Source organism: Heliomarina baculiformis (assembly GCF_019966545.1).
GTDB classification, from domain to species: domain Bacteria; phylum Pseudomonadota; class Alphaproteobacteria; order Rhodobacterales; family Rhodobacteraceae; genus Heliomarina; species Heliomarina baculiformis.
The window spans coordinates 1-57,671 of record NZ_JAIMIC010000016.1; the positions used below are offsets into that span (position 1 = coordinate 1).

Sequence of the window (57,671 nt, forward strand, 5' to 3'; positions counted from 1 at the left end):
GCTTTGCCATGTTCGTATCCCTTCAAAGGTTCGGGAAACACCTTAGCTGACTGTCCGGTTTCCTGGGACCACTTCAGACCTCATCCGCTGACCTTCGTCTCTGGCCGCGGCTTTTCAAAATGCCATTCTTGAAGGCCAGATAGAAATTTGCACTCGGTCACACGCAAACGGGGCGAAAAACCTCTTTGATTACAGGCGGCAACCTCAAAGGTTGCTAGCTCACTGTTTGATTTTCCGAACCCACTTCCGCGAGCAAAATCTGCCGAATTGAGCTTTCAATTTTGACTTTTCCAAATGTTGAAGCATCTCGGAAAACTGACTTCGTTTCGCATTCGAAGCAAATCAAGTCATGCTGACGGCCGACAACTTTTAGACCAACTGAACTTTCCCCGACATGGACCACATAGACCTCGCATGCTAGGTTCGCGCCTGCTTTCACCGGCGCATGGAATTGTAGGTCCATAGAGACAAAAGGCATGGCCGTGTTTCTTTCCGTGAGTAGAAAAAGCCAGCCCCGGCCTGAAAGCAAATCGTCCCAGAAAGTCTCGATCGCTTCCAGCGCGAAATTCGTGATCCGGCCAGTAAAGGCGATTCCCAGCTGGTCACAGTCGCCAAAGAAAATCCTGCGTTCGAAGGCAAATCGTGGTTTAAATTCTGTTTCTGGTACATTCATTGCAGCGTTACGGGCTCAACATTTCTTTGTCTCTGGTGCGTGACAGCGATAGGAAGGAATAGTTTTCCGGTAATTATGCCATGCGCCGGAATTCGGCGGGGGTCGCGCCTGTCATTTTTCGAAAAGTTCGACTAAAATGACTCTGATCTGCAAAACCGCAGTCAAGCGCGACCACTTTCAGGGGGGCATTACCCTTTCTCAGCATCTCCTGGGCCTTCGATATTCGCTTGCGCAAAACATATGCATACGGTGCCAACCCAAACTCCGCCTTGAACTGACGCGAAAAGTGAAACTGGCTGAAACCGATAGATGCGGCCATGTCTTCCAGACTGAGGTTTTCACCTAAGCAGCTTTCAACGAGATCGATGATTCTCTGCCTTTGAGCAGGGCTGAAGTTCGAGTTTGCGTCGCTGGTCAAAGAGACCTTGGCGTACTGACGCAGAAGGTGAACGGCGATCTGGATGCGCAGGGCGTCGATGATCAATCTCTGGCCGATTCCACCGTTCTTTAGCTCATTCTCTAGCAATTGGATGCAGTTCAGGATACAGGGGTCCTTCGCAGACAGACAATCATTGATCTCAATGGACTTCGGGTCACGATCAAAGACCGAAAGGGCCGTGTTTTCGAGTTCACTGTGACTGAGATAGACGTGTCTAACCGTGATAGGCTCGGACCAACTCCAAGTGGATTCCTCTGCACGCGTGAGCAAGGAAATCCTACCTTTCTCTACGCGCGCGCTTTGCCATGGGCCGCCACTCGTGCGGCGCATAGTGGTTGGCGCGCCATCATATGCAACAATCATATAGTCGCGCATGGGGGGAATTGCCGCGTCTTGTCGCTCATAACGATAGCCCTTCAGGGTAATGCCGTTCCAGTTGCACCCGGAACTGTCCAACGTAGTCGTGCCGGGAATCCATTCGGGTATCCGGTCCGGTGATATGAGCAGTCTTTCCATCTTGGCCTCCCTGAACTTTTTCACGATCGTCCGCTTGAGCTGAAATTTCGGCTTAGGTCGTCTCGCGCATCCGCGGTTCTTCTCGAACGATATTCGCTTGAGTCAATCTATCGATTTCAGCTTCTGTCAGTCCAGCCTCGCTAAGCAACTCCCTACTATGCTGCCCGAAGCGAGGCGGTGCCGCGCGAACCGCTCCGGGGGTACGCGACAAGCGTGCTGGCACGCCGGTGCCGCGGTAGGTGCCAACTGATACCACCATGCCGCGATGTCGGGTGTGTGGATGCTCCAACGCTTCATTCACATTCCGAACGACTCCGGCGGGAATCCCAGCTTTCAAAAGCACCGGCTCAAGTTTGAAGGCGTCATGTTGCACCAGGCACTCTGACAAGACCTCTGTCATCTCTGACCGATGCGCAAGACGCGCGGCATTGTCGGCAAATCGTGGATCGCAGGGCACCTCAGGTAGGCCAAGCACGTCACAGAGTTTTGCGAACTGACCATTGTTACCGATAGCCAGATAGAGTTTGCCATTACTTGTTTCGAACATGTCGTATGGTACGATATTTGGATGCCCATTGCCGGTCGCCATTGGTATCTGTCCGGACATGAGGGAATTAGCCGCTTGGGGATGCATCATGCTGATCGCGCAATCATATAGCGGCACTTCGATGGCTTGGCCCAATCCGGACCGGCCCCGTTCCAAAAGTGCGGCGAGAATAGCGTTACAGGCGATCAGACCGGTGCCGATGTCCACGATGGGCGTACCCATGCGTGTCGGGCCTTCGGAGGGATTGCCGTTGATGCTCATGAGGCCCGTCATAGCTTGTACCACGGCGTCATAGCCGGGAAAACCGCCAAGTGGGCCATCGGAACCAAATCCAGTCACATGGCAGAGTACCAGTCTAGGAAAACGTGCCCTGAGAACATCAGCATAACCAAGCCCCCATTTTTCAAGAGTACCAGACTTAAAATTGTGAACTAAAACATCCGCATCCTGAAGAAACCGCAAAATCAGGTCGCGCCCTTCCGGTTGCTGCAGATCGATAGCGATGGACCGCTTGTTGCGGTTGGCGCCAGAGAAATAAGCGCTGAGTTCATCATTGAAAGGCGGGCCCCAACTGCGGGTCTCGTCGCCCAGAGGCGGCTCCACCTTGATGACCTCAGCGCCATGATCCGCAAGCATTTGGGTGCAGTAAGGCCCGCCCAGCACGCGGCTGAGGTCGACCACCTTGATCCCGTCCAATGAGCCAGCCATCAAAGCGCCTCCTGATAGAGGCGCGACACATCTTCGGCTGTCATGTCGCGCGGGTTGGTCTCCAGCAATCGCGTGATACCGGTCACGACCTCATTAGCCATTCCGGGAATGGCTGCCTCGGTCACTCCGACACCAGAAAGTCGAGACTCAAGTCCGCTTTCGACTAGCATCCGTTCCATCTCGTCGATCAGGCCATGGGCCGCAGCCGCATCAGAGTTGAAAGGCCGCGAGGGCAGTAGTAACCGCGATAGACGAGCATATTCAGCTTCTGCAACGGGCATGTTGAACCTCATCACTGGTCCTGCGACCAGAGCGTTTGCGTGCCCGTGAGGAACCTTGAAACCTGTTCCAAGTGGGTATGACAAGGCATGAATCGCCCCCACGCTGGCATTAATGAAGGCCATCCCAGCCAGTGTCGCCCCCAACAGCATGGCCTCTCGCGCTGACAGGTCCGAAGGCGTTTCCATGACGATTGGTAAGTTCTGACCGAGAAGCACCAGCGCTTTGTCCGCCATTCCATCGGAAATGGGATTCTTTCTGGTGCGACTGGTTACTGCCTCAATGGCGTGAACCATTGCGTCTAACGCCGTGGCCGCTGTGATGTGACGAGGCATTCCCAATGTTAGCTTTGCATCTAGCAAGGCAACGTCAGGCAGAAGCTGCGGTGCATATACCGCTTTTTTTTCGTGGCTTTCCGAAGTCAGCACGGACACCCATGTTACCTCTGATCCGGTCCCTGCCGTGGTTGGCACCTGGATCAGTGGCAAGCGTTTATCGGTGACCTGATTAATCCCGATCATGTCCGTAATCGGTTGATCGTTGGCTACCGCCGCTGCGATGACCTTGGCAGTGTCCAGTGAACTGCCGCCGCCAAGTCCGATGATTCCGTCAGCACCAAAGGCCCGCGCGACCTCTACCGCGGCCTCGACGACAGCGATCGGGGGGTCCGCTTCGACTTTATGAAAAATCTCAACCTCGATGCCAGCAGCCCTAAGTGAGGCGGCTGCCTCGTCCGCAAAACCACAGGCCAATATGCCCGGGTCCGTCACGACCAGCGCACGGGTGCAAGACAAATCTTGCATCAGGCTGCCGATCCGGCCAAGCCCACCGCTCTCGCAGACGATCCTCGGGGTGGAAAGGAAATTGAAGTCCATAGTTTGTCTTCGCTCCTGTTAAGCTGCTGCAGTGCGGATCATATTCCGCGCGATCAGTATTTGCTGAATCTGGGTTGTCCCCTCGTAGATGCGGAAGAGACGCACATCGCGATAGAAGCGCTCGACCGCATATTCGGCCATGTATCCTGCACCGCCGTGGATTTGCACTGCGCGATCGGCCACTCGACCTACCATCTCACTGGCAAACATCTTGCAGCAGGCAGCATCAGTCGACACGTTCTGACCAGCGTCCTTGCGGCGTGCTGTTTCTTCGATCATGCAACGCGCTGCGAAGGCCTCGGCGCGACTGTCAGCCAGCATGGCTTGGATCAGTTGCTTTTCAGCGATGGGTTCACCGAATTGTTTGCGTTCCATCGCATAGGATAGGCTGTCACGGATCAGCCGTTCGGCGGCGCCCACACAGACGGCAGAAATATGCAGTCGGCCCCGGTCAAGGACTTTCATTGCTGTCTTAAAGCCCTTGTTCAGACGGTCCGGCCCGCCGATAATGTTCGCGGCAGGCACGCGGACATTGTCAAGGATGACGTCGCATGTGTGCGAGCCCTTCTGCCCCATCTTCCTGTCAGGCTGGCCAAGCGTTATGCCTGGCGTCCCTGCCTCGACGAGAAAGGCGCTTACGCCGGCAGAACCTTCCGCCTCTGGATTGGTCCGGGCAAAAACCGTGAATAGATCGGCACGCGGTGCATTGGTAATGTAGCGTTTCGTGCCGTTCAGAAGGAAATCGTTACCGTCACGCCGCGCCGTAGTGCGCAGACTGCCAGCATCCGACCCAGCATCTGGCTCGGTTAGGGCGAAGGATGCGATCATATCTCCGGACGCGAGAGCTGGTAGATACTGCGCCTTCTGCTCGTCGGTTCCATCGATGATGATTCCCTGAGAGCCGATCCCGTTGTTGGTGCCAACTAGCGACCGGAACGCAGGCGAAGCCTGGCCAAGAACGAAAGCGGCTTGCACTTCCTCTATCATCGACAAGCCGAGCCCGCCGAAATCTTCCGGGATCGACATGCCGAAAAGGCCCATCATGCGGATTTCATCGACCAGCATCGGCGGAATCACATCCTCGTCGGCGACGCGATCCTCGTAAGGGATTAGTCGCTCTTTCACGAAGCGGTCGAGCGCGTCGAGAAACTGGGAAAGGGTATCTTTATCAAGGGCCATGATGCTCTCTATTGTTCAGGGTGCGACCGCCGCAACGCGGCGGACAAGATCGACAAGGCGGTGCGCGACGTCGCTTTCGATCCAGTCGCGCGTAAGGGTTTGCGAAGGGCCACCGCAGTTGAAGGCAATAATGGGTGAGCCGTCCTTCGGCACGAAGGGCACCGCTACAGCGTTCACATCACGTTTCCACTCCGTGAAGGACGTGCAGTAACCGTGCTGTTGGTAGTCTGCGATAGCTGCTTCGATTCCGGGCTGCACATTCGGCCAGTTGTCGCCTTCATGTTCCTCCACAAGGGCCAGAATTCTGGCCCGCTCATCCGGGTCGTGCGCCGCTATGCAGGCGCGACCAACCGCGGTCGTGGCCAGTTTAATATGGGCACCAACCTCGATCGCCAGCGTGACGGCATTAGTGCCCTTGCACCGCTCCAGATAGACCATCGATAGCCGGTCACGACTGGCCATGGCCACCGGCATGCCTGTGTAATCAGCCAGCTCCTGCATAAAGGGCTTCGCCAGTTGCCGCAGCGGAATCCCTGCAAGGCAGGAGAAACCCAACGAAAGCACTGGAGGGGCCAGTCGATAACGTGCTGTATCCGGGTCGTAGCTGAGGTATTCCAGCTTGTTCAGTGTATAGGCCAGCCGGGAGACCGTCGATCTGCTCAGGCCAGTGCGCTCGGCCAACTCACCGTTCCCCAGAGCCTCCCCTTCCCGCCGAAAGGCCCGCAACAGCTCCAAGCCGCGCGCCAACGCCGTGACAAAATCGCGATCCTGTTTCTCGGCATCCTTGGTGCGGTCTTTCCTTGGTCTCACGATATCCCTCCTCGGAAAGAATTATGCGTCTTGAAACACACCTAAACGATCGATAACGTCCGAGTCAATACTGCGGTAAACTTTCCCGCTATGCGGAAAATTAAGGTCGTCCACCTAGTCCCATTCGTGCCGGATCCTGCGGATGACACAACTAAGCGAGGGCATAATGCCATGAAAGAAATGAATTATCCGACCATCCAGCACCTCATCGGACGAGACTGGATCGCTTCTCCCACGCCAGAGGATCGTGCAGTCATAAACCCTGCAAACGGGCAAACTATCGGACAGATTCCGCAGGCTAGCGCCGCAGATCTAGACCATGCGGTTCACTCGGCCGAATCAGCTTTTCGCCGATGGAAAAACAGCTCTCCCATGGAACGAAGTGCGATTTTGCGGCGGTTTGCCGACCTGCTGCGCCAAAATGACAGACTGATCGCTGGCTGGATCACTCTCGATGAAGGCAAGCCGCTGGCTGAGGCTTTGGCTGAGGTCCGCGCCTCGGCTGACCACGTTGACTGGCACGCCGAGGAATGTCGGCGCATTTATGGGCGCATCATTCCATCACGCAGCCCGCGGGTACAGCAGCTTGTCGTGCGCGAACCGATAGGCGTCTGCCTTGCCATCACGCCTTGGAATTTTCCGCTGAGCCAAGCGGTACGCAAGGTCGCGGCGGCGCTTGCGTCAGGTTGCACGATGATCTTAAAAGCCCCGGCAGAGGCTCCGGCGGGTTGCATGGCAATTGCTCGCTATCTGCTGGATGCAGGATTGCCCGAAGGCTGTCTGAACCTTGTCTGGGGTAATGCGGCCTTCATTTCGGAAACTCTAATTGCGCGCCCCGAGGTGCGCAAAATCACCTTCACCGGTTCGGTCGAGGTGGGCAAGCATCTGGCAGAATTGGCTGGCCGCCATATGAAGCGGGCGACGATGGAGCTCGGCGGTCACGCGCCCGTATTGGTGTTCGACGACACCGATGCCACGGCCGCGGCGCGCGCCTTGGCGGTCAACAAGCTGCGCAATGCAGGCCAGGTGTGCATCGCCCCAACCCGGTTTTACGTACAACAAGGCATCTACGATCGATTTCTGTCCGAACTAGTTTCAGCATTTGAGAGCGTAAAGGTGGGCGCTGGTTTAGCCGAAGGCACGCAGATGGGACCATTGTGTCATCGCGGACGCGTGAATGCGATGGAAAAGCTCGTCGAGGATGCCCGCGAAAACGGCGCACGGGTGTTGACGGGAGGCAAAAGGCTTGGAAATCATGGTAACTTCTATGCCCCGACAATCGTCGATACGCCCAACGACGACATTGACTTGATGCGCGAAGAACCCTTCGGCCCGATTGCTGTCGTCTCGTCTTTTCGTGACATAGAGGACGGACTGTCGCGGGCCAACGGGCTACCCTTCGGGCTGGCGTCCTATGTCTTTACCAATTCGTTAGAGCGTGCAGATAAAGCAGCTGCGGGTTTGCAGGCAGGTATGGTAAGCATCAACCAGTTCGGCCTCGCTCTGCCCGAGACTCCGTTTGGAGGCGTGAGAGACAGCGGCTATGGGACTGAAGGCGGGACGGAAACCTTCGAAGGCTATCTCATTACCAAATTTATCTCGCGCAATCGCGCGCCAGTGCTGTGAGGATGCCCATGCCTGTTGAATTAAGCTTCTCAAATGACGCAGCAATTCTGACCATAGACAATTCGCCGCTTAACCTAATCAACGCGGAGGTTCGGGCTGGAATACAACACTGTATCTTCAAAGTCCTCGAAACTGGGGCTACCAGGCTGATTATCACCGGCACAGGAACGACCTTCGTCGCGGGCGCGGATGCGAAGGAATTCGGTAAGTTGCCTGTTGATCCACAACTAAATGATGTGCTGATGCAACTTGCACACCTCCCGATTCCTACTATCGCAGCAATCAACGGGGCTGCGCTTGGTGGGGGACTAGAGATTGCTCTGGCTTGCTGCTATCGCATCGCCTCAACTTCTGCCAAACTGGGCTTGCCAGAGGTAAACTTGGGGATCGTGCCTGGCGCAGGGGGAACCCAAAGACTGCCGCGACTTATCGGTATTGAAGCTGCGCTTGACATGATTGTCACCGGGAAGGCTGTTTCCGCCGAGCAGGCACTGAAAATGGGACTGATCCAGCTGCTAGCCGATGACCCGCTTGGCGCGGCCATAGCTCTCGATGACGATGTACTTGAGGCGGCACAGGCACCCGACAATCTTCCTTCACCAAAGCCAAACCACGTCGCAGCGGAAGTCGCCCGAGCGCATGTAGCGCGGCGTATGCCTGGCCAGAATGCCCCGCAGGTTGCGGTGAACCTAGTCGCGACCAGTGCGACGACGCCGCTGCACGACGCACTAGCCAGCGAGCGCTCTGCGTTTTTGGACCTTCGTACCTCGGATCAGGCGCGGGCCCTTAGGCACGTTTTCTTCACCGAGCGTACCGCAACCAACAAGGGGCGCGCCTACCCCCGACCTTCCCGAGATGCTGAAACCGCCATCGTGGTCGGTGGTGGCAATATGGGCGCAGCTATTGCGTACACGCTGGCGACCGCAGGGATCTCGGTGACTGTCGTCGAACGTAGTGCCTCGTCCGCCGAGTGGGCCAGTAAAAACCTGCAAAAGCTGATTGATCAGGGTATCAGTCGCGGTATTCTGTCCGTCGATGCGGCAAAGACGGTTGAAGACCGGCTGGTTACGGTCTCAGGCTATGACGCTCTGCCACCAACCGATCTAGCAATCGAGGCGGCCTTCGAGGATTTTGCGGTTAAGACCGCGATCCTGACCGAACTCGAAGGCGCACTGCCACCCGAGACCATCATTGCCACAAACACATCCTATCTCGATGTAAATCGGCTCTCTGATGGGTTGAAACACCCGGCACGCTTTGTAGGGATGCATTTCTTCAGTCCTGCGCATATTATGAAACTTCTGGAAGTCGTCAGGAGCGACCGAACGTCAGACGGAACATTAGGTGCAGCACTTGTGCTGGCGCACAGGCTTGGTAAAATCCCGGTACTGTCTGGTGTTTGCGATGGCTTCATCGGAAACCGAATTTTGTCGAGCTACCGTCGCGCCGCTAATCGCCTTCTGGTGGAGGGGGCTAATGTCGACGAGATCGACGCGGCTATGCGCGGATTCGGTATGGCGATGGGTCCATATGCTGCACAGGACATGTCGGGGCTGGACATCGCCTACGCGAATATCCGTCGCAAGGCAGTTGCCGAAGGGAACTGCTGTGGTCACGTGCCCTTGGTCGAGCGGCTGGTCGAAAAGCACAAACGCCTAGGACGCAAATCGGGCGCCGGATGGTACGACTATGGGCCAGACGGCAAACCCTCACATTCGGAGCTGGTCGCTAGCGAAATACTCCGTGTCTCAGAAGAAATGAACTTCACTCGCCGCGAGTTCTCAGCTGACGAAATCGTAGAAAGGCTCTTGCTCACAATGGTGGCGGAAGCCTGCGATATCCTTGACGAAGGCGTAGCAGAAAAACCGCAAGACATCGACCTAGTAATGATTCACGGCTACGGATTTCCCCGCTGGCGGGGAGGCCTGATGCACCACGCCAAAAATATCGGCAAGGATCGGTTGACCGCGCTCTTCAGCGCGCATGTCAAAGAGGATCCTTGCGGCTGGAGGGTGCCTCGTTATTTAGAAAGAGTTTTCGCGACCGGGGAGGAACATGTCAGCATGTTTCCCACGATCACCGGCAGATAAGTTGTCTTTCTGTGGTAGAGGGAGTCTGTTTTGCAAATGGGGTGATGGCCGTGGTTGCCCTTTCCCCGGATAAACTTATCCCACAGCTTCCGTAACGGGTATGCCGAGTGCAGTGTATCCGTTCAGGACGGCGATGCGGACTGGGAGTGCCGCGACCTGACGGTCAAAGTCCCGCGCTATAAGGCGATGCCCCAGCGACATGACACAGTTCATTTTCGTCTCGACACTGCTTCGGCGGTGGTATCCGCTCCATCGTCGCCAGAGCGCGCGAGCCAGGCACTTCGCCGCGCGCAGGGCCTCGTTTCGCGCCACGGCTCCGGCGGTGATGGTCTTCCATGGCTTTGCGTTCTTGCGTGGCGGGATAACGGCGTGGGCACCACGGTCAGCAATTGCGTCGTGGCATTTCCGTGTGTCGTAGGCACCGTCAGCCATGACACTGCCGATCTACTGGTCCGCCGGGATCTGGTTGAGGAGGTCGGGTAAAACCCATGCATCGCCGATGTGGCTCCCTGTGACCTCGTCACTGCGCGAACCTCCAGTGTTTCCTCGTCAACCCCGAGATGGATCTCGGTCCAGACGCGCCGTTTGGGTCCACCATGCTTGCGGGCGTGCCACTCGCCTTCGCCCGCGACTTTGATACGCGTGCTGACAGCAGGTGCAGCGGCCCCTTGGAGCCGCGATTCGAGATGTTCACGGCCAGGGTCTTCTGACGCCGGGACAGGGTGCTGAAGTCGGGCACAGTCCGGACGAGACCAACCAGCTGCAGCAGGCTCTAGACGAACCCAGTCGTCTACCGGAGCGCCATGCCGAATAACACCTTCATGGAAAGGCAGGTCTGGCTGGAGGCATCGCTGTAGGTCTGCTGCCGGCCACGACTGCCTATCGGCGCGGCCTCCCAGCTCATTTCGGGGTCGAACCAGATTGCCAGAGCGCCCCGGCGCTTGAGCGCTTCATTGTAGGCTCGCAAGTTCCTGGTGTTGTAGGTCGGGGGTGCAGTCTGCTCATGCACCCCGGCTACCAAGCCGGGTTCATAAGATGGATCCCGCACGGAATTTGTTCAACAGAGCCTAGTAGCAGGCATATCTGCCTCACGACAGGCTGAGCAAGATCATACAATTTCCAAAGCAGGTATGTTCAATACACGGTGCATTCTTCGCCCTTACTCTGAGATCATTGGCGTACGCCTCAGACCGTTTGACGCCTCCGAGATTGGCGACGTCAGGTGGTGGCTTTGCCAAATGTTACTCTTGGGAGGATAAATATGGAAATCAGTAGAGAAGCGGATACGCTGCGGGCGCTTTATCAGAATTGGACCGATCAGATGGTCGAGAACCCAGACCTGACGATCGCGAACTTGCGCAGCATGTTCGATGAATGGGGGCAGCCTGCTCTAGAGCCGGAAAACGTTAGCTACAAAAGCGATCATATCGGAGGAGTCGAGGCTATCTGGGCACTGCCTGTCGGGGCCGATACCTCGCGTGTAATTGTTTACACTCATGGTGGCGGCTTTGCCGTCGGCTCAGCCGATAGTCATCGGAAAATGGCAGGGCACCTCGCTAAGGTGCTTGGGGTTACGTCGGTGATCCTGCACTATCGACGCGCACCCGAGCACCCATTTCCGGCGCAGATCGAAGATGCGGTAGCCGCGTACACAGCATTGCTGGATAAGGGCTTCAAGGCAAGAAATATTCTGACCGCTGGCGACAGTGCTGGCGGCAATCTTGCCATCGCCAGCGTGCTGAAATTTCGCGAACTTGGGCTGCCACTGCCCGGAGCGGTCATCGCATATTCGCCCTGGCTAGACATGGCGATGCGCGGGGAAACACTGGAAACCAACGCGGAAACCGATGCGCTAGTCGGGAAACCGATTCTCGAAGCGATGGCGGGAATGTTCCTCGGTGAAGGCACTGATCAGCTAAATCCGTTGGCCAACCCTCTGGAGAACGATTTCACCGGTTACCCGCCGCTTTATATCAATGCCGGAGGGGCTGAGACGCTTAGGAGCGATGCCGAGCGGTTGCACGAAAAGGCCAAGGCACAGGGCGTAAATGTGACCCTGTCTATCGTCGAAGGCATGCAGCATGTCTTTCCCGCGCTTTCGGGACGCGCGCCCGAGGCGAACGAGGAACTTGGTCGCATCGCCGCATGGTATCAGGCCCTCTGACACCTGTACTCGCACTGCATTGCGGTGCGGTGCGGTGCGAGAGAAACCCCTACGACACATTCATCTGCCATCTCACCCGCAAACTGCGGGGCGGAGCAGTCTTACTCTGGGAGGAGTGACATGAACATTCAGACTGAGATTACTAAAACATCCGGAGCGGATTACGACGCAGTCGTCATTGGCGCGGGCTTCGGCGGGCTTTACGCCGTCCACAAACTTCGCAACGAGCAGGGACTGAACGTCCGGGGCTATGACAGCGCCAGTGACGTTGGCGGCACCTGGTGGTGGAACCGATATCCCGGTGCGCTGTCGGACACGGAAAGCTATGTCTACCGCTATTCTTTTGACAAAGAGTTGCTTCAAAAAGGCCGCTGGAAAACGCGGTATCTGACCCAGCCCGAGATCCTCGAATACATGAACGAGGTGGCGGATCATCTCGATCTCCGACGCAGCTACAAGTTCGACACCAAGGTGGACGGCGCGCACTATAATGAAAAAACCGGTCTCTGGAACGTGATCACTGATAGTGGTGAGACAGTTACCGCCAAATACCTTGTCACTGGCCTCGGTCTCTTGTCCGCAACGAATGTTCCAAAATTCAAGGGCATCGATGATTTCAAAGGCCGTATCTTACACACAGGTGCCTGGCCCGACGGCGTGGACTTGAGCAACAAACGCGTGGGCATTATTGGCACTGGCTCGACCGGTGTGCAGGTTATTACAGCAACGGCACCAGTTGCAAAACACCTGACTGTTTTTCAGCGCTCTGCACAATATGTCGTGCCGATTGGGAACACCCCGCAAGACGATGCTACCATCGCAGAGCAAAAGGCAAACTACGATAGTATCTGGAATCAAGTGAAGAATTCTGTTGTGGCCTTCGGCTTCGAAGAAAGCGTCAAGCCCGCCGAAACCGCCTCCCCCGAAGAACGGGAGCGGGTCTTCGAAGCCGCCTGGCAGCGCGGCGGTGGTTTCTATTTCATGTTTGGCACCTTTTGCGATATTGCGACCAGCCAAGTGGCCAATGATGCGGCCGCTGACTTCATCAAGGGCAAAATCAAGAAAATCGTGAAGGACCCCAAGGTCGCAGAGAAACTGACGCCGAAGGACCTTTACGCCAAGCGCCCGCTTTGCGGAAACAACTATTACGAGGTCTACAACCGAGACAACGTGACCCTCGCCGACGTTAAGGCCGATCCGATCGCAGAGTTCACTCCGAACGGCATACGTCTCGAAAGCGGCGAGGAGCATGAGCTTGACATCGTAATCTTTGCCACTGGCTTCGATGCGGTCGACGGCAATTACGTCAAAATGGACCTCCGCGGACGCGGAGGCGTGACCATGCGCGACACTTGGAAGGAAGGCCCGCTCGGTTACCTCGGCATGATGGAGGTCGACTTCCCGAACTTCTTCATGATCCTTGGCCCTAATGGCCCCTTCACCAACCTGCCCCCCAGCATTGAGACGCAAGTCGAATGGATCGCTGACACGATTTGCACGGTGGAAGAAGAGGGGGTTCGAAATGTGGAGCCAACCGTGGAAGCGCGCGATGCTTGGGTTCGCACCTGTCGTGAAATCGCCGACATGACACTCTTCCCCAAAGCTGAAAGCTGGATCTTCGGCGCAAATATCCCCGGAAAGAAGAATGCAGTAATGTTCTACATGGCCGGGATTGGCAATTACCGAAATGCCATTAATGCAGTGAAGGAGGAAGGTTATACATCCCTGATCCGCAACCGCACTGCCGAGAAGGTGTAAAGAATTCCGCCGGGCATCAAGAATCCCCGGCGGAACCAATTAAATTTGTTCATGAAAACTAGGGAGAGAGATTTGGGAAGGGTATTCGGAAAAGTCGCACTGGTAACAGGTGGAGCGATGGGCATGGGAAAAGCCCATTGTGAAACGCTGGCACGTGAAGGTGCGCATGTATTTGTAACCGACCGTGACACGGAAGCGGCTGAAAGCGTAGTGAAAGGTATCATTGAAGCCGGAGGGAAGGCGGAATTCATTCAACATGACGTGACGCTTGAAGAAGATTGGAAGAATGTCATCTCTACGGTGCAATCAAGTGCTGGTCGGCTTGATGTGCTAGTGAACAACGCTGGCATTCTCATTCTTAAGCCGCTCCACGAAACCTCGCCTGACGAATTTGACATGACGTTCAACGTCAATGTACGCGGTATTTATCTCGGCATCCGAGCCGCGGTTCCATTGATGAAAGAGGCCGAAAAGGCATCTATTATCAATATTTCTTCAATCTATGGGATTGTTGGAGCCGCTTCGGCGGGAGCCTACATTGGATCCAAAGGCGCCGTACGGATGTTGACGAAATCCTGCGCAGTCGACCTGGCTGAAAGTGGCATACGCGTGAATTCGATCCATCCCGGTGTCATCGATACTCCCATGACAAAAGATCTGCTACACGCCGACGAAGTTACCCGGCAGGCAATTCTGGGGGCGACGCTGCTCAAGCGACCAAGCAAACCTGAAGAGGTTTCGAATGCGGTCCTGTTCCTCGCATCGGATGAGTCATCGTTCGTTCACGGAGCAGAGATTGTAGTAGATGGCGGTTATACTGCGAATTGACAGGGACCCATCCCGAGTAACGGCTCGGAATCCGGGCCGTTACCACCATTGCAAATTTTGAAAACGATAAAAGCCAATGAAAATAATTGCTCCTATAAAACGCCTAATTGACCACAACGTGAAGGTTCGCGTTAAGGCGGACGGGAGCGGAGTTGATCTCGCGAATGTGAAGATGTCGATGAACCCGTTCGACGAGATTGCGGTCGAAGAGGCGATCCGGCTGAAGGAAGCGGGCAAGGCGGACGAGGTTGTCGTCGTCTCGATCGGCGTGAAGCAGGCGCAGGAAACGCTGCGCACGGCGCTGGCGATGGGCGCGGACCGGGCGATCCTGGTTGTGGCCGCCGATGACGTGCACCAGGACATCGAGCCGCTGGCGGTGGCCAAGATCCTGAAGGCCGTGATCGACGCCGAGGCGCCGGGCCTGGTGATCGCGGGCAAGCAGGCGATCGACAATGACATGAACGCCACCGGCCAGATGCTGGCGGCGCTGCTGGGCTGGGGCCAGGCGACCTATGCCTCCGAGGTCGGGATCGAAGGCGATCATGCCGTCGTGACCCGCGAAGTGGATGGCGGGTTGCAGACGATCAAGGTCAAGCTGCCGGCGATCGTCACCGCCGATTTGCGCCTGAACGAGCCGCGCTATGCCTCGCTGCCCAACATCATGAAGGCCAAGAAGAAGCCGCTGGATGAGAAGACCGCCGCCGATTACGGCGTCGATGTCACCCCGCGCCTGGAGATTGTGAAAACCGCCGAGCCCGCCGCACGGTCGGCAGGCGAGATGGTCGGCTCGGTCGACGAGCTGGTGTCGAAACTGAAAGAAAAGGGGATCGTGTAATGGCTGTTCTTCTCCTTGCAGAAATCGCCGGTGGCGCGCTGGCGCTGGACGCCACCGCCAAGGCGGTGACCGCTGCCAAATCGCTGGGCGATGTGACCGTTCTGGTTGCGGGCCCTGCTGCTGCGGGTCAGGCCGCGTCGCAGATCGACGGCGTGGCGAAGGTTGTGGTCGCGGATGACGCGGCCTACGCCAACGGCCTGGCCGAGCCGGTCGCCGATCTGGTGGTCAGCCTGGCAGGCAATTATGAACATATCGTTGCTCCCTCCACGGCAAGCGCGAAAAACATCCTGCCGCGCGTTGCGGCGCTGCTGGATGTGATGGTTCTGTCGGACGTGACGGCCATCCTGGACGGGTCCACGTTCGAGCGCCCGATCTACGCGGGCAACGCGATGCAGACGGTAAAGTCCAACGATTCCAAGAAGTTACTGACCGTCCGCACCACCGCCTTCGACGCGGCTGGCCAGGGTGGCTCGGCCGCCGTCGAGGCCATCGCAGCAGCCGGCAACGCGGGCCTGAGCGCCTGGGTCGAGGACAAGGTCGCGGCGTCGGATCGTCCGGAACTGACCTCGGCCAAGGTCGTGGTCTCGGGCGGGCGCGGCGTCGGTTCCGAGGAAAATTTCGCGATTATTGAAGCACTTGCGGACAAACTGGGTGCTGCCGTCGGCGCCTCGCGCGCGGCTGTGGACTCTGGGTTCGCACCGAACGACTGGCAGGTCGGCCAGACCGGCAAGGTCGTGGCGCCCGAGCTGTATATCGCGGTCGGGATTTCCGGGGCAATTCAACACCTTGCGGGGATGAAGGACAGTAAGGTCATCGTCGCCATCAACAAGGACGAAGAGGCCCCCATCTTCCAAATCGCCGATTACGGCCTCGTCGCAGACCTCTTCGACGCAGTCCCGGACCTGACAAAGGCACTCAAAGAATGACAAACGTCTATATCTGCGATTACATCCGCACACCAATCGGTCGCTATGGCGGCGCGCTTTCTTCTGTGCGAGCCGACGATCTTGGCGCAATCCCACTCAGGGCCTTGGCCAGCCGAAACCCGGGGCTAGATCTAGCGACCATTGACGAAGTGATTTTTGGCTGCGCCAACCAAGCGGGAGAGGACAACCGTAATGTTGCTCGCATGTCGCTTCTACTAGCTGGATTTCCGGATTGTGTACCGGGGACAACAATGAATCGGTTGTGCGGGTCGGGCATGGATGCGATAATCACGGCCGCCCGCGCTATCAAATCAGGAGAGGCCGATCTCATTGTCGCAGGTGGTGTGGAAAGCATGTCGCGTGCTCCGTTTGTGATGCCAAAAGCTACAACAGTATTCTCGCGCGAGAATAGTGTGGAAGACACCACCATCGGCTGGCGCTTCGTCAATAGACTGATGAAGAGCCAATACGGCGTCGACAGTATGCCTGAAACGGCCGAAAACGTGGCTGAAGTCTTCGGCATCAACCGCGCCGACCAAGATGCTTTCGCCCTACATTCCCAGCAAAAGGCGAGCGTTGCTATGGCGAACGGTCGTTTGGCCCGTGAAATTGTCCCGGTAGAGATTCCTCAGCGAAAGGGGGAGCCAAAGATCGTCGTACAGGATGAACACCCTCGCGCGAGTACGACTTTGGAAGCGCTCGCCCAACTGAAAACTTTCGTAAAAGCGGATGGCACGGTAACCGCAGGGAATTCTTCAGGCGTGAACGATGGTGCCGCAGCATTGATCCTTGCCACCAGCGACGTCGCAAAAAAATTTGGCCTCACGCCGGTCGCAAGGGTCTTGGGCGGCGCAACCGCCGGCGTTGCACCGCGCATCATGGGTTTCGGGCCGGCACCGGCGTCGAAAAAGCTGATGGCGCGACTTGGACTGAAACAAGAAGACTTCTCGGTGATCGAACTTAACGAAGCCTTTGCTTCGCAGGGTCTGGCCACACTACGGCACCTGGGGATCGCGGATGATGATGCCCGCGTGAACCCAAACGGCGGCGCTATTGCTCTCGGCCATCCGCTTGGCATGTCGGGTGCCCGCATCACCGGCTCAGCGATGCTGGACCTCAAACCTGGAGAAAAGTCGTTGTCGACCATGTGTATTGGCGTGGGACAGGGAATTGCAATCGCACTCGAAGCTGTCTGAGGTGCCGTGACAGCCTAAAAATTACCATAATCATGATTACGCGATTATTGGTCGACCCCAAATTTTCCGTGTAGAATTCGCCCTCTACCACCTCCCTGTGGGCGATACCCTGGCGGTACCGGAACCTCTCTCCGGTGCCGCCCTTTCCTGAAAGAACGATTGAACGGCCCATAATGTTTGCGAGACGGATCATCACGTGACCTGCGTTTCGGCAGGCATTCCATTCCGGCGATCTCGCGCCATCCCAAGATTTCTTCTCTGCACTTCCGAATGTAACATATATCGCGTGGCGATATTTCGCGCATCGTGTCCGTTTCAACGGCATGAACTTGCGGGACCGTGTAGCACTAAACATCCAGGAATTGAGACGCGCCCGCGGCCTCAGCCAGGAGGAGCTTGCTCATCGGGCCGATGTGAGTCGCGGCCATATGGGCAAGCTCGAGAACGCCAAGTTCGCGGCCTCCCTCGACCTTCTCGAACGTATCGCCAAAGCACTGAACGTAGATCCAGCAGAGCTCTTCACAAAACGCTAGCCAGTTTTTGCCAGCCCCTGATGCGTCCTGGAGCGGAACGTCTCAAGAGGTAGTCAAATGGAGTGCAGAGAGTTCGATGGGTAAGAAGAAGACAGGCTGGCCCTTCCAGAACGGGTTTCTGAACGACGGTGCGCAGGAGATTCACCTGTTCACCGATTACCGTTGGAATGATGGCTCGGTGAGCCGCCGCTGGCATGTCGATCCAGAACGCTTTGATGCTTGTCTGGTCGAGCTTCGCCCAGTTTCCCTGAAGGCATCAGACCGTTCGGATCAGTAGGAGAACCACTCCGAGTGGCCCATGTTGCCCTCGTAGTCGCCGTATTCAACCATGATACTGCGCAAATAGAAGTACGAGGAACCTCCGCCGGTCGGATAGGCGATCTCCTGACCGCCTTCCGATACGAATGCCTCGGGCCAGGGCGTGTGGGATCGGTAGACCCGCTGGATGTACCGGCAGGTGCGGTTCTCTCGGTCGCAGGAACGGAGAGACCAGTCCCAATACTGTTCACCTCCCCTTTCTCTATAGGCTTGACCGGTGAACCAGATCACATGGGTGCGGTTCAGCCATTCGTATTCGGGCAGAGTGGTGTCGAGCTCGCCCTCCCCGCCGGGCCCGCCCAGCTCGACCGGCACATGTGCGAAGGTGCAGACCCCGAAGGGCGGCAGGCTCGGCCAGGGCGTGATGCGGCGGATCATAGTGCGATAGGCCCGTGCACAGACTGCGCTCGGGGGGAAGCCGCCAGCCATGCAGAGCATGATGGCGCAGTCGATGTCATAGGCCTGCGCCTTCCCCGGGGCTCCGAACACCGCCATCACCCCCATCGCCGCTGCCATCGCCTGTCGCTTCATGTCGCTCTCCCGCAAAAGTTGCGCAGACTATCGCGCAATATGTATTTATCTGCAATATGTCGTATTGACTCCATATGACTTTATGGATTTAAGCGCAGGAAGTAGAAGGGCTCTCGTGGGGAGAGTCCGAACATGCCGATAGCGCGCAACCAGATCCTGATCACCATCGATGGTGTCAAAGACCTGTCCGAACAGGGCATCGCGTTCCGCTGCCGGTATGAACTCGTGGGGTTCACGGACGATGGCAAGCCGCGCTACCAGTGCATCTACCTGCGCGAGGGTGAGCCGGAAGCCATTCTGGTCTCGACCCGGATCACCCCGCACGGGCCTGAGCCGCGGTATTTCAACATATGGCCAGGGCTCTTCAAACATCATCTCGAGTTCGGTGACGGGCGCGATCTGCGCTTTGGTCCTGACTACAGCATCACCCTCGAGGAGCGCGGCTGACGTTATCGCCTTCGGCCGCGACGGCACAGCCCGGACTTCGGGCTGGACCTTTCACGGTGAGCGCCCTGCCTGGGCTGGTTTGGAACATAGCGCTGAAGCCGAGGTCGTTCTGGCCTCGTTGGACGCCACGCCGCCTTCCAGTCGCGACGACACCCTCTCCCTGATCCGCACGACTGCCGTCCGCCACCAGGGGAACCGTGCCCTGCGGCAGGTCAGCCTTGATGCGGACGACTGGCAAATTCTGTTCCGCGCCCTGGTCGAGGCTGAAAGCAGCTACAACCCGACCGCCGTCAGCCCGAAGGATGCCTATGGTCTTGGCCAGCTGATGCCGGATACTGCCCGTGCGCTCGGCGTCGATCCGCGCGATCCCTCCCAGAACCTCGACGGCGCGGCGCGGTATCTGCTCGCACAACTCGGAACGTTCAAGGACATCGACTTGGCGCTCGCGGCCTACAATGCCGGACCGCACCGGGTGGTCGAGTATTCCGGCATCCCGCCTTTCATCGAGACCCGCGACTACATCGCGCGCATCCACCGGATCCGGTCCCGACTTGCGGGTACACCTGTTTCCGCGCCGGACATCCGCGTCGCAGACCGGGTTCCAGCCCGCGCGCCGGTCCTCATCGATCTTCAGTAAAACAAGGGAACTTCGCATGCTTCGACATCGCCTCAGCCGCCTCTTGCCTGCCACCACAACCTTGGCGGCTCTCGCAAGCCCTGCCTTCGCGCAGGACTTGTCGCCGATCCAGACCATGCTGGAAACCGTCGAGGCCGCGCTGACCGGTCCGATTGGGATCGCGGTTGCCACACTCGCCGTCATCGGCACTGGTTTCATGTGCATGATGGGGCGGCTGAACTGGGGCTGGTTCGCCTCGGTCATCATCGGGATCGTGCTGATCTTCTCGGCCGGCACCATCGTCGACGGCTTCTCCTGAGGTTGGAGAATAGAGTTGGCAGAACGATCCCCCCTTTTTCTGGGCCTCGCCCGACCGCCCAAGTATCTGGGCCTCCCTGTCGGATACCTCGTGGTGCTGGCGACCGGGGTCGTTCTGCCGTTCATCTGGACCAAGTCCATGGTCTTCTTCCTGATCGGCCTCGTCGCCTATCCGATCCTCTGGTTCGTCGCCGACCGCGAGCCGCATTTCTTCGAGGTCCTGCGCGTTTCCTACGGCTCGGTGCGCCCGACGAAGAACCGCGCCCTGCATGGAGGCGACAGCTTTGGCGCTTGATGCGGGCACACTTTCCACTCACGGAACCGCTCTGCTTCAGGCTGGCGGCGGGGAGTTCGCGCGGGAGAGCTATCTCGCTGATCACCTGCCGTATTTCGCGCTTGCCGATGACGATGTGATGGTGCTGCGCGAGGGCGATCTGATGGCGACCCTGCGCCTTGATGGTCTGAACCCGATGACCAGCGAAGACGCACGGCTCGATGCGCTCAAGCGCGCGGTTGCCGCCATCGTCGCCCAGACCGGCAATGCCTTCGGCTTTTACATCCACCGCATCTCCGTGCCACAGGATCTGGGGATGCGCCCCATCGAGGGCGACAGCTTCGCCGCCGCGATAGATGCCCGCTGGCAGGCCCATGTGAAAGACCTGCGCCCGGCCAAGCGCCAACTCTATCTCAGCGTGATCCGGCGCCCCGATATCTCCGCGCGCATTCCATTCCTTCGGACGCTGGCCCGCAAAGCCTGGGTCAAGGACCGCGCGACGCGCCTGCAGGAGCTGAACGAGGTCATGGGCTTTTTCGAGGTGGCTCTGTCTTCGGCCAACCCTGTGCGCCTGACCCGCACGGGTGGTGAATGGCTGGGCTATCTAAACACGCTGAACGCGGGCAGCTTCTCCCCCATAGCCTTCGGACAAAGCGCTCTGCCTCTTTCACATATTTTGAGCAATTGCCGCGCGACCTTCGACGGCGACGTCGTCACCCTGACCGACGCCGTGACTGGGCGGGTCAAATACGGCGCGCTCTTTTCGATGAAGACCTACCCGGCATTGACCGATGTGACGCTGCTCGACGCGCTCGACCTGCCGCTCGACATCGTGCTCACGAACTCCTTCAGCCCGATCCCGAACAACATCATGGCCGAACGCATCCAGCGCATCATCCGCCAGATGCAGGCCTCCGACGATGCGGCCGTCTCCCTGCGCGAACAATTGGGCCAGGCTGCCGACGACCAGGAGGCAGGACGCATCGCCTTCGGGGACCATCACCTCTCCATCGCGGTCTACGCGCCGGACCGCGACACGCTCGAACGGGCCGCCGCCCAGATCAAACGCGTGGGTCAGGAGATCATGTCCGTCATCGTGCGCGAGAACATGGCGCTGAAAGCCACCTACTTCGCACAATCCCCCGGCAATTTCGGCTACCGCGCTCGCAAGACGCCGATTTCCTCCATCAATTTCGCCGACTTCGCAGCTCTGCATGGTAGCGTCGAAGGACGCGGTCCTGATCAGTCGCCCTGGGGTCAGACCATTTCGGTCCTGCCCACGGTCGGCACCTCTGGTTATCGCTTCAATTTCCACGAGGCGGGAGCCCCAGGCAAGGAACCGACCGTTGGCCATACGCTGGTTCTGGGGCGCACCGGGACCGGCAAGACGCTCACCACTGCCTTTCTCGCAGCGCAGGCGCAGCGGGTCGGCGCACGGCTTTTCTTCTTCGACAAGGATCGCGGCCTGGAGATGGCCGTGCGCGCCCTCGGCGGGCGCTATAACGAAATCCGGGCTGGCGTGCCGACAGGTCTGAACCCGCTCGCCACCGAAACCGACGAGCGCGGCCGCGCCTGGCTCTCGGACTGGCTTGCGACACTTCTCACACGGAATGGCACGCTCTCGGGCGAGCAATCCCGCCATATCCAAAGCGCGGTCGGCCAGAACGCCGATGCGGGGGCGGCGCTGCAGCGTTTCGCCAGTTTCGAGACCCTGTTCCAGTCACTCGATGATGATGGCGAGCTGCAATCCCGCGTTGCCGAATGGGCCCCCGGCGGGCGCTATGGCTGGGTGTTCGACGAGCCCGAGCGCGGCGCGGGCCTCAAGCTCACGGGCGACATCGTCGGGTTTGATATGACCGAGATCCTCGACATGACGACCGAGCGCATGGCGGTACTCTCCTACATCTTCCGCCAGATCGAACGCGTGGTCGAAGACCGCCGTCCCACCATCATCGTGCTCGACGAAGCGTGGAAGCTCTTGGACGATCCGTATTTCGGGGCGCGGCTGGAAAACTGGCTGGTGACGCTTCGCAAGATGAACTGCGTCGTCATCATGATGACGCAGTATCCGAGCCAGTTGCGCGACAGCCGCGTCGGCAAAACCATCGTCGAGACGGTGCCGACGCAGATCCTCTTCCCGAACGATCGCGCCACCGTCTCCGATTACGATTTTCTCCGCGTCAACGCCAAGGAGGCTGCCCTTCTCGTGCAGCCGACCATCGGCCAGCGCATCGCGCTTATCCGCTCGGCGGGCGACAGCGTCTTCGTCGATGCCGATCTCTCCGCACTTGGCGACCTCCTTCCCATCCTTGGCGGCGGCGCCACTGGCGAGGCCCGCGTGCCTGCCGATTGGCGCGCCAATCCCGATTTCTGGAGACATGTGATATGAGTTCGAAACCCCTCCTCGCGCTTTGCGCCGCCGCGAGCCTTCTTTCCGCTTGCGAGAAATACACCGAGAAAACCTCGCCCTGTTTCGGACGCAATGGCGAGCCGCAAGTGACGCGGTCCGCCCTGTCCTTCTCGACCATGGGCGCACCGGTGCAGGAGACGGCCAAGCCTGACTGCACCTTCGAGCCCCTGCCCCGTTCGGAATGAGCCGCGCCGCGATCATATCCGCCGGGCTCTGCCTCGGCCTCAGCGCCCTGCCTGCGCATGCCCAGGGCGTGCCGACACAGGACAATTCCGCGATCGGTCGCGCCATCGCCCGGGTGAGGGCATTGGCCGAGGATCTAAGCGTCCAGCAGGACAAGGATCGGACCGAGTCCACGCTGGCGGATGTGCAGGCCGACCAGCTGCGCGTCCTCGAGGAAATGACCGCTGCCATTACCGGGCCTGGCTTCGACATCCGTGCGCTCGAGGGCAATGCGGATTTCGGGGTGGCGGCGGTCTATCCCAATACCGATCCAAGCCCGATGAACAGCCGCCTCTTCGGCGAGGGCCGCGAGACGGTCGAGATGATGATCGTCGAGGTCGCCGGCGAGTTCGCAGGCGCGCCCGGTGTGGCCCGCGCCGGTCTCTCGGCCACCCAGTGGCGCTGCCTCTTCCAGGCTCTGATTAAACAGGAGAGTCGCTTCAACGTCGCCGCTGAAAGCCCGGTCGGGGCTTATGGCCTGACCCAGCTCATGCCTGGCACCGCCTCCGATCTCGGCGTCGACCGCTATGACGTGAAAGACAACCTCCGCGGCGGCGCGCGCTATATCACCACCCAGCTCAACCGCTTCGGCAACATACCCCATGCGCTCGCGGCCTATAACGCGGGGCCGGGTCGGGTCATCGAATACGGGGGCGTGCCGCCCTTTGCCGAGACCCAAGGCTATGTGCGCAACATCTCGAAATTCTACAACGAATACCTCGCTGTGGTGGGCGGTGCCGACGCGCTTGGCACGCTCTCGCCCTCGGATTTTGCGCTCGCCGAATATGCCAGCATCTCCGAGGCGGGCGTCTATTACGCCGCCGACAGTTCGGCAACGACCGAGCAAGTGATCAACCGCCTCCGCGCGATCATCCTGCAGATCGATGCGCAACCCAATGCCAAGGCGGCCTGGGAACTCAACACCTACGCCAAGGCCGAGATTGGCCGCATCCTCAACCTTCGCGTCCGGCTGATGGCCGCCAACCAGCAGCGCGAGGCGGTCTATGCGCAGCACCTCGTCGCAGACCGGTTGGCGGAGCGCGACTTCATGCAGATGGGAGTTCCCGAATGAGACAGCTTCTCCTGACCGTGGCCGCGGTCGCCACACTCGGGTTTACCTCGCCCGCAACGGCCCAGGGCGTCCCAACCTTTGATGGCTCGCAGCTTGGTCAACTCGTGGCGCAGCTCGAACACATGGCCGAGGACCTGAATGTCCAGATGCAGCAGCTCGCCACGATGCGGCTGGAACTGGAAACCCAGCTCTCGCAGCTCACGAACCTCGAGGCGCAACTGACCTCGCTCATTGAAGGCAGCGGGCTCGGAGAACTCTTCGCCACGGTCGAAGAATTCCGAGCGCTGCGCGGCAAGCTGGTGGCGCCCCTCAATACCGCACAATCGCTGGCAAGCGGCGATTTTCTCAGCGGCTTCAATCCGGGTGCAGAACTCTCGGCCTCGGTCGAACGGGTGCTTTCGGGCAGCGGGTTTACTTCGGAACGCCTGAGCACGCTTTCTGGCTCGGATGAGCCCGCCGATAACCGCATCGCCGCTTCCGCCGGGGCCAGCGCCATGCTCTCCGTCGCGGCACAGGAAAGCCACGAAGAAGCGGGCCAAAGCCTTGAGCGGCTCGAGACCATGGTCGGGCTCATCGACGATCAGGACGGGCTGAAGGCTGCCGTCGATCTCAACACCCGCGTCACCGCCGAGCTTGGCATCATCCTGACCCAGATTTGGCGGCTGGAAGCGGCGCAAGGCGTGAGTGCCGGCCAGCTTGGCGTTGTCGATGCCGCGACCCTCGCGGATGAGCGCAAGTTCCGCTCGATGGCGGTGGATCCATGAGGCAAACCATGACCCGCAGCTTGGCTCCAGGCCGGGCGCTCGGTCTCGCCGCCCTTGTCTTGAGCATCCTGCACAATGCTGCGTCGGCCCAGACCCCGAGCACGAACCCTTCCGGCGACACGCCCTTCAACTCGATGGCCATCGCGCGGGATCAAACGGATGAATGTCGTGTTCCGAAACCCCCTACCGATCTGGCCGAAACCGCCTATCTGCGCAATGGCTACCGCGCGATCTTGCGCATCCTGATTGCCGAAGAGGCGCTCGCTTCGGAAACCTGCACCTGCCTGCTGGATCAGTTCGCCTGGGATCAGGCGCTTGCCGCCCTGCCCCGGTTCCAGACCTCGGACAACCCGCGCCTGCCCTTCAACGTGCTCGAGCTCTACGCCAAGGCGGACGCGCTCGAGGCGCAAGTTGTGGAGGCCTGTGCGGAGTAAATGGGGGTCATTCGCGACATCCTTGGCCAAGTCGACGCCGCGGTGAACACCGTGGCGCAGGACGGCTTTATCTCCTCGGCGGCCTCGGTCGGTAATGTCATCTCGGCGGGCGCGACGCTCCTTGTCGTGCTCCTCGGGATCAACGCGGTCATGCAGCTCCGCCCCCTGCCCTTCGGAACCGGGTTTGCCTTCGGGATGAAAGTGGCCCTGGTCGGGATCTTCGCGCAGAGTTGGGATAATTTCAGCGTCATCTATGACATCGTCACGCGCGTGCCCGACTCCGTGGGCGCCTCGATCCTGGCGCTTACCGGCTCGGGCGACGAGGCAGGGGTCTATGAGAGCCTCGACAATATGGTCGCCCGCATCACCGCCTATGGCGATACGATCGGCGACCGCGCGGGCTGGGTCTTCGGCGCGGTTCTGGGTGCCATCTTCTTCGTCCTCTCCGCCGTCTTCGCCGCCGTCACCGCAGGGATCATCGCCTTCGCCCGCATCGTCTTCGCGCTGATGATCGTCATCGCCCCCTTCATGATCGTGACCTCGCTGTTCAAACCGACCCAGTCCCTCTTCGAGGCCTGGACCCGCGCCACCATTGGCTACGCGCTCATGCCGGTCGCCGCAGCAGGCGCCGCGGGCATCATCGTCGCCATCGCCGAAGCGATCGGGGACGCCTCCGCCGATCCGGGCGATGTCGAAACCGTCAGCCTGATCCTGCCCTTCCTCGTCATTCTGATCCTCAGCGCCGGGATCATGGCCTCGGTGCCCTACATCGCCTCCAATCTCACCGGTGTCGTCGGCATCGCGTCCAATGCCGTCGGTCTCACGGGCCTTGCGCGCCAGGGGTTCGTGAACACACGGGAGTATGGCGCGGGCGCAACCTCGCGCCTCGTCACCGGCAAGTCCCCGCATGAGCTGAACCAGATGGCCAATGCGGGTGTGGTGAAGACCGGCGAGCTGATCCGGCAAAGCCCCGGCGCGCTTCTCTCCGCCGCCAAGGCCTTCCGCAAACCCTGATGTGAAAGACGACGACTTTGAAGAAGCTTGTGACCAGTTCCTCCGCGCCTGACCGCGACGCTTTCGAGGCGGATTTCATCTACGGGCCAAGACGGCGTGAGCGTTTCGCCTGGTTCGTTGCGGCGGCAGGCGTGCTGGTTGGTGTTGCCGGCATGGTCGCGGGCGCGAGCCTCTTTCCACTCAAATCGACCGAGACCTTCGTCGTCGTGGTCGACAAGGAAACCGGAGAGATGGACCGGGTCGCCGCCGTACAGGCGCTGACGCTATCCGAGAGCGACGCCATCATCCAGGCCAATCTCGTGGCCTATGTCGATGATCGGGAAACCTATGACCTGACCGATGGCGAGCAGCGTATCAACTCGGTGCTCAACCGTTCCGATGGCGATGCCGCCCGCACGCTGCGCGATCTCTGGTCCTCGACCAACGAAGACTACCCGATCACCGTCTATGGCCGCGACGCCAAGATCGAGGTGGTGATCAAGTCCGTGAACCAGATCGAGCGCGGCGTGGCCCAGGTCCGCTTCACCCGCACGCTGCGCCGTCCCCGCGACACCCGCACCGTCACCCGGTCCTATGTCGCTACCGTTGGTTATGACTTCCAACCTGAAACCCGCCAGCGCCTTCAGGACGTCTGGGCCAACCCCTTGGGCTTCGTGGTGACCTCCTACCGCGTCGACGCCGAGACTCTGGAGAACTGACCAAGATGAAATCTCTGCCCGCGCTTTTCCTGGCGCTTGCCCTTCCTGTTGCCGCAAACGCCGAGGCCACGCCGCAAGGCGGCCCGCTCGACATCCGCATCCGCACCGCCGTCTATAGTGAAAACCAGGTCTATCGGATCGAAACCGATCTGAGGCATTCGACCACGATCCATTTCGGGGCGGGCGAGCGCTTCGAGGCCGTGATCGTCGGCGACACCGAAAGCTTCCAGGTCGATCCGATCCCAGAGCTTGGCAATGTGCTGACCATCAAACCGCATGTGGCCAATGCCTCCACCAACATGACGGTGATCACCAACCGACGCACCTATTCCTTCCACCTGCGCGAAGGCTCGATCCCGAACCGCACCGGCATGTTCTTCGAAGTCCGCTTCCGCTACCCCGATGAGGAACGTCGAGCGACGGCGGCTACCCAGCCCAAAGGCTTTGAGGCGCCCCGCAACTACAACTACCGCGTCTCGGGCGAAGGTGATTTCCGCCCCAGCCATATCTATGACGACGGGCGCTATACCTACTTCGTCATCCCGGAAAACGGTCGCCAGCCCGCCCTCTTCAAGGCCGATGACCAGGGCCGTGAGCGCACGGTCAACTGGACCCAGCAAGGCAACACGGTCCGGGTGCTTGGGGTGAACACCTACTGGTCGCTGCGTATCGGCGATGAGGCGATCTGCGCCTGGCGCGACGAGAGCGCCATCTACGTGAGCAACTGACCATGGCCGAACAAACCCCTCCCGACCTTCAGGACCGTCTCGACCAGTTCAGCCAGCGCGGCAAGTCCAAGCCCCGCGGAAACAGCCTCGGGGTCGGCGCGCTCGCGGCCGCCCTCGCCCTTGGCGGGGCCGGGGTCGCGTATTTTCTGGCCACCGGTCTGCAGGAAGGTGACAGTGCGCTTGAGACCTCCGATGTCGAGACCTTTCAGGACCGCCGCCCCGGCTCCGGCGGGCGGCTGAAGTTTCCGCCCGACGAGACCGAGCAACGGGTCAATGACGCACTGATCGCCGTCGAGGAAGCGCTCGACGTGCCCGCCGCCCCTGCCCCGGAACCGAGCGCCGAGGTGCTGGCCGAAATCGCCAAGCTCCGCGAAGCCCTCGCCGCCAGCCAGGCTGCCCGCAACTCGGAAATCCAATCCGCTGTCGCGGACCTGCGCGAGGCCTTCGACGAGCAAAAGGCCGCGCTCGAAGCAACGCTCGCCGCAAAGGAAACCGAGCTGGCAAACCTCCAACGCCAGACCGAGACTCGCATCGAGGGGCTGCAGGCCATGCTCGATGCCGAACGGGCGCAGCGCGAGGGGCTTGAGGCCGAGCTCGATCGCGAAGGGGTGATCGCCGATCAGCGCCTTCTCGAACAACGCCGGCGTCAGGAAGAGGAGCAGCGTCTGCGCGAGGCCGAACGCATCGCCGAGGAGCTTCTGACTGCCCAGATCAAATCCCCCGCCGTGGTCTATGCGGACGGTCCACGTGGTGGTGCGAGTGGCGCGGCGGTGGCCGATCCTGCCGCCGCTGGCGCAAGTGGACCGGCCCTCTCGGGCAACGAGCAGTTCTTGCAGAGTGCGCGACCGCTCGAGGTGCAGGAGGCCGCCCGCCTCATCCATCCCGAACGCACGCTGACCCAAGGATCCGTCATCCAGGCGGCGCTGCAAACCGCTATTAACAGCGATCTGCCCGGCTCCGTTGTCGCGGTGGTCTCCGAGCCGGTGCTGGCGTTTTCCGGAGACCGGATCCTGATCCCCCGGGGCTCCCGCCTTTTTGGCCAATACCGCTCCGGGATCGAAATGCACCAGAAGCGCATCCTGATCCTTTGGACCCGCGTCCTGACCCCGGACGGCACCTCGATGGAAATCGCCGCTGTGGGCGGCGACCAGCTTGGCCGCTCGGGCCTCACTGGTCTCGTCGACACCAAGTTTGCCGAGCGCTTCGGCGGGGCGGCGCTGATTTCCGTGATCGGGGCGGCGCCTGCCGTGGCGGCGGAGAGTGCCAACAACGAGACGACAAGCATTGTCCTGGGCGATGTCAGCAGCGACCTGCAGGACGCTGTCGGGTCGGTCATCGCCGATCAGGTCTCGATCGCGCCGACGATCTATGTCGATCAGGGCGCCTCGGTCACCGTGCTCGTGGACCGGGATGTGGTGATCTACGGGGGTTCCGGTTCACAATGAAAAAGAAGCATCAGGTTTCGCGTTCGAGCCGCAGGCGAGAGGCAGCGAAACCAGGTTCAATATTACCGGAATCACCGAATTGATGGATCAGGCCTCGCCAGCCTCATACCTCGAGCGTTATCTCGACCCGTTCCGCGATCTCCTGCGGCGTGACGACGTGGTCGAGATCGCGATCAACCCCGACGGCAAGGTCTGGCTCGAGGTCGCGGGGGATGCCAGCATGCGCCACGAAGGTCAGACCGTGGATCGGACCACAGCCCTCAACATGGCCCAGACCATCGTCGGCGATGCCAAGGCCCGCGTCTCTGAAAAGAACCCCCTCGTCTCCGGCAAGGTGGAATATGCGGGCCGCCCGCTTCGGGTCCAGGTCGCCGTGCCGCCCGCCATCGATCGCGGTGCCTCGATCACCATTCGCCTCTTCGCCTCTGGCAGCATTAGGGACTACGCCCCGGCTTATCTCTTCGGCAAGGCCGTCTCGCTCGACGCCCTCCGCGCGGAGAAGATGAAAAACATCGCCAGTCTAGCGGAGGAGAACCTTGAGGCCGCGCTGCAGACTCTGGTCGAGGCGCGGCTCAACGTCCTGATCAGCGGCGGCACCTCGACCGGGAAGACCACGTTCGCCCGCCACCTCCTGACCCATGTGAGCGAGCACGAGCGGCTGATCACCATCGAAGACGCTTTTGAGCTCTTCCCCGGCCAGCCCAACACCGTCGCCCTCCTTGCCGACCGCGGTGCCGGTTCGCAACGCAGCGCCAACGCTCTCCTTCAAGCCTCCCTCCGTATGCGACCTGACCGGATCATCGTCGGCGAGCTGCGCGGTGCCGAGGCCCTGACCTACCTCGAGGCCATCAACACCGGCCATGGCGGGTCGGTTTCCACCATCCACGCGGAAACCGCAGAACTCGCAATCGATCGACTGGCGATCATGGTGCTGCAGGCCGGCACACCACTGACCTTTGCCGAGGTTCGGGAATACATCCGGAAATCCATCGATGTGATCGTCCAGCTCGGGCGGGCCGAGGGGAAGCGGGGGATTACGGAGTTCTATCTGCCGGGGTCGAGAAAACTACCGACATAGACGGCGCGATGCAGCCGTTTGCAACGCTGAACTGAACTTCCGCAAGGCGAAGTGTAGCGTTCACGCCAAAAGGAGACAGCTGACGTATTATCAACGGGCAGCGGTGACACTCCGGACCTTGGGGCGTTGAAGGAGTATCGCACAATTTCTTTGACCGCAGCGCGAAGAAAAACCTAACTATTTGAATTACGTATGATACTCTCTATGCGAGCAGCAGCGGGGTCGGCACAACCACCCTAAAACGAAAGGAGGCGACCACTGACTCAAGTACTTCCAGAAGATTTGGTTAATATAGTTTCGGGCGATCCAGAAGAGTTGGGTGTTCATCTCCAGCTTGTTAAACGGGACGTGCTCTTGAAAGATTGCGTGGCCCGTCTCCACTGTCATTGCCTGACTGTGGATGGGAACGGACGCGTCAAGCCGGAGCGTCTTGCGGAATTTATGCGCAACTCAATTATCGATTATGCCGTCCCGAAATCGCGGTTGGATGATGCGCGGGCGCGGGACGCCAGATTCAAGTCCGGAAGCGCGGTTGCAGCCCTGCACCACGAGGCAATCGGCACTTTTACGGACCTTGCCAATACTGGCGAAGGCGGCGAGATGCTGCTCTTCCTACTCGCAGAGCGCTTTCTCAAGGTTCCTCAGGTGCTCTGTAAGATGGACCTTAAGACCGACTCTCACATGCACTATCATGGTGCGGACGGCGTCTATGCTTCCGTAAACGAAAACGGCCTTCTCAAACTTTTCTGGGGCGAGTCAAAGGTGTATGGCGACCCTACAGCGGCCATAAGAGATTGCCTTTCATCACTTGCCCCTTTCCTCGTGGAGACGGACCACGAAGGCGCTGATCGCGAGCGGGATCTCGTGCTCCTCAGCGACAAAGCCGATCTCAGTGATCCGGAACTTACGGCCGCATTCCGGAAATATTTCGACCGAACCTCACCGCTATCGAACAGGGTCGAATATTGCGGGATCGCGCTTATCGCCTTCGATGCGGATTTCTATCCGAAAGATGATGCAAAAGGCATCGGGGAGGACATCCTGAAGGCGGCGAATGACGAAATGGAAAAATGGGTGAAGAATGTAAAGAACAGACTATCGGTGGAGAAACTCGACAAATTCGACATTCAGTTTTTCTGTGTGCCAGTGCCTTCGGCGGATGGGTTTCGCGCATCGTTCCTTAAGGCGCTGGGTATTAAGAAATGAAAGATACCGAACTCTTTGATTGGCTGTCGGGTGAGGCGCTTCGTGATGATATTATCAGGTTGACTCAGATCACAGTGGCGACTGAGATAACAAATCTGGACGCAATCCATGAATCCGCTGACCCAAAGAAGAGCTTTGACTGGCAGCAGCTTCTTTTGGCCGGAAGCCTTTTGGCCAGATCAACCGAACGAACGCATCAGGAGGCGGCGCTGCGGATCGCAACCGCTGCCGTCACACTCGAAACTTCGCCGGAAGTGCGGGATGCGGGGGCTGTCCTCCTCGAAAAGCTGTCCAATCGCAGGTCCGTCGAGCTGGCAATACTGCGAAACCGGATCGCTCCCGATCTTGAGGGCAGACTGGGCGTGTCGATGCGCCTTGAAGCCAACAGAAGACGTTTCGAGGACTCGATACTCCTTGAATCGAGCGGAAAATGGATAGGCGTCAACGATTTTCAGAAAGAACTATGGGCGGGCGCCTCTTCCGGCGCCGGCTGGCTTTCAGCGTCCGCGCCAACCGCGTCCGGAAAAACTTACCTCGTTTTGCAGTGGCTGCTCGATCACGTTCGCACGAGCAAGACAAAGATCGCCGTTTACCTTGCCCCAACCCGGGCTTTGGTGAGTGAGATTGAACTCAGTCTGAAGGAGCTATGTCAGTCGGACACCGGCATCGAGATCACGTCGCTACCGCTGACGGAAGTTTATTTCTCATCTACGACGGGAGACAAGAAAGCCGTCTTCGTATTCACGCAGGAGCGTTTGCACCTGCTTGTCAATCTTCTCGGGGAGGACTTCAGTGTAGACCTTCTCATTGTTGATGAAGCGCACAAGATCGGAGACAATCAGCGTGGTGTAATACTGCAGGATGCAATCGAGCGGGTGTCTCGGCAGAACCCGATGATGAAGGTCGTGTTTGTAAGTCCTTCGACACAAAATCCCGGAGAACTGCTTGAGGATGCGCCGAACGATATGCCGAAAACGTCGGTCAATACCGATATGCCAACCGTTCTGCAGAACGTGATCCTAGCCGAGCAAGTGCCTCGGAAGCCCAAGGAGTGGTCGCTGGACCTTGTCTGGGGCGATTCACCCATACCACTGGGCACGCTTAAACTGTCAAACAAGCCTGCGGGCCTGAAAAAAAGGCTGGCGTTTATCGCAGCGGCGGCAGGCGGTCGCGGCGGCACACTGGTTTACTGCAACGGCGCGGCTGAAGCGGAGGACGTCGCGCTCCTTATCAGCCAGTTGGAAGGCTCGGAGAAGACAGATGATCAGGAATTGCTGGACCTGGCTGATCTGGCCCGCAAAGGGGTCCACCGTAATTATCAGCTCGCGCCGCTGGTCGAACGTGGTGTCGCTTTTCACTATGGAAACATGCCCTCTCTCATCCGCACCGAGGTTGAGAGGCTGTTCCGCGACGGCAAGATAAGATTTCTTGCCTGCACCTCGACGCTGATTGAAGGAGTAAATCTCTCTTGCAGGACCATCGTTGTGCGCGGTCCCCGGAAGGGCCGTGGGAACCCGATGGAGCCGCACGACTTCTGGAACCTCGCGGGACGGGCCGGTCGCTGGGGAAACGAATTCCAAGGCAATATTATCTGTATCGATCCAAAGGATGAAAAAGCATGGCCCGTCGGCGTGCCGAAGCGCTCACGCTACCCGATCAAGAGAGAAACTGACGTCGTTATATCTTCCACCGATGAACTGGCTGCGTATCTTGAGAACAGAAACATCGACTCTTTGGCCGATCTTGCGCAAGGCGAAGAATTCGAACAGGTCGGGGCTTACCTCCTCAATACATATATTCGTCTTGGTACGCTTTCCGATGCCGCATTTGCGAAACGGCATTCTCCAGATGCGCTCCGGAAACTCGATAGAAGCCTCGAAGGTATTTCGGCGCTGATCAATATTACGCAGGATGTTCTAGTAAGACATCCAGGCGTCAGCGCGGTGGGCCTGCAGCGTTTGCTGGAAGCTTTTCGAAAGTACGAAGGCAATATCGAAAATCTGCTGCTCGCGCCTTCGGAAAGCGTCGATGCGTACGACAGGTACGTCACCGTCATGCGACGGATTAACGCAAATTTGTATCCTGTCTTCCTGCCAGACAGTCTCATTCCCCTGCACGCGCTCGTGGTTGTCGAGTGGCTGAAAGGATTGTCTTTGGCTGCAATTATCAGGAAGCGTATAGAGTATCAGCAACGAAACAACAGATCGTTCAAGCTTCCAGTGCTCATTCGCGAAACGATGAGCATGGTGGAAGAGACAGCAAGATTCAAGGCACCGAAGTATATTTCCGCCTATATGGATGTCCTCCGCCTGTTCTTGACTGAAGCCGAGCGCGAGGACCTGATTGATGAAGACTTTGACATCGGGATAGCGCTTGAGTTTGGCGTCTCCAGCATCACGCTTCTCTCATTAATGGAACTAGGGCTTTCCCGCATGTCTGCGGTGGCCTTGTATGAGAAGATTGCGCGCGACGATCTGGACAAGGAAGGTTGCCTGGCCTGGATTAATCAGCATGGCCCGAATTTCGCCGGGATGGACCTGCCTAACCTTATCGTCAGGGAAACGCTGCAGGTATCGGGCCTTGATGATCCGGAAGCGGGCCACGAATTCAGCGAATAGAGTAGAGAGGAAGCGATTATGCCCGCAAAGCCAGTAGAGATCGGATCGCTCTCATTCGCGAGGAAAGGAGACGCAAACGACTTTTTTAGGGATATGCTGTACAAATATGAACTGGGTGACAAGGTAACCAATGAAGACGCCGAAATACTAACGCATCTCATGCATATGCATCCCGAAGCCGCCGAAAAGATCGGCCCGGGAATTGAAAGCTTCAGTGTAAGAACGGCGGATTACGGAACGCGCTGCTTCTGGGTCAACCGCGTCGATGGAACGACAGAAAAATTCTCCTTTCGAGCGTGTTACTGATCATCAACACAGAGCTGCCATCGGCTATCGCTCATTAATTGGCTCGTATTCGAGTTTATGCTCTTCCTGGTGTGCGGTGACCTGCCACTGGGCTCTGATCCAGCCATGACTGGTGCCCGGTTGGTCTTAAGCTGCCTACGGATTCTGGACCGCCGAAAGGTGGAGGATCCGGTTGCCGAAAACAAACGCGAAATACATGCTATGCGAAATCTTCTTCTCTAAAATTCAATCTTAGTTCTGCGCCACGGCTGCCCTATACCCTCGCTGCTTTTTGCTAGCATGGAGCTTCATGAGCGCCGTGACAGCCTTGCCCTCGTCATCATGAAATTCGATCATCATCTGCCCTCGAAACCCGATACGGCCCCATTCCCGCACGAGGCATGCGCCGCCAAACAGGTCTGGTTGAACACTCATTCTATAGAAGCGCCGCATGTTGATAGACAGGTCGACCCGCTTGAGATCGACTGTCGTCGGGAACACTTCCATTTGCTGCATCGTATCCAACATATTGGGCAATCCCTTCTCATGTGTCACAATATCAGGTAGACATATGTGTTTCCACTATGTTCTAATTTTTCCCGACTCGGGCGAAACATTTCCGCTGCACTCTCTCCTAGCTTGGCAGAACTGCTGCAGGTTTAGGATTTTGACTGTACTTCGTGTTCTTGAATAGGGCGACAAATGGTAAAGAACATCTGCATATTCTCGGACGGAACCGGCCAGATGGGTGGCGCCAGGCCAGACCAACGGCTGTCGAATGTTTACAAGATGTATCGAGCCATGCGTCCCGGCCCAGATTCACCAATTAGCCCTAAGGACCAAGTGGCTTTTTACGACCCGGGCTTGGGAACAGGAGAACGCGGTGGGTTTTTCGGTCGGATCAAGCCCATCCTGGAAAGCGCCGTCGGAACTGGCATCGACCACAACATAATCGATTGCTACGAGCAGATCATCGCCCATTACGAGCCCGGCGACCGTGTGTTGCTGTTTGGGTTCTCGCGCGGGGCCTACACAGTAAGAGCACTTGCAAACGTTATGAACCTCTGCGGTGTCCCGACGCAGATGCCAGATGGTTCGCCGGTCCCGCGTTACGGCCCCGGATTGCGCAAGATCGCCAAGGACGCTGTAAAATTCGTGTATAATCACGGTGCTGGAAAACCGCGCGGACAAGATCCTTACTTCAAGAACCGTGAAGAACTCGGCAAGCGATTTCGCAAGAAGTATTCGAGCTTTCCGCTCGTAGGCGAAGAAAATCAGGGAAACGTTCAGCCAACATTCATCGGGGTCTTCGACACGGTGGCATCACTGCGAACGGCAGTTGTCCGCACCTTGGTCTGGGGCGTCACGTTCGGGGTCGGGGCGGCTTTGGCCGCAGGCGTTGCACTCGGATGGTCTTGGCTTTTGGTTGTTCCGCTTGGCGTACTTCTAGTCGCGCTTCTTTGGCAGCTAGGTTCCCTGTTGCTCGACAACTTCAAGTATTTCTCGGACGATCCCGAGCGCAAACTGAAGCTCTGGCGCCCAACCGATTGGCCGCAGATTCTCAAGACGGGTCATTTCGCGGCTTGGAACAAGCGCAACTACGACAAGTGGCTGGATCCCGATGTCCAACACGCCCGTCACGCCATGGCGATCGACGAAGACCGTGCTGACTTTCCAAGGGTTGGATGGGCATCGAAGGCGGCCGCGATTGAGACCAAAGATCGAGAGCCGAAGTGGTTGAAGCAGGTCTGGTTCCCGGGCTGTCATAGCGACATCGGTGGAAGCTATCCTGAGGCAGAGTCCCGCCTGAGCGATATCGCCCTCGATTGGATGGTCGACGAATTGAAAGACTGCGTGCCGTCGATCCAGATCAACGAGAACGTCTTGAACCGCGCCCCTGACCCTCTGGGTTTGCAGCACCGCGAAGACGCGATGGTAGCATTTGGCCCCCTCCGCATCCGCTGGAAGAAGGGAATTCGCGCAGTTGGCGACGACTTCCCGCTCCATCCTTCAGTCGAAGAGCGCATGCGAGCCAAGGCCGTCGCCCAGTGTGGCGAGGTCAAACCCTACCGACCTGCCCAATTGAAAGAGCGACGCGACTTGAAATTCTACTACGACGAATAGGGGACTAGTCGACGGCGCTCACCCTCCCAACAATTCCTCGATGAAGTCCTCCTGCCGGTCGAGCGCCGCCTTCCAATCCTTCGGCACGGCGGCTTCCCTTTCGAGCGTCTCGGGCTCGGGCTGCCCGCGTCCGGCCTCAATCGGCATCACGCTCATCGCGCGCGCTTCGCGCCGCTGCGATCGATCCCGGACAGGCGCACGTTCGGCTAGTTTCGCCTGGTCGTCTGCGCCGACCTCAAAGTCACCGCCCCAGGGCCCCACGCCCTGCACACTCGGCGGATAGGGGAACGGCTTGCCGTCCTGGCGGGCCAGCATGTCCTTGAAGAACGGATCGTCGTAATACTTGATCCGGCTAGCCTTGATAGGGTGCTGGGGCGAAGCGAGGATTATGACCTCGTCGGGATCCATGAGGCGCGCTTCCGTCTCGGAAAGTAGCGGCCGCTCTTCCAGACGCGCCGAGGTCGAGGTCGCGCCAAGGAAGCCCTTGTTGCGACCGTACATCCGGGTCACCGCCTCGCGGGTGGTGCTGCCGACCGCGGCGGAGACCTCTTTCACCGTGCGCTGGTCCCGCGGGGTGATGTAGAGCTTCAGCCCTGCCCCGTTCTCGAGACTTTCACGGCCCTCGGGCCCGTAAATCCGATCAAGCGAAGCCAGCGACTGCGCGATCATCGCGACGCGGCCGCCATAGCTTGCCAGCGAATGGATCGCCCGCTCGAGATAGGGCATCGCCCCCATCTGCTGGAATTCGTCGATCATCATCATGACGGGCCACGGCTCGTCCGGACCCGGCTCATTCAGGCGGATCGAGGCAATGAGATCGGCGAACATCAGGCGTAGGAGCGGGGCGAGAGTCGCGATGTGATCCTCGGAGACGGCGATGTAGAGCGACTGCGGTTGCTTCCGAAAAGTCGAGAAATCGAAGTCGCTCGCCTCGGTGGCCGAGCGCACCGCCGGGTTGTCCCATTGCTTGAGACCGGCGGTCATCAGCGCCTGGATGTTCGAGGTCAGCAGCCGCGATGAGGCCGAGGCGGCGTTGGTCCAGAGCTCGCGCAGGATGTCTTCCTCGGCCTCGTCTGCATAGGTCTTGTACTGGGCGTTCTTGTATTCGCCCCCGGCGACGATCTTGTTCACCTCGCCAAGGTTCGGCGTGCCGCGCTGGATCGCCAGTAGGCAGGCCGCAACAAAGATCGACTTGCCAGCCTCGGAGAAGGTGTCGAGGGTCTTGTTGTCCTTGTCGAGGAAGAGGTCGGCCAGGATCGAGACCTCGGTGAAACGCTGCGCGAAGCTCGGGGCCTTGGCGATCCGTGCAAGCGGGTTGTAGCGATGCGTGGCATTGGCCCAATCAAACGGACTGAAGCGATAGACCTCGTCGCCGTTGAGCGCCCGAAGCCGTGCAGTCTTGTCAAAGTTCTCACCCTTCACGTCGAGTACCACGACCGATCCCGCGAAGCTCAGAAGGTTCGGGATCACAAAACCCACACCCTTACCGGCACGGGTCGGCGCCACCATCATCACATGCGGGATCATCGTCGAGGAGATGAACTCCGCCTTCGAGATCGGCGCGCCAAGCTTGCCGCAGACGAAGCCTTTGCCAGGGGCCTGAAGCATGTCGTTCTTCTTCAGCTCCGCTTTGGTCTGCCAATGGGCAGAACCGTAATCGTCGCGCTCCTTCTTCCAGGTCCACGCCAGTGCCAGCGCGCCGAGGCCGATCGCGCCGAAGCCGACGGCACCAAACCCCACCTTGAAGGCCTCGGGGTGCGCTGCGCGTGTAGCTGCACTCGCCTTCCAGAGCGCCAGCATGTCGAAGCTGCCAAAGCCGGTTTTCAGGGCCAGCGTCAGGTAGAAGGCGGCGACAATGGTGCCGATGACGGCGCCGCAGATCACGCCGAAGAGGAGCGCAGCCCAGAGGGGAAGTGTCTTGGTCATGGTGGTCATCTCCCCCTCAGAATTCCATCTCGTCATCGAGACCGCGATCAAGTTCTCTGGCACGGCCAAGATCACGCCCCAGCTCCTGCGCCTCTTGCTGGCCGCGAAGTCGTGCAACCTCGGTCGACTTGTCCTGCTGCAACCCGGCAGCGCGGTCGGTGAAGACCTGGTCGCCCGTTTCCTCAAACGTCATCTCAAGGAACTCCTGCGTGACGGTGATCTGATCGAGCTTGCTTGGCAGGGCCGCGTCCAGCACCTCGTAATTGCCGCGCCGAAGTTCGGCCAAGCCTTCCTCGCCCAGTTCCTTGAAGAGTTCGGATTGCAGGGTCCGCTCGACCGTCTCTTCCTGTTCCTCGGTGAGCTTGCCATCGCGCAACATGTCGGCGAGGTCCTGCAGGTAGGGATTTGGCGTCCGGTCGTCCTCGTCGATGAGCGGCAGCGTCGCCTCTTCCTCATCGGCAAGGGTTCGGCCAATCTCGACGCCCAGTTCTTTCGCGCGCTCCATCAGCGCGTCCATCACGCCGTCGACCTTCTCGAGCGCGGCGTCGAGTTGGTCGTCACTCGCGGTCTCCACGCTGAGACCGTCCTTCGCTAGCACCGCGTTCATGTCCCGCTCGACCCAGTCCTGTGCCATGCCGTAGTTCCGCGTGCCGCCCGCTGCGATCCGGGCCACCAGTTCCTCGCTGTCCATGCCCACCTCCTCGGCGCGCTCGAGCACATCGCGCAGTCCATCGTCATTGCCGGACTGCAGCGCGACGATCAGCACCTCGCTGCCCGCCCCCGGCGGATAGGGTTCCTCGAGCTGCTTGCCGAAACGCGCACGCAGTTCCGGGTCCGGCACCATCTGCGACAGGTCCGCGATGATCGGTGCGGCTTTCGCCTCGAACGCAGCGCGCTCGGCCGGATCCAGTTCCTCGGCCTTGAGCCTCAGCGCCTCGATCGTACGCTCGGAATAGTCGATCGCGTCACCGACGGTCTTGATGTCCTTCATGTCTATCTCTCCTTCGGTGAAGTTCCACGGCGTGCCCGAGCCAAGCCCGTCCGCCATGCCGCGTACGGCGCGCGCCATGTGGCGTTGGTCCATCCGGTCCAACAGGTCGGCGAGGTTCTTGTAGTCCTTGGCGAAGCCCACCACCTGCGCCTGCGCGATGGCGGATTCCTGGGCCGTCATGACGATCTCGCGCGGCAGGCGGGCCTCTTCCTTGGCGCGGTAGATCTCCTCGATCCCGGCGGGCTTCTCGAAGATGCCGCGCTCTAGCCGGGTGGTGGCGTCGAGTATGACACCGTAGCGTTCCGCAATCTCGGCCTGCTTCTCGCGCATGAGCTGCGGCGACATCACGCCCTCGGCCCAACAGGAGAACCAGGTGCCGTTTTCGAGGCCGCGATTGTTCAGGATGATGTGCGCATGCTTGTGCGCCCGGTCGTCATGAACCGCGAGGACATAGTCCCATTGGTCGCCGTATTCGCCGCTCTCAAAGAAATGTTCCGTCCAGTCCATCGCGATGTCGCGGACCTGGTCGACCGTCACGTCGGTCGGGAAGGAGAGCAGCATGTGCGAGGTGAAGCCGAGCTTGGTCGAGCACCGCCAGGTCCCGGCCCAATCCTCGATGATGTCTTCCTTCTGCTCCTCAGAAAGCACCGCCGCATCGGTCAGCGCGTTGGTCATCGTCGAGTAGGTGTAGATGGCCTTGTCGTTGATGTAGGAGATCTGTGCACCGAGCGAGGCACGCGTCTTGCAGCCCCCTGCCCGGATCCGCTTGAAGACCGCCGCGCGGCTCTGACCCGTGGCCGCCTTCAGCGCGTTGCGCGCCGACAGGGATCCAACACGCGCGAAGCTCCGCCCCTGCCGACGGCCCGCCAGCCGCGCGTCGATCCGCGCCGCGGCCTGACCCCGGATGCGCTCATCCTCCCAGAGCCGACCCATGACCGAGGCGTAGAGGGCGAGCGGATCAGCCATTTCTGACGAGCCTCAATCCGCGCTCGATCGCGCGCGGGTCATCCTCCAGAACCGCGCTCTCCGTCCCCTGCCCTTCTTCTTTTTGCGGCCACTCCTGAGCACGCAGCACCTGCGCCGCATCCTTCATCCGGCCCATCTCACGGCTCATGGACTGCGCCAGATCGAGCAGCTCGATCAGCACCGCGCGATCCGCTTCCGAGACCTCCAGCCGACCGCGATGGACCGCCTTGGCGAGCACCAGTCCGGTGTCGCTAACATCCTTCGCCTGACGCCACGCGGCGCAAAATTCCGCGACCAGATCACGCGGCACATCGAGGAAACCGCACCGCCCGCGCAGCACCGCATTGAGCGCCTGCGACCGGTTGGCATAGCCCCGCGCGCGCCACTCCGCATCGAAGGCGTCCAGCTCGGAGCGGCTTGCCCGGAACGCCACCGTCTCACTTGGATCGCGCACCGCGATCCCCTCGCCCGCCTCCTCTTTCGCGAGCCGGTTCACATGGCGCGGAGAGATGCCGAACGCCGCCGCCAGGTCCTTCGCGCTTTCGCCCGCCGCAAAGCGCTGCGCGACTTCGATGCGATCTTCAAGCTTCAGGTTTTTCGCTGGCCTCGGCACGGGTCAGACCCCTCGGACAAAATGTGCAAACATTGGCCATATCCTGCCAACGTCTTCCTTCTCTCCTTCGCTTATACTTCAATACTTCACATTGCGCAATATTACGTTTTGCATGTCGTGTCTTTTTGCGGACATTGACCGCCGTCAAGACCCCGCGTTGCACAGCGACATGAAACGGGTCCCCCCCCTCATCGATGCAGGACAACCAGGCCGAAAAAGCTTCCGAAACTTGCGTTCAAGACGCAGGCGACGAAAGGCAGACCGAACGCTCGAGCCGGTCACGGATCGGGCACCAGGAACACGAAAACGGCCCGCGCGGGATGGCGCGGACCACACCCTCTGAAGGCGGTACGATGCTCCTAAGGGTCGACGTCAGACCCCTGCGGATTCGAAGACCCGCAGGGGTGTCTGGGTCAATGACCCAGCCCCTAGGAGCGCAGATCGTCGTAGCGGCTGCGGGCGATCAGCGCCTCGGTCTCGAGGCTGTCGAGGGTCTCTGGATGGGCGTCTTCATCAAAGGCGGCGAGGTAAGCATCGAAGGCCATGTCGGCTTGCAGTTCTGCGAGGTCGATGGATTGTTCGAGTGTCATGGTGTGATCCTTTCCGTTGATCGTCGTTGGACGGATCGTGAAAAAGACCGAGGGCATGAGAGCGGGCTGCACCCGGCACGGGGCGGAATGAAATGGAGCACGCCGGGGGCAGGTTTGTTGTGAGCGATGCTCCGCAGCGCTCAAGGCGCAAGCCGTCCAGAAACCTGACCCCGGCGTTGCCGACCGCTCGACCCCGGGCTAGCGATCCCTAAGGCCAACAGGTCGACGGAAAGGCGCGCGGCGGTGACACTGGCGTGAGACGTTGCCCCCGGGATGCATGACGGTGATCTGCGGTTTACACCCTCGCGGCACAGGGTGAGTTCGGCGCCCTTGGCGGCTTCGCCAAGACGACCCAGGCGCGGGTTGTTCGACCGACGGAAGGGGTGCGCTTGGCTCGCTCACTGGGCTCCCAGTTCTCCCTGCAGTCATTCGGTTCCGCCTCCACCGCGCGTGATCCACGCTGTCTCTGAACTGAAAGATCGAAGCCGCGTCCGCGACCTATCCGGTCTGACGACCCGCCTCTGCGTCCGCTTCCAAAATATGCCGCATCTTTCGGACACGGGTTTCGGAACCGAACCCCTGTCGCTTCTTGAAAGAAGAAAAAGCCAGACCGCCGGAGCGGTCTGGCCTTTGGCTTAGGCGGCGTCTTTGGGACCCCAGGGGATGACGGCCTGCAGGGACAGATCGTCCTGGTTCGCGGCCTTGCCGAGGTTCGCGTTGAAGCCGTGGTCGCGGATGGTCAGCGTGTAGTAATCGGCGCCGGTCTCCTTGTTCTGCTTCTTCCAAATGCCACCGCACTCGACTAGCTTGCCGCGCGGGGAGCGACCGAGGACGCGGTGCGTGGGGGCCATCGGGTTCGTGCTCGCGACGGGTTCGACCGTGATGTCGAGGTCGAAAGTCAGGGTCGAGATGGAGCCGACGCCCTTGGCGGTCTCAAAGTCGGTGCTGGTGAATTTGATGCAGTTCGTGGTCATTGCTCTTCTCCATGTTTGCGTTGCAATGATGGTCACCTTGCAGCTGGCCAAGGAACGGACACACCGAAGGCGAAGCGCAGCGGAGAGGGGCAGGCGCCGGTCTTTTTGCTCCGCGAGGAATGACCCGCAGGGTCAGGGGAAAAAGATCGGCGACAACCTTTGTGGACGGGACGACAGCTGCGACCAGCATGTCATGCAACTCAGACAAAGGGAGAAGTGTGGTGGCCGCGAAGGAAACTGGCTGAACAGCCGAAAGAGAGAAATGCCTGTGGTGGCGATATTTCTATCCTGTCGCTCCGAGCCGCATCCCGACCAGTCAGAGCTTTGCTGACCCTGCCTCACGGGCCGCGACGGCTGGTTTCCGTGGCAACGCGATGTGTGTTTTCTGGAAGAGCAGCATGGAGACCGTCGAAGCTTCGACAACCTGTCCGCATCACTCGGATTTCGAACGGACCCTCTACGGCGCCCCGATAATTTGCGACTTTACGCATCACGACCATCACCGGCCTGATGCCAGCTGCGGTCAATGCAATCCGGCGGTCGTCAAACTCCGTTTGCGACCATGATAGCGGGGCGGCACAGCATGTCCGGTAAAGCGAGGAACAACACCGGCCGAATCGCGAAGTACGAGATCACTGATGTCACGCGCCCGCCCCAGCGACCGTAACCGGAACGGCCGAGATGAAGCGTTGCCACGACCATGCGACGGCTGGCCGGGCTGGCTCCGGAGGAGACTGCACGGCCAGCAGCACGTTGCAGGGAGAGGCGGCGTTTCAGCTCGGGGGGGGGCGGCTGCGTGCAGCCGACCGAGAAAGGCGCGGGCCTGACCAAAGGGCAGGAGGGGACAAGATCATCAAATCCGGACGACTGTTGGACACAAAGTATCCGGAGCCTCTCCGCACCAAAAGATGGAAAGCTAGGACAACTCTCAACGAGAAAGACGCCGAACATTTCGTTCGCTCCACTGCAATTGGGTTGGGCCGTTATCTGGAGGTTGGCTTTCTAGCTGCTTGCGATAACCTTCAGCCGCATGGCGCGCGTTTCAAGGAGATAGGTCTCCACGCTGGCCAGTAGATGCAGTCCCTCCTCTGTGACAGCGGATCGCGACAGGCCAGGCTGAACGATGCGCACATCGAATTCGTAGCGATAGTCCTGCCAACTCGCTTTCAGCTTTTTGAGGAATGCGGCTGTTCCCTGTTCGAAGCGGGAAGTCTGGCCCTTCTCGAGCCGTATCTTTTCCCGCTTCAACATATGTATGAGCATTCTGTTGGGTCGATCACGCCAGCGTGCGGATTTCTGCGCTTGCCCGCAAACTTCATAGAGATCCTTCACCCGCGCGCCGGGCGTGTCGGAACTGGAGTATTTGCAATGGTGAAGCGTCACCTGGACGAGACCTTCAGTCACTCGAAGGGTGACGACGTCCGCGATCTCTCCTGCCCCATCATCGTCGAAGATGATGTCAAAGGCGTCGCCCTCTGCGAGCAATGTCTCGATTACGCGCCGTTGCACTGAGTCAGTCCGCTTTTCAGGACCCTGCGCCTCGGCACGTATATTGGTCTCCGACCAATCCCAAGCCTCGATCCGATCAGCGGAATACGGTTCCACCACGACGCCTTCAGGCAGAGCATAAAGGTGACTGTAGATCAGCAGTGAACCATCCCCAAAGTCGATCTGTGGGGAATCCTCGCCGAAGGATTCCGAGAGCGACTTCGTCTTGCCGCTGACCTTGACGGTTGTTTTCGGCCCAGAGCGCTGCGGATAGCTGGCACCCCCTTCAGCAAAAACGATTTCGAATTCGGTGATGTGGTTATCGCTGCGCACCGTGAAGCGCAATGGACCCGTGCGTTCATGATCCAGCAGCTCGATGTCGCATTCAGCGAAGGCTACGGGTTTGTCGCCGAAACTGATTTCGATCCGGTCCTCGATTTGCGTCAACAGCGATTCCGGCCAGTGGATCGCGACCGGAGGCACCTGCGGGCGTTCGCTGATCTGGCGAGGTCGCATCGCACTCTTGAAGACGCCATCGGTGGTGATCCCTGGATCTTTGACGGCTTTGCCGATATCCGCGCACCAATCAACCCAATCAGTCAGATCGCGAACCCGCGAAATCGACCAGAACTTGCCTTTGGCCGAACAGCCACGAGAGGCGGGAACACCGTCAAGGAAACCGGTTGCGAACACGTTGTTCTTGATGCGCGACTGGGACTTCGCAGTGTCGAGTCCGTCGGCGACATCGACACCCATATACATGGAGTAGCGGACACCGCGTCCCTGATGGTGCGTCAGGCCAAGATTGCGCAGGATCAGGCGATTGAACCCATGCAGGCTGCGGAAGACCTCCTCACCCTCGACCCGGCGCGCTGCCTCACCGCAGACCGCCTTGGCCAATCGGTCATACGGTCCCTTGATCGAGCTGCTGATATATAGGAGCTGACTATCGGGATCCCAATGCATCATGTGCAGGTCCCAGGTGACATTGGTCGCGTGCTGGGCCGTGGTCCAGCCGGCCTGCTCTTCGGAGCGGGTGACGAAGATGGCGACACGCTGGTGTGGGTTGACCTTCATGCCGAGATAAACGCCGGGACTATATAAGTCCTCGGCCCGCAAAGGCTCCCAACCGTCGCAGTTGGTGCGATAGACGACGGCGTTCATCTTCGGTTCGAGCGTCTGCAGGGGAATGTCGCTCAAGTCGCCGACAAAGCCCTTGAACATCTCGGCACGGCGGACTTGTCGGTCGATCTTCGCGGTGCTGAGTGCCTCGACCAGCGCATTCCAGTCCGCATCCTCGGCATAGAGCTTGGCCAGCGAACGATCAATGTCGTCAATGCCGGTGTTGGCGATGACGGTGGCGTCGCCGAGGCGTGGATCCTGGCGGGTGAAGCGGCCGACAAACTGGATGGTAACGGCGATGCTCTTGTGCGGGTCGTGCAGGGCGGCGATCTTCAGTTCCGGCAGATCGAAACCTTCGCCGAGCATGTCCACGCAGACAATGATCCGGCTCTCGAAGCGCCGTAGAGCGGCAAGGTTTGCACGGCGTTCACGGATCGACTGCTGGCTATGGACGATGACCGGACGAAGTTCTGGGTACATCTCGCTGTAAAGCTGGTGGAGGGCTCTGGCGCGGTCGATAGTTTGGCAACGCGCCATGGCGAGATGGTTGAGGCCGACGTCAAGATCACCCTGGAGGACTTCGCCGAGCTTTCCCGCGATCGCGAGATCGGCGTCTGCCTGATCGAGCCCGAAGACAGCCTCGAAGCGAATCGGCTTGAAATAGCCTTCGGCCTGCGCCTTCTTGAGCGGATAGGTGTAGATGAACTCGCCGTCGACGCGTCGGCCGTCCTCACGGAATGGTGTGGCTGTGAACTGGACGATCGGGAGCGGTGGCTCACGGTCGGCGAAGAGGCCCCGAAAGCGCGCCCATGTCGGGGCGCCGATGTGATGAGCCTCGTCGATAAACAGCGCCGAGGCGCGTGCCGCCATCCGCTCCTGGACCGCCGCTTCGGCGCGACCGGCGATCTGCATCGTTGTGACGATGACATTGGCACTGTCGAAGATCTCATCCACGTCGGCTAGCCTCGTCGGAATGTGCGAAAGGCGCATCACCACTGGAAATGCTGCCTTGTCTTCCAGGCATTGCTGTTGCCTCAGCACGCCGAAGGTCTCGAACTTGCCCGCGATCTGCTCTCGAAGAGCGTCCGTCGGCACTACGACCAGTAGCCTCTCGAAGCGCTGGTGGACGTTGAGCGCGAGCATGGTTTCCGTCTTGCCGGTGCCCGTCGGCATGACGATGGTGGCCGGATCGATCGATCGCGTCGCATGGGCCAAAGCCGCGTGCAGTGCGCCGATTTGAGGACGTCGCAAACCGGGCTGGGCTGGCCGCTCGTTTTCGGCTGCTCGTCCCTCGCGGAGATGAAAGGCGCCCGACCAAGATGCCGAAACCGTTGCCAGCCGTTCGACCCGCGCTTGGCGACTCAACGTGTCGATGCGGATTGGCAACGGGGCCATCCACCGGCCTTCGCCGGCGTCGAGTGCTTCTACGATCTGCGCCGGCTCACTCGCGCCGGGGACCAGAAGAATGAGCTCCGCCTCCAGCGACGTAGCGGTCTTCGCGTTGATGATCTTCAGTGTCTCGCCAGACGGCAGCGTGGTTTCATGACCAGTCACACGGCGGATTGAAAAGGGACGCAGACGGCACCGTACACGCTGCGGCGGAGCCGCCAATTGGCGTATAGGGCTTCCCAGCGCCTTGCCCTCTATCGCAAACCGAGCAGGCAGCAGCAGTTCGACTTCGGGATTGAAGAGATCATCTTGGACGGGCTCGATGCGCTTGCGGGAGGCCATGGTCGCTTCCTCGGCTATGCCGCAATCGTCTGGGGAGAAGGCGGGACGGTGATCACCGTCCCGTTCGTCATCAGAACGATCAGGCCCCGTTCGGCGCCGGTCATATCGAGATAGGCACGCACCTGAGCCCGATAGTGATCAAGCGTCTCCTGGGCGGGATTCACGTCGCTCTTCCAGTCGATCACGACGGCTGGCCGACCTTCCGGATTAACCGTAATCGCGTCCGCGATGCCCGCCGTCGCAACCAGTTCGGCCTCCTCTTGCTGAAAGGCATAGACCGGAAACTCAGCGAGCAATGAGGGACGCAATGCCGCCACCTCCGACAAGGCCAGCGTTCGCGTCACGCAACCGGCCAGTTCCTCAGGCGAAAGCCCGTCCGCCGGATCGGAGGAAGGCTCCTTGCCGAGCGCAGAGATGAGGTCGCCAGCACGCGCGGTGAGCGCCTCGTCGGCCTCGTTGCATTCCCCTGTCAGGACTTCTTCCATGAGCTTGTGAAGGATCAAGCCACGCTCGCGTCCGCCCTGGATGGAGGCCGGCGCTTCGGCGTCTGGCGCCGGAGCATCAGCCGAACCGGCCCAGATGTCGGGTTCTTCTTTCTGAAGCACCGAACCGGTCGCCGTCTCGTCGCGGCTCGGCGCAAGCCAGGTCAGGTGCATCTGCCTTTCGGCAATCGCACCGGCCTCCGCGGCGAAACTCTCGCGTGTCTGACCGTTGGTGGTATCGCCGGTCACCGAGATCGGGTCGAGCGGCAGATGCGACACGTCAAGGTGAGGGAGATCTGTCAGGGACAGGTCCACCAGGCCGATCCAGGCTGATTTCGAAGGCGTTACGTCGAGCCGCGGCAAGACCAAGAGTTCCCGGGCGCGGGTTGCTGCGACATACCAGAGCCGGACCCGCTCGCAGTCCAGTTCATCCTTCTCTGCCTGCCGCGCCGCGTCATAGCCGGACGGAGGGACACCCAGAACCGGGCAGTAGAAGGTATCAGTCTGGCGATCGGTCACAGCGCTGTCGGGCGCCATTACCCCCGTCATAGTGTTGATGGGGATGACGACCGGCCATTCAAGACCTTTCGCGGCATGCATCGTGTAGAGGGCGACGGCTTCTTCCTGCGCATCGGGCCGGCCTTCCACCTCGCGGGCCTCATCCGCCCATGCCGCCGTCATTGCCTCGGAAAAGGCCCGCAGACCCCGTACCGCATAGCTGACGGCGAGGCTGAGATAGAGATCGACATTGGCAAGTGCTCGTTCTGCCTGACCGCGATGCCGCTCCAGAAGAACCGGGCGTACCCGAAGGACGTCGACGGCCTGCGAAAGAAGATCGTGTGGTGTCGTGCTTTTGGCGCGTTTCTGGAGCCCTTGCAGCCGCTCGATCACATCGCGCGCCAGCGGATGCACTATTGCCGCGGGGTCGACGCCGAGGTCGAGCCGTGGGATCCGGACGGGTTCTTCTTCCGAACGCGGAAGCGCCCAGACGATGTCCAGGAGCTCCTCTTCGCTGAGCCCGACAAGCGGGCCGCGCAGCAATGCGCCGAGCGCCAGCGTATCACGACGATCGGCGAGAACTCGCGTGATCGCGATAAGGTCCTGCACTTCCTGCCGGCGAAACAGACCTTTGCCGGCCTGGGTTGCGACCGGGATGCCCCGGAGCTCAAGGGCTTCTTCATAGCGCCAGAGTTCCGCGCCGGTCGGGGCGAGCAAGGCGATGTCGCCTGGCTGGCAGGGGCGTTGTGCACCGGCTTTGCGATCCTGGACCGGACGGCTGCCGATCAACCGTGCGCATAGTTCAGCCACCGCTTCGGCTTCGGCGTCGCGTCGTTGCTCGGCACTGGCCTTGCCGTTCTCGTCGGCGACCGCGATATCGATCGCCGCGACGCAGACGCCGTCTTCCGGATCGTCGTGGAAGGGATCAAGCGCTGTGAAGCCGGGCTGGCCATCAGCCGACAGGACAGTCTCGAACCGTTCGTTGACGAAGGTGAGGATCGAGGCACAGGAACGGAAATTGGTCGAGATCGAGACGAGGCCGTCCGCGTCCTGTGTCGAGAAGGCCGTGCGGGCCTGGACGTAAGCGCCGACATCCGCGCCGCGGAAGCGATAGATTGCCTGCTTGGGGTCGCCAACCAAGAAGAGTGCGCCCGGCCGAATCCGGAAACGCGTCCAGTCCTGCGGATCGTCACCGGGATCACCGCATAGACGCCAGAAGATTTCGGCCTGGAGCGGGTCGGTGTCCTGAAACTCGTCGACCAAGACCTTTGAATACCTCTGGCCGAGCGCCTGTCGCACAGTTTCATGGTCGCGCAACAGGTCGCGCGCGGCGTAGATGAGATCGTCAAAATCGAGCTGGGCGCTGGCGCGCTTGTGCTCACGATAGCGCGCAAGGATTGTGCGTGCTTCGTCGATCAATGTCGTGAGGACCTGGCCGGAAACCGCCTGGAGTAGTGCGGCCCACGCGGCACAGCACGCTTCGTACAAACCGCTGGCCGTATCGTTCAGCCTGTCGCCGTCTGCCTTGGACAGCCCTGCCTGCTTTGCCGCTGCCGCCCATTTGCCCTTCTTGCGGTAGGCGAAAAAGCTGCCCGTCCCGGTCGTAAGGTCGGGATGCGGACGTGCAACCAGCAACCCGACGAGCCCGGCGGGCGTGGAACCATCTGTAACCGATGGAAGGGCAGCCGCCATTTCAGAAAAGCGCACGGCGAAGACCTCCGTTTCCGGCTCATCAACGCCGGCGCCTTGCACAAAGGCCGAAAGTTCGTCGGCCGCCTGCTGGAAGGCTTGCAGGTGACCTGCAAAGGGCATCGCCTGCGGTGCGACCAGTTTCCTCGACCGCCGGAGGGCTTCGGCGATCTTGTGCATCAGAGCGACGGTCTCTCCCGGGTTATGCAGCACCATCTCGGCGAGGACGCCGCCCTGATCGCCAGACAATCGCTCGCGCAGCCAGCCTTCAACGATTTCGAGGAAGTTGAGATCGGCCTGGTTGCGGTCGATGACCGCTGCGCCCGGATCGATATCCGCTTCCGCCGGGTAGGGCTTGATCAATCGCTGGCAGAAGCCGTGGATGGTCGAGCAGGTGATTTCGTCGATCGCCGTGCTGGCCGACATCAGATTCTCGCGCTGTGCCGCAGACAGTCCCTCCGGCAAGCCGGCGCGGAGCTCCGGTGCGATATGGCCGGCGGCGAGATCTTCGACGAAATCCCGAACCCGCAGGAGGAGCTCGCTGGCCGCCAGTTCGGTAAACGTGACTGCCGCGATGGAACTTGGCGCGACACCCTGCGCCAGCATGACAGCGATCCTGCCGGCCATCACGGCGGTCTTGCCCGATCCCGCGCCGGCCTCAACCAGAATGGATCGGTCATGACGGCTGATCGCGTCATGCCGGGCGCCATCATCATTCAGAACTTTCACGCTGCTCATCATTCCGCCTCCCAGATCGGCGCGACCTCACTGAGCCGCTCGGTCGAGGCGGCTTGTTTGCGTTTGCAGTAGGTGGCGCCTGCGTTTGCCGGCAGGGCAAAAGCGAGATCGTCGTAGTCGCCTCCGGTATCCGGCCCGGGCAGTGCCGCGCCGCTGGCCAATGCGGTTCTCGCCGCCCGCAGATATGCCTTGATCTCCGCCAGGACGACGTCCGGCTCGTCGAGCTGGAGATCGAGCGGTTCACGCGGATAGAGCAGCGAGGCGCTGATCGCGATGTGATCGCCCAGGAGCGCCTTGACGGCGAAGGCATAAAGGCAACGCTGAAGCTCGCGGCCACCGTTCACACGGATGTCGCCTTTGGGCGGCTTGCCGGTCTTGTAGTCGCGCACGAGTGCCCGGCTGCCGTCATCAGCGATGTCGAGCCGGTCGATATAGCCGGCAATGTGAAATCCGGTGTCGGGGATGATCACCGGCACACTGGCGTCCCAGGGCAATGCCGCCTCCGACTTGGGCTCGGACCCGCCGAACGGGATCTCGCCAAAGGATCGGCTGCCCGGCAAATGATCATTGCCATAGGCAAGCGCCTGTCCGGCAAGAGCGCGCGCATCCCCGAGCGTGCGGCCCCAGATAACAGCGGGTGGAACGGGCCGCTCGCTTTCCCACTCGGCCGCCACCGCACCAGCGGCTTGGTCCACCGCAGCCTGAATGGCAGCCACGTCGGCCGACGCCAAGCCGCCCGTCGCTTCGAGGTTTCGCAGGGCGCGGTCGAGCACCAGATGGATGAGGTCGCCGGTTTGCAGGGCGTCAAGCACGAGCGGCTCGGCACTGCTTTGCGGGGATTTCCAACCGAGAGCATAGCGCCAGAGGAAATTGAGGGGGCTGCGCAGCAGTGTTTTGAGCGAGCTCGCCGACTGAGTCCGCTCGAGGATCGCGAGAACCAAAGGATGATCGGACCTGACCAGGCCATCATGAGCTGTCACATCGGCCATGCGCCAATCGCGCCAGCAGGAACGCGCACTCAATGCCTGGGAATCGGCGGCGAATTCCTGCGGCCGCGCCATCAGCCGGTCGGTTTCACTGAAGGCATGGGCGGGAACGGCGTTGCGCCGCAGATAGGCTTCCTCGTCATAGGTGGCGAGCAGGGGGCTGCGACCCAGCAGCCGACCGTCGCTGTCGCGTCGGGCGCGGGAGAGGACGACGTCGCTGCCCGTAGTGGCGAGGATCGTATCAAAGTCACGGCGATCTGCCAGATTGACGGGAAGCGGGTCGAGCTCGCCCGTTGGAATAATGTGGTCCGGGATCAGCCGATCTTCGGCGATCCCGCGTGGCCAGCGGGAGGAATTGAGACCGATCAGCCGAGCGAAGCGTCGCGGCGACGCGGCGAGCGCGCTGGCCGGCATCCAGGCCACGGAGACGGAGGCCTCGAGCCCGTCATCCTGTTTCAGTGTTTCCAGCGTGCTGTCGATCGCGCCGGCGGGCCCTGCCAGAAGGGCTTTGCGCCAGATGGACAATGCCCGGCCCTTGAGGAAGGCTTCGCCGATTTCCTGTGCCGCGTCCGGTCCCTTTGCCAGCAGATCGACCGCAGCACGCAGCACCGGGGCGTGATCCATGCCGTCGGGCCAGTCGTCTGGCGCGAGGCGCGCCAGCAGTTGGTTCCAGGCGGACGGTGTTGACAAGGGTGCATCGCTTGGAAGGACGCGCATCCAGCCATCGGGAAGGGAAGCCATAGGTGCAGAATCGCCGCACAGGGCGGCGAGACGGCGCAAGCGCGACTGCGAAAGGCCGCGCACGATGATGTCGGCGAGTGCCGCTGCCGCTTGTCCGTCACGTGTGGTGACGGCCGGGACGCCATGAACGAAATGCAGATCGATATTGGCATCGGCGCGCAGCGCGAGAAAGTGATCGTCGTAGTCGGCCGGCGACGCGGTGGCGATGGCAATGTCGGCGGGCGGTACGCCCGACGCGAGCAGCGACCGGACCCAACGCAGTGTCTCGACTGCCTCATGGTAAGCGGTCGCGGCACTGACGGATCGAATGGTCGGCGCCTCAGCATCGCCTCGAGCGACAGGAACGCCGCTTTCCTTGAGCCAGGCCGGGACAGGGCGGGGACCTGACGTCCATTGCATGGGGGTGTGCTCGGCGAGCGCCTTCAGTAGAGGCCGCCAGCAGGGAGACAGTTCGGTCAGTCCGGCGATTTCCATCGAGCCGAATATGGCGGGCGCATGGGTGATCCGGCTGATGGCTGCGGCGACAACATCGACCGGCCGCATCATTCCGCCCGGAAGTTCGGCAAGGACAGCGGCCTCCAGGCGAGCGATGGCTTCAAGCCTTGGATGATCACCTAAACGGGAAGCGAGATCGATACCGGCCCGCCACGCTTTGTGCAATGTGTCGGCGGCCGCACCGATCATGCCCGGCAGCATCTTGATATCTTCCAATTCGCCCATCGGTGTTTCAGGGAGGACCGTCTGGATCGCCGCGCGCAGGCTTTCTTCGTCGATTGCGCGGGCGAAACCGCCCGCGAGCCGTACCGCGGCTTGTTCGAATGACATGATCTGGAGGCCATGTTGACCGCTGCGGGCTGCCACAAGGCGGGCCTCGCGCATTGCGTGTCGTCCATAGACAATAAGCGTGGACCGGCACGTCATGGACATCTTCAAGTTCCTTTTCGAAGAATAGCTTTGACCAAATCGGGAAGTGCTTGTGTCGAAAGCTTTGAGGATTCAGCGTCCCGAACCAAAAGTTCGATAGTAAGAAATTGATGGAACTTCTCTGATATCAGATTGCCAGCGCCTGCGAAAAAATCGATGGGTGCGCCAGATCGAATATCGTCCAGCGCCGATCGAAGATCGGGCGTTTCGTCCCCGGCCTCCACCAGCAGGAACCCGTCATGCTGCTCGACTGAAAACCCCTCACTTCTCAGTGCTAGCGCGAGGGTTGATGTCTTCACAGTACCGACCCGCGTCGCAATGACTGATGTATGCTCGCCAATGGTGTGTAGGTTATTGGCCCTAAACCCCAGCTGTTCATAGTGAGCACGCGCTTCCTCGAGCATCATCAAAGAGACTGTATCCATGTAAGCTGGGCTGGAATCCCCCTCGAGCACGGCGAACATTCGGTCGATCACTTTGTCATGAATGTCCCCCGCATCGCCGCCGAAGACGGGCGGCACACCAGCCTTCGCGGGTTTGACGACGATGACCTTTTCACGATCATGGATTTCTTGAACAACCCAACGTCGCCCAGAGAATATTAATAGCATCCCAGGGGCAAGAACATTATCGATCGGCAGGGTTCCAAGGTCCCGCCCCTCTGCGACCAACCGGAATTCCTCAGGCGTCTGAAACACCGCATAGAAGCTGTAATGCTCAACCAGTTTTTCGCCCGCGGGTCCCAAAAGCAACAGCCCGCTGCCGACCTGTTCGATCAAGCCGGTTTCTGGGTGGCCGATTGCACGCAACACATCTGCGAAGACTTCGGTTGTGACCTTCCGAAAGGGGCCTTCGCGGCAGAGCACATTGTAGACCACGCTTGCAGACGCACCGCCGCGCTGCGCTATGACTGACAGTATCTGGTGGACGAGCGTCGAGAGATGAAGCGCCTGAGGTTTTGGAGGTTCGCACCAGCCTTCCAGCAGCAAGTCTATCATCGCGATGGACCTGATCAGGCCGAGGCGAAGACGATCCACGAAACTGCTCTCCGGCGTCAACTTGGCTTCGACAGCATACTGCCTGAGAATGGCCGGCTGTCCTTCACGCCGGCCTGATCGGCCAAGCCGTTGTCGCAACGCGGCGACGCTGAATGGCGCACCGATTTGAGCCACGCAGGTCACGTCACCGATGTCGATTCCAAGCTCGAGCGTCGACGTGCAAACGGCGGTCGTCGGTTTCGCAGGGTCCTTCAAGCGCCGCTCAACGAAGTCACGGTGTTCTCGGGAGAGGCTCGCGTGGTGGGGATAGAATTCCTGTGGCAGGTGCTCCCGTTCGCAAAGCTCCCGCAACCGATCTGCGTAAATCTCGACCCGTTGGCGCGCTCCGGCGAAGACCAGGTTGTCGCTGCCTCGAAGGTGTTTGAAAAGATGTGCTGCGATCGCGTCCGTTGCGGATGGGCTGTTTTCATCTTCATCGCCGGAAAGGTAACCGCGAAGCTGAAGCTTCAATTCAGCCTCGCCGCCATCTGCTTCGATCAGCTGGACAGCGTTTGCGGCGTCAGGGCGAAGATAGGCCTTAGCGAGGTCCATGTCGCCTAGCGTAGCTGACAGACCTATCCGACGGATTGGGCGCTTTATCGCGAGCTCGAGCCGTGTGAGCAGTGAACGAAGCTGGACACCGCGTTCGCTGTCCAGAACTGTGTGCAGCTCGTCGATCACGACCGCCCGTGTCGCCCCAAACAGGCGGGCAATTTCCAAACCGCGACGAATGAAAAGCGCCTCAAGGGACTCTGGGGTTATCAGAAGGATCCCTTTTGGCGATTTCAACGCGCGCGTCTTGATGGATTGCGAGACATCTCCGTGCCAGGGAACAACCGGAAGCTCTGCTTCCTGGCAGATGCCCTCCAGCCGCATGGCCTGGTCCGTGATCAGGGCTTTCAGCGGACCGATGTAGAGCAGGTCGAAGCCGGTGCCGCCCGAAGGCTTGTCAAGCACCTGTGAAATCAACGGCAGGAACGCCGCCTCGGTCTTTCCGCCCGCCGTGGACGCCGCAACGATCAAATCGGCATTGGTTTCGCAGATCGTCCGGATGGATCGCGCCTGGATGTCGCGAAGTTCGCGCCATCCTTTCTGGCGTATCCATTTCTGCACAGGCCTCGCCAGTTTGTCGAACGCACTGCTCATCGGCGTCAGAGCTTGAAGCTGATCAGGTCATCGTAACCGGGGTCTTGGGCGCCAGTCGACTCGTCTACCTCGGTCATGTCTTCGCCGAGGTCTTCGGAGACCTCGATCTTTTCGATCAGATCGCTCCACTCGACACCGGGGTTTTGCCCAAGCACGGAAAGCAGGTTCACGAATGTCGTCACCGTATTACGCGGGGTGCGGAAGTAAGCTTCCCCGATCCGGTCCGAGCAATGCGCCATAAAGGCCTCGAGCGCGGCGTCCGGCAGAGCACCGGCATCGTCCTGCATGATCCTCCGGACATTGGCCAGAAGAACGAAGAGATCTTCAGGGGTCAGGCTGGCCAACCGGACAACGGGTCCTGAAAGGTCGACCAATCCGTCTCGCGCGAAGGTGTTCTCGGCCAAACGCGATTGAAGGGCTTCGTAACTGTATAACCCACGACGGGTGTTCATGAGAAACTCCGGGGTCCCGCCCATGAGAAATCCGAGGTTCTCGGCACTGCCCTGCAGCACATCATTCAGGATCCGGAGAATCTGTTCGTAGTTTGCATTGCGGGCCTGCGACGATGTGAGCTTGTAGAGGTTCACCATCTCGTCGAGGCCGACCAGCAATCCTTTATATCCGGCCTCGCACACAAATGCCGACATTAGCTTCAGATGGTCATAGACACTGGCATCATCGATGATCGTTCGCACTCCAAGCGCCTTGCGCGCGTCGGTGCGTGTCGCGAATTCACCGCGCAGCCACCTCAGGGCCGCGGATTTCAACTCGTCGTCGCCGGTCTCATGGCCTTCCCAATATCGACGGATGACTTCAGCGAACTCAAACCCCCCAGTAAGTTCTTCGAAGTGGCCAAGGCGTTCACGGATGACAGACCCTGTTGGCAAATCTCGTTCTTCAGCGTCTCTGTGAGCCTGGCTGACAAAACGCTCCACCACACTGGCCAATGCCCCACCATCGGGCTTTGTCCGCGTCGAGAGGTTTCGGGCCATCTCGGCATACAGCCCCCGAGCTTGTCCGCCGGTCGCGTGAATGCGCCGATCCGGCGCCAGATCGGCGAACATCACGACCAGGCCTTTCTCCAGAGCCACGAGGCGGATCAGGTTCATGAAGAACGTCTTGCCCGATCCGTATTCCCCGATGATGAACCGGATCGCCGATCCGCCATCGGATATCCGGTCCATGTCCTTGACGAGCTCTTCAATCTCTCGGACGCGGCCAACCTGAATATGGCGCAAACCGAGTTTGGGCACGACCCCGGCCCGAAGCGCCTGTACGATTGCATCGCGTTCACGTGGTTTCAACTTAGACATCCCTGCCCTCCGCACTCATCTTTTCTTTTACCGCCTCCGCAATTTCCAGAGACACGTCATATCCATCATACTCGTCGAGCAGTGCTTCGTTGTAGGTCTCAAAAGCCCATTCATTCACGACTTCCAAAGCCCCGGATGCCATCAACCCATGCGAGGCGCAGATCGTCTCGAACTCGGTTTCAGACCAATGCTCTCGAGTGACCAGTTCGAGGACAAGGGCGCCGTGTTTCGGGTCAAGCCCTACCAGCTGGCTTTGGCTGGCAGGCGCGGAGGCACCACTTTCTTCCTCTTCGACATCGAAAATCTGACCGAGGACGGACGACACGCGCTCTGTGTCCGAACGAATTGCTGCGATCCGTGAAGCGTCGAGTTTCGGTCCGCTGGCTTTTTCGAGCGCGGGTATCGCTTCGCCCGGGCGACCCGGTTGCGACGCGCGAACAGTGCGTGGACCATCCGCAACTTCGCCAGCATGCAGGTCGGCGTAGGCAAGCGCAGGATCAAGTCCCAAAGCCTTGTAGATTTTCTCGATGCTTGCTACTTCGTCGGAGTGAATAATGCCATCGGCATGTGCTGCACCGACCAGCGCTGCCCGCATAGCGGCTTGGCTGTCTTGGCCCACCTCCTTCAGTTTGCGCCGCAGAAGCGTCATGTCCGGTGGCACGGCCAGGAACCATTCAAGGTTTGCACGCAGCCTGCGGCGTTCCTGATCGCTGAGGGCTGCGGCAGAAACCTGATCTTCCAACGCCCTGCGTTCAGGCTCCGCGATGCGACCATCCGCATGGGCGACGAACGACCCAAGTGCCAATTCGATCAAGGCGCTTCGATAGCTGTCGGAAACGTCCTCCAGTCTTTCGACGGGTTCGCCCAGACGAAACAGCACAACAGGCTCTTCCGCCTTGGGCGACCGGAGCGCAAACCGAGGGTCGGGCGCCAGACCGAAACCGAGGCGCGCGAGCGCGTCGGCGGCTCCTGTCATTTGCCGTTTTCCGATCTTCTCGTTCCTTTCTCCCTCCAGTCGTCCGATCACCTCCTCAAGCGGCACCAATCCCCCGCGATCGACGATATCGCTTGCCCAAGATTTCAAGCGGTCCATTTCCTCTGATGGGAAAGCATCCCAAAGTTCAGAGGGCAG

The 57,671-nt window shown here is 60.0% G+C and carries 47 protein-coding genes and 1 pseudogene (1 of these 48 running past the window's edge); 28 read left to right on the forward strand and 20 right to left on the reverse strand.

Annotated features, from left to right (window positions below; translation table 11 throughout):
• Positions 1 to 214: 214 nt before the first annotated feature.
• From MF268_RS22975 to MF268_RS23000, 6 genes are all read right to left on the reverse strand, one after another.
• Positions 215 to 673, reverse strand: a complete 459-nt coding sequence (locus tag MF268_RS22975; protein WP_007120589.1) for an acyl-CoA thioesterase — start codon at positions 671 to 673, stop codon at positions 215 to 217.
• A gap of 73 nt (positions 674 to 746) precedes the next feature.
• The gene (locus MF268_RS22980) at positions 747 to 1,628 is read right to left on the reverse strand and encodes a helix-turn-helix domain-containing protein (protein ID WP_232272173.1); all 882 of its coding nucleotides are present in this window, start codon (positions 1,626 to 1,628) and stop codon (positions 747 to 749) included.
• 52 nt (positions 1,629 to 1,680) lie between these two features.
• The gene (locus MF268_RS22985) at positions 1,681 to 2,883 is read right to left on the reverse strand and encodes a CaiB/BaiF CoA transferase family protein (protein ID WP_007120591.1); all 1,203 of its coding nucleotides are present in this window, start codon (positions 2,881 to 2,883) and stop codon (positions 1,681 to 1,683) included.
• Positions 2,883 to 4,037, reverse strand: coding sequence for an iron-containing alcohol dehydrogenase (locus MF268_RS22990; protein ID WP_007120592.1), 1,155 nt, complete (start codon positions 4,035 to 4,037; stop codon positions 2,883 to 2,885). Before MF268_RS22990 ends, MF268_RS22985 begins: the two co-directional genes overlap by 1 nt.
• Before the next feature lie 18 nt (positions 4,038 to 4,055).
• Complete coding sequence (locus tag MF268_RS22995) at positions 4,056 to 5,216, reverse strand: acyl-CoA dehydrogenase family protein (protein WP_007120593.1); 1,161 nt, start codon at positions 5,214 to 5,216, stop codon at positions 4,056 to 4,058.
• 15 nt (positions 5,217 to 5,231) lie between these two features.
• Positions 5,232 to 6,026 carry an IclR family transcriptional regulator gene (locus MF268_RS23000; protein WP_007120594.1) on the reverse strand — a complete coding sequence of 265 codons (795 nt, stop codon included), beginning with the start codon at positions 6,024 to 6,026 and terminating at the stop codon, positions 5,232 to 5,234.
• A 171-nt stretch (positions 6,027 to 6,197) separates the two neighbouring features.
• Here MF268_RS23000 and MF268_RS23005 point away from each other — a divergent pair, with 171 nt between their 5' ends.
• Entirely contained in the window at positions 6,198 to 7,652 is a 1,455-nt protein-coding gene (locus MF268_RS23005) for an NAD-dependent succinate-semialdehyde dehydrogenase (RefSeq protein ID WP_232272174.1), read from the forward strand.
• Positions 7,653 to 7,660: 8 nt separating this feature from the next.
• Complete coding sequence (locus MF268_RS23010; RefSeq protein ID WP_197918802.1) at positions 7,661 to 9,742, forward strand: FAD-dependent oxidoreductase; 2,082 nt, start codon at positions 7,661 to 7,663, stop codon at positions 9,740 to 9,742.
• A 75-nt stretch (positions 9,743 to 9,817) separates the two neighbouring features.
• On the opposite strand, the pseudogene MF268_RS23015 reads toward MF268_RS23010, so the two are convergent.
• A pseudogene (locus MF268_RS23015) lies at positions 9,818 to 10,751 on the reverse strand (IS5 family transposase).
• 252 nt (positions 10,752 to 11,003) lie between these two features.
• Between MF268_RS23015 and MF268_RS23020 the strand changes: the two are divergent.
• The 8 genes from MF268_RS23020 (at position 11,004) to MF268_RS23055 (ending at position 18,259) form a co-directional block, all read left to right on the forward strand.
• Positions 11,004 to 11,906: an alpha/beta hydrolase gene (locus MF268_RS23020; protein ID WP_009827026.1), complete on the forward strand. Its 903-nt coding sequence runs from the start codon at positions 11,004 to 11,006 to the stop codon at positions 11,904 to 11,906.
• Positions 11,907 to 12,026: 120 nt separating this feature from the next.
• Complete coding sequence (locus tag MF268_RS23025; protein WP_009827025.1) at positions 12,027 to 13,664, forward strand: flavin-containing monooxygenase; 1,638 nt, start codon at positions 12,027 to 12,029, stop codon at positions 13,662 to 13,664.
• A 72-nt stretch (positions 13,665 to 13,736) separates the two neighbouring features.
• Positions 13,737 to 14,492, forward strand: coding sequence for an SDR family NAD(P)-dependent oxidoreductase (locus MF268_RS23030; RefSeq protein ID WP_037954867.1), 756 nt, complete (start codon positions 13,737 to 13,739; stop codon positions 14,490 to 14,492).
• A 76-nt stretch (positions 14,493 to 14,568) separates the two neighbouring features.
• A complete protein-coding gene (locus tag MF268_RS23035; RefSeq protein ID WP_009827023.1) occupies positions 14,569 to 15,327 on the forward strand; it encodes an electron transfer flavoprotein subunit beta/FixA family protein in 759 nt (252 codons plus the stop codon).
• Positions 15,327 to 16,253 carry an FAD-binding protein gene (locus tag MF268_RS23040; RefSeq protein ID WP_009827022.1) on the forward strand — a complete coding sequence of 309 codons (927 nt, stop codon included), beginning with the start codon at positions 15,327 to 15,329 and terminating at the stop codon, positions 16,251 to 16,253. The genes MF268_RS23035 and MF268_RS23040 overlap by 1 nt, the downstream gene beginning before the upstream one ends.
• Entirely contained in the window at positions 16,250 to 17,449 is a 1,200-nt protein-coding gene (gene pcaF, locus MF268_RS23045; protein WP_007120599.1) for a 3-oxoadipyl-CoA thiolase, read from the forward strand. The genes MF268_RS23040 and pcaF overlap by 4 nt, the downstream gene beginning before the upstream one ends.
• 323 nt (positions 17,450 to 17,772) lie before the next feature.
• A complete protein-coding gene (locus MF268_RS23050) occupies positions 17,773 to 17,982 on the forward strand; it encodes a helix-turn-helix domain-containing protein (RefSeq protein ID WP_093455068.1) in 210 nt (69 codons plus the stop codon).
• Between the two features lie 76 nt (positions 17,983 to 18,058).
• Entirely contained in the window at positions 18,059 to 18,259 is a 201-nt protein-coding gene (locus tag MF268_RS23055; protein ID WP_007120601.1) for a hypothetical protein, read from the forward strand.
• On the opposite strand, the gene MF268_RS23060 is transcribed toward MF268_RS23055, so the two are convergent.
• Positions 18,253 to 18,831 carry a hypothetical protein gene (locus MF268_RS23060; protein WP_007120602.1) on the reverse strand — a complete coding sequence of 193 codons (579 nt, stop codon included), beginning with the start codon at positions 18,829 to 18,831 and terminating at the stop codon, positions 18,253 to 18,255. The two genes, MF268_RS23055 and MF268_RS23060, sit on opposite strands and share 7 nt — an antisense overlap.
• Before the next feature lie 132 nt (positions 18,832 to 18,963).
• On the opposite strand from MF268_RS23060, the gene MF268_RS23065 reads away from it, so the two are divergent.
• The 17 genes from MF268_RS23065 (at position 18,964) to MF268_RS23145 (ending at position 34,481) form a co-directional block, all read left to right on the forward strand.
• Positions 18,964 to 19,278 (forward strand): hypothetical protein, encoded by a 315-nt coding sequence (locus MF268_RS23065; RefSeq protein WP_007120603.1) that lies wholly within the window; start codon positions 18,964 to 18,966, stop codon positions 19,276 to 19,278.
• Between the two features lie 79 nt (positions 19,279 to 19,357).
• Positions 19,358 to 19,915: a lytic transglycosylase domain-containing protein gene (locus MF268_RS23070; protein ID WP_007120604.1), complete on the forward strand. Its 558-nt coding sequence runs from the start codon at positions 19,358 to 19,360 to the stop codon at positions 19,913 to 19,915.
• Positions 19,916 to 19,931: 16 nt separating this feature from the next.
• Positions 19,932 to 20,213 (forward strand): TrbC/VirB2 family protein, encoded by a 282-nt coding sequence (locus MF268_RS23075; RefSeq protein ID WP_007120605.1) that lies wholly within the window; start codon positions 19,932 to 19,934, stop codon positions 20,211 to 20,213.
• A gap of 15 nt (positions 20,214 to 20,228) precedes the next feature.
• Positions 20,229 to 20,507 (forward strand): VirB3 family type IV secretion system protein, encoded by a 279-nt coding sequence (locus MF268_RS23080; protein ID WP_038070148.1) that lies wholly within the window; start codon positions 20,229 to 20,231, stop codon positions 20,505 to 20,507.
• Positions 20,482 to 22,875 carry a VirB4 family type IV secretion/conjugal transfer ATPase gene (locus MF268_RS23085; protein ID WP_007120607.1) on the forward strand — a complete coding sequence of 798 codons (2,394 nt, stop codon included), beginning with the start codon at positions 20,482 to 20,484 and terminating at the stop codon, positions 22,873 to 22,875. The genes MF268_RS23080 and MF268_RS23085 overlap by 26 nt, the downstream gene beginning before the upstream one ends.
• Positions 22,872 to 23,081 carry a hypothetical protein gene (locus MF268_RS23090; RefSeq protein ID WP_007120608.1) on the forward strand — a complete coding sequence of 70 codons (210 nt, stop codon included), beginning with the start codon at positions 22,872 to 22,874 and terminating at the stop codon, positions 23,079 to 23,081. The genes MF268_RS23085 and MF268_RS23090 overlap by 4 nt, the downstream gene beginning before the upstream one ends.
• Positions 23,078 to 24,190, forward strand: a complete 1,113-nt coding sequence (locus tag MF268_RS23095; protein ID WP_007120609.1) for a lytic transglycosylase domain-containing protein — start codon at positions 23,078 to 23,080, stop codon at positions 24,188 to 24,190. The genes MF268_RS23090 and MF268_RS23095 overlap by 4 nt, the downstream gene beginning before the upstream one ends.
• Positions 24,187 to 24,954 (forward strand): type IV secretion system protein, encoded by a 768-nt coding sequence (locus MF268_RS23100; RefSeq protein ID WP_007120610.1) that lies wholly within the window; start codon positions 24,187 to 24,189, stop codon positions 24,952 to 24,954. Before MF268_RS23095 ends, MF268_RS23100 begins: the two co-directional genes overlap by 4 nt.
• An 8-nt stretch (positions 24,955 to 24,962) precedes the next feature.
• Positions 24,963 to 25,388: a hypothetical protein gene (locus tag MF268_RS23105; RefSeq protein ID WP_007120611.1), complete on the forward strand. Its 426-nt coding sequence runs from the start codon at positions 24,963 to 24,965 to the stop codon at positions 25,386 to 25,388.
• Positions 25,389 to 26,402 (forward strand): TrbL/VirB6 family protein, encoded by a 1,014-nt coding sequence (locus tag MF268_RS23110; protein WP_007120612.1) that lies wholly within the window; start codon positions 25,389 to 25,391, stop codon positions 26,400 to 26,402.
• A 17-nt stretch (positions 26,403 to 26,419) separates the two neighbouring features.
• Positions 26,420 to 27,100, forward strand: coding sequence for a VirB8 family type IV secretion system protein (locus MF268_RS23115; RefSeq protein ID WP_007120613.1), 681 nt, complete (start codon positions 26,420 to 26,422; stop codon positions 27,098 to 27,100).
• Positions 27,101 to 27,105: 5 nt separating this feature from the next.
• Positions 27,106 to 27,828, forward strand: coding sequence for a TrbG/VirB9 family P-type conjugative transfer protein (locus MF268_RS23120; RefSeq protein ID WP_007120614.1), 723 nt, complete (start codon positions 27,106 to 27,108; stop codon positions 27,826 to 27,828).
• Between the two features lie 2 nt (positions 27,829 to 27,830).
• Complete coding sequence (locus MF268_RS23125) at positions 27,831 to 29,273, forward strand: TraB/TrbI/VirB10 family type IV secretion system protein (RefSeq protein ID WP_007120615.1); 1,443 nt, start codon at positions 27,831 to 27,833, stop codon at positions 29,271 to 29,273.
• A gap of 82 nt (positions 29,274 to 29,355) precedes the next feature.
• A complete protein-coding gene (gene virB11, locus MF268_RS23130) occupies positions 29,356 to 30,351 on the forward strand; it encodes a P-type DNA transfer ATPase VirB11 (protein WP_007120616.1) in 996 nt (331 codons plus the stop codon).
• Between the two features lie 348 nt (positions 30,352 to 30,699).
• Positions 30,700 to 31,557 carry a HamA C-terminal domain-containing protein gene (locus tag MF268_RS23135; RefSeq protein ID WP_235859527.1) on the forward strand — a complete coding sequence of 286 codons (858 nt, stop codon included), beginning with the start codon at positions 30,700 to 30,702 and terminating at the stop codon, positions 31,555 to 31,557.
• Entirely contained in the window at positions 31,554 to 34,175 is a 2,622-nt protein-coding gene (locus MF268_RS23140) for a DEAD/DEAH box helicase (RefSeq protein WP_084353841.1), read from the forward strand. The genes MF268_RS23135 and MF268_RS23140 overlap by 4 nt, the downstream gene beginning before the upstream one ends.
• Positions 34,176 to 34,193: 18 nt before the next feature.
• Positions 34,194 to 34,481, forward strand: coding sequence for a DCL family protein (locus MF268_RS23145; protein WP_007120620.1), 288 nt, complete (start codon positions 34,194 to 34,196; stop codon positions 34,479 to 34,481).
• Between the two features lie 231 nt (positions 34,482 to 34,712).
• On the opposite strand, the gene MF268_RS23150 is transcribed toward MF268_RS23145, so the two are convergent.
• A complete protein-coding gene (locus tag MF268_RS23150) occupies positions 34,713 to 34,988 on the reverse strand; it encodes a WGR domain-containing protein (RefSeq protein ID WP_007120621.1) in 276 nt (91 codons plus the stop codon).
• Between the two features lie 174 nt (positions 34,989 to 35,162).
• Here MF268_RS23150 and MF268_RS23155 point away from each other — a divergent pair, with 174 nt between their 5' ends.
• On the forward strand, positions 35,163 to 36,584 hold the full coding sequence (locus MF268_RS23155; RefSeq protein ID WP_040701697.1) for a phospholipase effector Tle1 domain-containing protein: 1,422 nt from the start codon (positions 35,163 to 35,165) through the stop codon (positions 36,582 to 36,584).
• 18 nt (positions 36,585 to 36,602) lie between these two features.
• Here the strand turns inward: MF268_RS23155 and MF268_RS23160 are convergent, their stop codons facing one another.
• The 11 genes from MF268_RS23160 to MF268_RS23210 all read right to left on the reverse strand — a co-directional run.
• Positions 36,603 to 38,510: a type IV secretory system conjugative DNA transfer family protein gene (locus MF268_RS23160; RefSeq protein WP_238373094.1), complete on the reverse strand. Its 1,908-nt coding sequence runs from the start codon at positions 38,508 to 38,510 to the stop codon at positions 36,603 to 36,605.
• A gap of 16 nt (positions 38,511 to 38,526) precedes the next feature.
• The gene (locus MF268_RS23165; protein WP_238373095.1) at positions 38,527 to 40,467 is read right to left on the reverse strand and encodes a relaxase/mobilization nuclease domain-containing protein; all 1,941 of its coding nucleotides are present in this window, start codon (positions 40,465 to 40,467) and stop codon (positions 38,527 to 38,529) included.
• A complete protein-coding gene (locus MF268_RS23170; protein ID WP_238373096.1) occupies positions 40,460 to 41,080 on the reverse strand; it encodes a helix-turn-helix domain-containing protein in 621 nt (206 codons plus the stop codon). The genes MF268_RS23165 and MF268_RS23170 overlap by 8 nt, the downstream gene beginning before the upstream one ends.
• A 428-nt stretch (positions 41,081 to 41,508) precedes the next feature.
• The gene (locus MF268_RS23175) at positions 41,509 to 41,670 is read right to left on the reverse strand and encodes a hypothetical protein (RefSeq protein WP_238373097.1); all 162 of its coding nucleotides are present in this window, start codon (positions 41,668 to 41,670) and stop codon (positions 41,509 to 41,511) included.
• A 635-nt stretch (positions 41,671 to 42,305) separates the two neighbouring features.
• Complete coding sequence (locus MF268_RS23180) at positions 42,306 to 42,644, reverse strand: DUF736 domain-containing protein (RefSeq protein WP_238373098.1); 339 nt, start codon at positions 42,642 to 42,644, stop codon at positions 42,306 to 42,308.
• Between the two features lie 1,002 nt (positions 42,645 to 43,646).
• Positions 43,647 to 46,985, reverse strand: coding sequence for a DEAD/DEAH box helicase (locus MF268_RS23185; RefSeq protein WP_238373099.1), 3,339 nt, complete (start codon positions 46,983 to 46,985; stop codon positions 43,647 to 43,649).
• Positions 46,986 to 46,999: 14 nt separating this feature from the next.
• The gene (locus MF268_RS23190) at positions 47,000 to 50,392 is read right to left on the reverse strand and encodes a UvrD-helicase domain-containing protein (RefSeq protein ID WP_238373100.1); all 3,393 of its coding nucleotides are present in this window, start codon (positions 50,390 to 50,392) and stop codon (positions 47,000 to 47,002) included.
• Positions 50,392 to 53,046: a PD-(D/E)XK nuclease family protein gene (locus tag MF268_RS23195; protein WP_238373101.1), complete on the reverse strand. Its 2,655-nt coding sequence runs from the start codon at positions 53,044 to 53,046 to the stop codon at positions 50,392 to 50,394. Before MF268_RS23195 ends, MF268_RS23190 begins: the two co-directional genes overlap by 1 nt.
• A gap of 2 nt (positions 53,047 to 53,048) precedes the next feature.
• Positions 53,049 to 55,226, reverse strand: a complete 2,178-nt coding sequence (locus MF268_RS23200) for a DEAD/DEAH box helicase (protein WP_238373102.1) — start codon at positions 55,224 to 55,226, stop codon at positions 53,049 to 53,051.
• Between the two features lie 5 nt (positions 55,227 to 55,231).
• Complete coding sequence (locus tag MF268_RS23205) at positions 55,232 to 56,539, reverse strand: ATP-binding protein (protein ID WP_238373103.1); 1,308 nt, start codon at positions 56,537 to 56,539, stop codon at positions 55,232 to 55,234.
• Positions 56,532 to 57,671 carry the end of a tellurite resistance TerB family protein gene (locus MF268_RS23210; RefSeq protein ID WP_238373104.1) on the reverse strand. It continues 1,389 nt past the right edge of the window, so only the last 1,140 of its 2,529 coding nucleotides appear in the window; the start codon falls outside the window, past its right edge — the gene reads right to left on this strand; its stop codon occupies positions 56,532 to 56,534. Before MF268_RS23210 ends, MF268_RS23205 begins: the two co-directional genes overlap by 8 nt.

Bases quoted from the DNA above. Each gene is read 5' to 3' on its own strand.
- MF268_RS22975 (WP_007120589.1), bottom strand. From the start codon at position 673: ATGAATGTACCAGAAACAGAATTTAAACCACGATTTGCCTTCGAACGC.
- MF268_RS22980 (WP_232272173.1), bottom strand. From the start codon at position 1,628: ATGGAAAGACTGCTCATATCACCGGACCGGATACCCGAATGGATTCCC.
- MF268_RS22985 (WP_007120591.1), bottom strand. From the start codon at position 2,883: ATGGCTGGCTCATTGGACGGGATCAAGGTGGTCGACCTCAGCCGCGTG.
- MF268_RS22990 (WP_007120592.1), bottom strand. From the start codon at position 4,037: ATGGACTTCAATTTCCTTTCCACCCCGAGGATCGTCTGCGAGAGCGGT.
- MF268_RS22995 (WP_007120593.1), bottom strand. From the start codon at position 5,216: ATGGCCCTTGATAAAGATACCCTTTCCCAGTTTCTCGACGCGCTCGAC.
- MF268_RS23005 (WP_232272174.1), top strand. From the start codon at position 6,198: ATGAAAGAAATGAATTATCCGACCATCCAGCACCTCATCGGACGAGAC.
- MF268_RS23010 (WP_197918802.1), top strand. From the start codon at position 7,661: ATGCCTGTTGAATTAAGCTTCTCAAATGACGCAGCAATTCTGACCATA.
- MF268_RS23020 (WP_009827026.1), top strand. From the start codon at position 11,004: ATGGAAATCAGTAGAGAAGCGGATACGCTGCGGGCGCTTTATCAGAAT.
- MF268_RS23025 (WP_009827025.1), top strand. From the start codon at position 12,027: ATGAACATTCAGACTGAGATTACTAAAACATCCGGAGCGGATTACGAC.
- MF268_RS23035 (WP_009827023.1), top strand. From the start codon at position 14,569: ATGAAAATAATTGCTCCTATAAAACGCCTAATTGACCACAACGTGAAG.
- MF268_RS23040 (WP_009827022.1), top strand. From the start codon at position 15,327: ATGGCTGTTCTTCTCCTTGCAGAAATCGCCGGTGGCGCGCTGGCGCTG.
- pcaF (WP_007120599.1), top strand. From the start codon at position 16,250: ATGACAAACGTCTATATCTGCGATTACATCCGCACACCAATCGGTCGC.
- MF268_RS23050 (WP_093455068.1), top strand. From the start codon at position 17,773: ATGAACTTGCGGGACCGTGTAGCACTAAACATCCAGGAATTGAGACGC.
- MF268_RS23055 (WP_007120601.1), top strand. From the start codon at position 18,059: ATGGGTAAGAAGAAGACAGGCTGGCCCTTCCAGAACGGGTTTCTGAAC.
- MF268_RS23060 (WP_007120602.1), bottom strand. From the start codon at position 18,831: ATGAAGCGACAGGCGATGGCAGCGGCGATGGGGGTGATGGCGGTGTTC.
- MF268_RS23065 (WP_007120603.1), top strand. From the start codon at position 18,964: ATGCCGATAGCGCGCAACCAGATCCTGATCACCATCGATGGTGTCAAA.
- MF268_RS23075 (WP_007120605.1), top strand. From the start codon at position 19,932: ATGCTTCGACATCGCCTCAGCCGCCTCTTGCCTGCCACCACAACCTTG.
- MF268_RS23085 (WP_007120607.1), top strand. From the start codon at position 20,482: ATGGAGGCGACAGCTTTGGCGCTTGATGCGGGCACACTTTCCACTCAC.
- MF268_RS23090 (WP_007120608.1), top strand. From the start codon at position 22,872: ATGAGTTCGAAACCCCTCCTCGCGCTTTGCGCCGCCGCGAGCCTTCTT.
- MF268_RS23095 (WP_007120609.1), top strand. From the start codon at position 23,078: ATGAGCCGCGCCGCGATCATATCCGCCGGGCTCTGCCTCGGCCTCAGC.
- MF268_RS23100 (WP_007120610.1), top strand. From the start codon at position 24,187: ATGAGACAGCTTCTCCTGACCGTGGCCGCGGTCGCCACACTCGGGTTT.
- MF268_RS23105 (WP_007120611.1), top strand. From the start codon at position 24,963: ATGACCCGCAGCTTGGCTCCAGGCCGGGCGCTCGGTCTCGCCGCCCTT.
- MF268_RS23110 (WP_007120612.1), top strand. From the start codon at position 25,389: ATGGGGGTCATTCGCGACATCCTTGGCCAAGTCGACGCCGCGGTGAAC.
- MF268_RS23120 (WP_007120614.1), top strand. From the start codon at position 27,106: ATGAAATCTCTGCCCGCGCTTTTCCTGGCGCTTGCCCTTCCTGTTGCC.
- MF268_RS23125 (WP_007120615.1), top strand. From the start codon at position 27,831: ATGGCCGAACAAACCCCTCCCGACCTTCAGGACCGTCTCGACCAGTTC.
- virB11 (WP_007120616.1), top strand. From the start codon at position 29,356: ATGGATCAGGCCTCGCCAGCCTCATACCTCGAGCGTTATCTCGACCCG.
- MF268_RS23140 (WP_084353841.1), top strand. From the start codon at position 31,554: ATGAAAGATACCGAACTCTTTGATTGGCTGTCGGGTGAGGCGCTTCGT.
- MF268_RS23145 (WP_007120620.1), top strand. From the start codon at position 34,194: ATGCCCGCAAAGCCAGTAGAGATCGGATCGCTCTCATTCGCGAGGAAA.
- MF268_RS23150 (WP_007120621.1), bottom strand. From the start codon at position 34,988: ATGTTGGATACGATGCAGCAAATGGAAGTGTTCCCGACGACAGTCGAT.
- MF268_RS23155 (WP_040701697.1), top strand. From the start codon at position 35,163: ATGGTAAAGAACATCTGCATATTCTCGGACGGAACCGGCCAGATGGGT.
- MF268_RS23160 (WP_238373094.1), bottom strand. From the start codon at position 38,510: ATGACCAAGACACTTCCCCTCTGGGCTGCGCTCCTCTTCGGCGTGATC.
- MF268_RS23165 (WP_238373095.1), bottom strand. From the start codon at position 40,467: ATGGCTGATCCGCTCGCCCTCTACGCCTCGGTCATGGGTCGGCTCTGG.
- MF268_RS23175 (WP_238373097.1), bottom strand. From the start codon at position 41,670: ATGACACTCGAACAATCCATCGACCTCGCAGAACTGCAAGCCGACATG.
- MF268_RS23180 (WP_238373098.1), bottom strand. From the start codon at position 42,644: ATGACCACGAACTGCATCAAATTCACCAGCACCGACTTTGAGACCGCC.
- MF268_RS23185 (WP_238373099.1), bottom strand. From the start codon at position 46,985: ATGGCCTCCCGCAAGCGCATCGAGCCCGTCCAAGATGATCTCTTCAAT.
- MF268_RS23190 (WP_238373100.1), bottom strand. From the start codon at position 50,392: ATGAGCAGCGTGAAAGTTCTGAATGATGATGGCGCCCGGCATGACGCG.
- MF268_RS23195 (WP_238373101.1), bottom strand. From the start codon at position 53,046: ATGTCCATGACGTGCCGGTCCACGCTTATTGTCTATGGACGACACGCA.
- MF268_RS23200 (WP_238373102.1), bottom strand. From the start codon at position 55,226: ATGAGCAGTGCGTTCGACAAACTGGCGAGGCCTGTGCAGAAATGGATA.
- MF268_RS23205 (WP_238373103.1), bottom strand. From the start codon at position 56,539: ATGTCTAAGTTGAAACCACGTGAACGCGATGCAATCGTACAGGCGCTT.